General features: G+C 74.5%; 48 protein-coding genes and 1 tRNA gene (1 of these 49 cut by a window edge). 18 read left to right on the forward strand and 31 right to left on the reverse strand.

The window, feature by feature from the left end:
* Positions 1-67 precede the first annotated feature (67 nt).
* The 3 genes from RCG67_RS09235 to RCG67_RS09245 all read right to left on the reverse strand — a co-directional run bounded on the left by RCG67_RS09235 (position 68) and on the right by RCG67_RS09245 (position 2,977).
* A complete protein-coding gene (locus RCG67_RS09235) occupies positions 68-2,104 on the reverse strand; it encodes an oxidoreductase (RefSeq protein ID WP_368825838.1) in 2,037 nt (678 codons plus the stop codon).
* A 74-nt stretch (positions 2,105-2,178) separates the two neighbouring features.
* Positions 2,179-2,727, reverse strand: coding sequence for a hypothetical protein (locus RCG67_RS09240; RefSeq protein WP_368825839.1), 549 nt, complete (start codon positions 2,725-2,727; stop codon positions 2,179-2,181).
* Positions 2,728-2,752: 25 nt separating this feature from the next.
* Positions 2,753-2,977 carry a hypothetical protein gene (locus RCG67_RS09245; protein WP_368825840.1) on the reverse strand — a complete coding sequence of 75 codons (225 nt, stop codon included), beginning with the start codon at positions 2,975-2,977 and terminating at the stop codon, positions 2,753-2,755.
* Between the two features lie 245 nt (positions 2,978-3,222).
* Between RCG67_RS09245 and RCG67_RS09250 the strand changes: the two genes are divergently transcribed.
* Both RCG67_RS09250 and RCG67_RS09255 read left to right on the forward strand, forming a co-directional pair.
* Positions 3,223-3,786, forward strand: a complete 564-nt coding sequence (locus tag RCG67_RS09250; protein WP_368825841.1) for a Dps family protein — start codon at positions 3,223-3,225, stop codon at positions 3,784-3,786.
* A gap of 83 nt (positions 3,787-3,869) precedes the next feature.
* Positions 3,870-4,637, forward strand: a complete 768-nt coding sequence (locus tag RCG67_RS09255) for an endonuclease/exonuclease/phosphatase family protein (protein ID WP_368825842.1) — start codon at positions 3,870-3,872, stop codon at positions 4,635-4,637.
* Between the two features lie 27 nt (positions 4,638-4,664).
* Here RCG67_RS09255 and RCG67_RS09260 read toward each other — a convergent pair whose 3' ends face one another.
* Genes RCG67_RS09260 through RCG67_RS09285 form a run of 6 tightly spaced genes read right to left on the reverse strand, consistent with a single transcriptional unit; the run spans position 4,665 to position 11,934 of the window.
* Positions 4,665-6,293 carry an SLC13 family permease gene (locus tag RCG67_RS09260; protein WP_368825843.1) on the reverse strand — a complete coding sequence of 543 codons (1,629 nt, stop codon included), beginning with the start codon at positions 6,291-6,293 and terminating at the stop codon, positions 4,665-4,667.
* A 38-nt stretch (positions 6,294-6,331) separates the two neighbouring features.
* Positions 6,332-7,444, reverse strand: a complete 1,113-nt coding sequence (locus tag RCG67_RS09265) for an ABC transporter ATP-binding protein (protein WP_368825844.1) — start codon at positions 7,442-7,444, stop codon at positions 6,332-6,334.
* The gene (locus tag RCG67_RS09270; RefSeq protein WP_368825845.1) at positions 7,441-8,478 is read right to left on the reverse strand and encodes an ABC transporter ATP-binding protein; all 1,038 of its coding nucleotides are present in this window, start codon (positions 8,476-8,478) and stop codon (positions 7,441-7,443) included. Before RCG67_RS09270 ends, RCG67_RS09265 begins: the two co-directional genes overlap by 4 nt.
* On the reverse strand, positions 8,478-9,446 hold the full coding sequence (locus RCG67_RS09275; protein WP_082697221.1) for an ABC transporter permease: 969 nt from the start codon (positions 9,444-9,446) through the stop codon (positions 8,478-8,480). The genes RCG67_RS09270 and RCG67_RS09275 overlap by 1 nt, the downstream gene beginning before the upstream one ends.
* Positions 9,443-10,399, reverse strand: coding sequence for an ABC transporter permease (locus RCG67_RS09280; RefSeq protein WP_368825846.1), 957 nt, complete (start codon positions 10,397-10,399; stop codon positions 9,443-9,445). The genes RCG67_RS09275 and RCG67_RS09280 overlap by 4 nt, the downstream gene beginning before the upstream one ends.
* Positions 10,396-11,934, reverse strand: coding sequence for an ABC transporter substrate-binding protein (locus tag RCG67_RS09285; protein ID WP_368825847.1), 1,539 nt, complete (start codon positions 11,932-11,934; stop codon positions 10,396-10,398). Before RCG67_RS09285 ends, RCG67_RS09280 begins: the two co-directional genes overlap by 4 nt.
* A 241-nt stretch (positions 11,935-12,175) precedes the next feature.
* Here RCG67_RS09285 and RCG67_RS09290 point away from each other — a divergent pair, with 241 nt between their 5' ends.
* On the forward strand, positions 12,176-12,901 hold the full coding sequence (locus RCG67_RS09290; RefSeq protein WP_368825848.1) for a DUF1028 domain-containing protein: 726 nt from the start codon (positions 12,176-12,178) through the stop codon (positions 12,899-12,901).
* A 46-nt stretch (positions 12,902-12,947) separates the two neighbouring features.
* Entirely contained in the window at positions 12,948-14,234 is a 1,287-nt protein-coding gene (locus RCG67_RS09295) for a CapA family protein (RefSeq protein ID WP_368825849.1), read from the forward strand.
* Positions 14,235-14,317: 83 nt separating this feature from the next.
* On the opposite strand, the gene RCG67_RS09300 is transcribed toward RCG67_RS09295, so the two are convergent.
* The 3 genes from RCG67_RS09300 to serA all read right to left on the reverse strand — a co-directional run bounded on the left by RCG67_RS09300 (position 14,318) and on the right by serA (position 19,622).
* Positions 14,318-15,205 carry an endonuclease/exonuclease/phosphatase family protein gene (locus tag RCG67_RS09300; protein ID WP_368825850.1) on the reverse strand — a complete coding sequence of 296 codons (888 nt, stop codon included), beginning with the start codon at positions 15,203-15,205 and terminating at the stop codon, positions 14,318-14,320.
* A 157-nt stretch (positions 15,206-15,362) separates the two neighbouring features.
* On the reverse strand, positions 15,363-18,371 hold the full coding sequence (locus RCG67_RS09305) for a glycosyl hydrolase family 65 domain-containing protein (protein WP_368825851.1): 3,009 nt from the start codon (positions 18,369-18,371) through the stop codon (positions 15,363-15,365).
* Positions 18,372-18,425: 54 nt separating this feature from the next.
* Positions 18,426-19,622, reverse strand: coding sequence for a phosphoglycerate dehydrogenase (gene serA, locus RCG67_RS09310; RefSeq protein WP_368825852.1), 1,197 nt, complete (start codon positions 19,620-19,622; stop codon positions 18,426-18,428).
* 298 nt (positions 19,623-19,920) lie between these two features.
* On the opposite strand from serA, the gene RCG67_RS09315 reads away from it, so the two are divergent.
* On the forward strand, positions 19,921-21,108 hold the full coding sequence (locus RCG67_RS09315) for a M14 family zinc carboxypeptidase (RefSeq protein WP_368825853.1): 1,188 nt from the start codon (positions 19,921-19,923) through the stop codon (positions 21,106-21,108).
* 64 nt (positions 21,109-21,172) lie between these two features.
* Here RCG67_RS09315 and RCG67_RS09320 read toward each other — a convergent pair.
* Positions 21,173-21,259 (reverse strand) — tRNA-Leu (locus tag RCG67_RS09320).
* A 148-nt stretch (positions 21,260-21,407) separates the two neighbouring features.
* Between RCG67_RS09320 and RCG67_RS09325 the strand changes: the two genes are divergently transcribed.
* The gene (locus RCG67_RS09325; RefSeq protein WP_368825854.1) at positions 21,408-22,265 is read left to right on the forward strand and encodes a formate/nitrite transporter family protein; all 858 of its coding nucleotides are present in this window, start codon (positions 21,408-21,410) and stop codon (positions 22,263-22,265) included.
* A 4-nt stretch (positions 22,266-22,269) separates the two neighbouring features.
* Here RCG67_RS09325 and RCG67_RS09330 read toward each other — a convergent pair whose 3' ends face one another.
* Both RCG67_RS09330 and RCG67_RS09335 read right to left on the reverse strand, forming a co-directional pair.
* A complete protein-coding gene (locus RCG67_RS09330) occupies positions 22,270-23,052 on the reverse strand; it encodes a metal-dependent hydrolase (RefSeq protein ID WP_368825855.1) in 783 nt (260 codons plus the stop codon).
* Positions 23,053-23,215: 163 nt separating this feature from the next.
* Positions 23,216-23,503, reverse strand: coding sequence for a hypothetical protein (locus RCG67_RS09335; RefSeq protein ID WP_368825856.1), 288 nt, complete (start codon positions 23,501-23,503; stop codon positions 23,216-23,218).
* Positions 23,504-23,548: 45 nt separating this feature from the next.
* Between RCG67_RS09335 and RCG67_RS09340 the strand changes: the two genes are divergently transcribed.
* Positions 23,549-23,800 (forward strand): hypothetical protein, encoded by a 252-nt coding sequence (locus tag RCG67_RS09340; RefSeq protein WP_368825857.1) that lies wholly within the window; start codon positions 23,549-23,551, stop codon positions 23,798-23,800.
* Between the two features lie 15 nt (positions 23,801-23,815).
* Here the strand turns inward: RCG67_RS09340 and RCG67_RS09345 are convergent, their stop codons facing one another.
* Entirely contained in the window at positions 23,816-24,451 is a 636-nt protein-coding gene (locus RCG67_RS09345) for a YdcF family protein (RefSeq protein WP_368825858.1), read from the reverse strand.
* 181 nt (positions 24,452-24,632) lie between these two features.
* Between RCG67_RS09345 and RCG67_RS09350 the strand changes: the two genes are divergently transcribed.
* Positions 24,633-25,106 (forward strand): acyl-CoA thioesterase, encoded by a 474-nt coding sequence (locus RCG67_RS09350; RefSeq protein ID WP_368825859.1) that lies wholly within the window; start codon positions 24,633-24,635, stop codon positions 25,104-25,106.
* 27 nt (positions 25,107-25,133) lie between these two features.
* Here RCG67_RS09350 and RCG67_RS09355 read toward each other — a convergent pair whose 3' ends face one another.
* Together RCG67_RS09355 and RCG67_RS09360 are read right to left on the reverse strand one after the other, a co-directional pair.
* The gene (locus RCG67_RS09355; protein WP_368825860.1) at positions 25,134-26,999 is read right to left on the reverse strand and encodes a bifunctional sugar phosphate isomerase/epimerase/4-hydroxyphenylpyruvate dioxygenase family protein; all 1,866 of its coding nucleotides are present in this window, start codon (positions 26,997-26,999) and stop codon (positions 25,134-25,136) included.
* Positions 26,999-28,501 carry an MFS transporter gene (locus tag RCG67_RS09360; protein ID WP_368825861.1) on the reverse strand — a complete coding sequence of 501 codons (1,503 nt, stop codon included), beginning with the start codon at positions 28,499-28,501 and terminating at the stop codon, positions 26,999-27,001. Before RCG67_RS09360 ends, RCG67_RS09355 begins: the two co-directional genes overlap by 1 nt.
* A gap of 172 nt (positions 28,502-28,673) precedes the next feature.
* Here RCG67_RS09360 and RCG67_RS09365 point away from each other — a divergent pair, with 172 nt between their 5' ends.
* The gene (locus tag RCG67_RS09365) at positions 28,674-29,444 is read left to right on the forward strand and encodes an IclR family transcriptional regulator (RefSeq protein ID WP_368825862.1); all 771 of its coding nucleotides are present in this window, start codon (positions 28,674-28,676) and stop codon (positions 29,442-29,444) included.
* A gap of 15 nt (positions 29,445-29,459) precedes the next feature.
* Here the strand turns inward: RCG67_RS09365 and RCG67_RS09370 are convergent, their stop codons facing one another.
* The 3 genes from RCG67_RS09370 to RCG67_RS09380 are packed head-to-tail and all read right to left on the reverse strand — an operon-like array spanning position 29,460 to position 31,447.
* Positions 29,460-30,416, reverse strand: coding sequence for an aldo/keto reductase (locus tag RCG67_RS09370; protein WP_368825863.1), 957 nt, complete (start codon positions 30,414-30,416; stop codon positions 29,460-29,462).
* Positions 30,413-31,141 (reverse strand): tetratricopeptide repeat protein, encoded by a 729-nt coding sequence (locus tag RCG67_RS09375; RefSeq protein WP_368825864.1) that lies wholly within the window; start codon positions 31,139-31,141, stop codon positions 30,413-30,415. Before RCG67_RS09375 ends, RCG67_RS09370 begins: the two co-directional genes overlap by 4 nt.
* A gap of 42 nt (positions 31,142-31,183) precedes the next feature.
* Entirely contained in the window at positions 31,184-31,447 is a 264-nt protein-coding gene (locus RCG67_RS09380) for a PLDc N-terminal domain-containing protein (RefSeq protein ID WP_368825865.1), read from the reverse strand.
* Between the two features lie 146 nt (positions 31,448-31,593).
* On the opposite strand from RCG67_RS09380, the gene RCG67_RS09385 reads away from it, so the two are divergent.
* On the forward strand, positions 31,594-32,601 hold the full coding sequence (locus tag RCG67_RS09385) for a YsnF/AvaK domain-containing protein (protein WP_368825866.1): 1,008 nt from the start codon (positions 31,594-31,596) through the stop codon (positions 32,599-32,601).
* A gap of 232 nt (positions 32,602-32,833) precedes the next feature.
* Positions 32,834-35,059, forward strand: coding sequence for a catalase (locus RCG67_RS09390; protein WP_438612658.1), 2,226 nt, complete (start codon positions 32,834-32,836; stop codon positions 35,057-35,059).
* 121 nt (positions 35,060-35,180) lie between these two features.
* On the opposite strand, the gene RCG67_RS09395 is transcribed toward RCG67_RS09390, so the two are convergent.
* Positions 35,181-36,563, reverse strand: coding sequence for a TIGR01777 family oxidoreductase (locus RCG67_RS09395; RefSeq protein WP_368825867.1), 1,383 nt, complete (start codon positions 36,561-36,563; stop codon positions 35,181-35,183).
* A gap of 152 nt (positions 36,564-36,715) precedes the next feature.
* Between RCG67_RS09395 and RCG67_RS09400 the strand changes: the two genes are divergently transcribed.
* The 3 genes from RCG67_RS09400 to RCG67_RS09410 all read left to right on the forward strand — a co-directional run bounded on the left by RCG67_RS09400 (position 36,716) and on the right by RCG67_RS09410 (position 43,802).
* Positions 36,716-37,294 carry a histidine phosphatase family protein gene (locus RCG67_RS09400; RefSeq protein WP_368825868.1) on the forward strand — a complete coding sequence of 193 codons (579 nt, stop codon included), beginning with the start codon at positions 36,716-36,718 and terminating at the stop codon, positions 37,292-37,294.
* A gap of 134 nt (positions 37,295-37,428) precedes the next feature.
* Positions 37,429-42,351 carry an NAD-glutamate dehydrogenase gene (locus RCG67_RS09405; protein WP_368825869.1) on the forward strand — a complete coding sequence of 1,641 codons (4,923 nt, stop codon included), beginning with the start codon at positions 37,429-37,431 and terminating at the stop codon, positions 42,349-42,351.
* An 8-nt stretch (positions 42,352-42,359) separates the two neighbouring features.
* Positions 42,360-43,802 carry a phytoene desaturase family protein gene (locus tag RCG67_RS09410; protein ID WP_368825870.1) on the forward strand — a complete coding sequence of 481 codons (1,443 nt, stop codon included), beginning with the start codon at positions 42,360-42,362 and terminating at the stop codon, positions 43,800-43,802.
* Positions 43,803-43,809: 7 nt separating this feature from the next.
* Here the strand turns inward: RCG67_RS09410 and RCG67_RS09415 are convergent, their stop codons facing one another.
* Both RCG67_RS09415 and RCG67_RS09420 read right to left on the reverse strand, forming a co-directional pair.
* Entirely contained in the window at positions 43,810-44,463 is a 654-nt protein-coding gene (locus RCG67_RS09415) for a lytic transglycosylase domain-containing protein (RefSeq protein ID WP_368825871.1), read from the reverse strand.
* An 85-nt stretch (positions 44,464-44,548) separates the two neighbouring features.
* The gene (locus tag RCG67_RS09420; protein ID WP_368825872.1) at positions 44,549-47,254 is read right to left on the reverse strand and encodes a multicopper oxidase domain-containing protein; all 2,706 of its coding nucleotides are present in this window, start codon (positions 47,252-47,254) and stop codon (positions 44,549-44,551) included.
* An 84-nt stretch (positions 47,255-47,338) separates the two neighbouring features.
* Between RCG67_RS09420 and RCG67_RS09425 the strand changes: the two genes are divergently transcribed.
* A complete protein-coding gene (locus RCG67_RS09425; RefSeq protein ID WP_368825873.1) occupies positions 47,339-47,839 on the forward strand; it encodes a DUF456 domain-containing protein in 501 nt (166 codons plus the stop codon).
* A 103-nt stretch (positions 47,840-47,942) separates the two neighbouring features.
* Here the strand turns inward: RCG67_RS09425 and RCG67_RS09430 are convergent, their stop codons facing one another.
* The 6 genes from RCG67_RS09430 to RCG67_RS09455 form a co-directional block, all read right to left on the reverse strand.
* On the reverse strand, positions 47,943-49,310 hold the full coding sequence (locus RCG67_RS09430; RefSeq protein WP_368825874.1) for a molybdopterin molybdotransferase MoeA: 1,368 nt from the start codon (positions 49,308-49,310) through the stop codon (positions 47,943-47,945).
* On the reverse strand, positions 49,310-49,606 hold the full coding sequence (locus RCG67_RS09435) for a DUF6457 domain-containing protein (RefSeq protein ID WP_368825875.1): 297 nt from the start codon (positions 49,604-49,606) through the stop codon (positions 49,310-49,312). The genes RCG67_RS09430 and RCG67_RS09435 overlap by 1 nt, the downstream gene beginning before the upstream one ends.
* A gap of 38 nt (positions 49,607-49,644) precedes the next feature.
* A complete protein-coding gene (gene mobA, locus RCG67_RS09440) occupies positions 49,645-50,238 on the reverse strand; it encodes a molybdenum cofactor guanylyltransferase (protein ID WP_368825876.1) in 594 nt (197 codons plus the stop codon).
* 4 nt (positions 50,239-50,242) lie between these two features.
* Entirely contained in the window at positions 50,243-50,509 is a 267-nt protein-coding gene (locus RCG67_RS09445) for a MoaD/ThiS family protein (protein ID WP_368825877.1), read from the reverse strand.
* 6 nt (positions 50,510-50,515) lie between these two features.
* The gene (locus RCG67_RS09450) at positions 50,516-51,679 is read right to left on the reverse strand and encodes a GTP 3',8-cyclase MoaA (RefSeq protein ID WP_368825878.1); all 1,164 of its coding nucleotides are present in this window, start codon (positions 51,677-51,679) and stop codon (positions 50,516-50,518) included.
* A gap of 125 nt (positions 51,680-51,804) precedes the next feature.
* Entirely contained in the window at positions 51,805-52,140 is a 336-nt protein-coding gene (locus RCG67_RS09455) for a biopolymer transporter Tol (RefSeq protein WP_368825879.1), read from the reverse strand.
* A gap of 50 nt (positions 52,141-52,190) precedes the next feature.
* Between RCG67_RS09455 and RCG67_RS09460 the strand changes: the two genes are divergently transcribed.
* Positions 52,191-53,423 carry a molybdopterin molybdotransferase MoeA gene (locus RCG67_RS09460; RefSeq protein WP_368825880.1) on the forward strand — a complete coding sequence of 411 codons (1,233 nt, stop codon included), beginning with the start codon at positions 52,191-52,193 and terminating at the stop codon, positions 53,421-53,423.
* Between the two features lie 118 nt (positions 53,424-53,541).
* Positions 53,542-53,928 carry a hypothetical protein gene (locus RCG67_RS09465; protein WP_368825881.1) on the forward strand — a complete coding sequence of 129 codons (387 nt, stop codon included), beginning with the start codon at positions 53,542-53,544 and terminating at the stop codon, positions 53,926-53,928.
* 40 nt (positions 53,929-53,968) lie between these two features.
* On the opposite strand, the gene RCG67_RS09470 is transcribed toward RCG67_RS09465, so the two are convergent.
* Positions 53,969-54,802, reverse strand: a complete 834-nt coding sequence (locus RCG67_RS09470; protein ID WP_368825882.1) for an alpha/beta fold hydrolase — start codon at positions 54,800-54,802, stop codon at positions 53,969-53,971.
* A 204-nt stretch (positions 54,803-55,006) separates the two neighbouring features.
* On the opposite strand from RCG67_RS09470, the gene RCG67_RS09475 reads away from it, so the two are divergent.
* On the forward strand, positions 55,007-56,491 hold the 5' portion of the coding sequence (locus RCG67_RS09475) for a nitrate reductase subunit alpha (RefSeq protein ID WP_368825883.1). 2,241 nt of this gene lie beyond the right edge of the window; the window shows 1,485 of its 3,726 coding nt (coding positions 1-1,485); it begins with the start codon at positions 55,007-55,009; the stop codon falls past the right edge of the window.

The raw sequence follows: 56,491 nt of genomic DNA on the forward strand, positions 1-56,491 counted from the left end.
AAGGGTCACGCTCGTGATCACCTGCCCACAGCCCAGCACCATCGGGCTGCAAAAGGAATCCTCACAGTCAGCCCAGGGCCGCGACGAGCTCCGTGGCCTGCCGGATCGCCCGCTTGGCGTCCAGCTCGGCGGCCACGTCGGCCCCGCCGATGAGGTGCACCGGGACGGCGCGAGCGTCGTGCCCGGCGTCGAGCAGCGCGTCGTGCAGCACCCGCAGCGGCTCCTGACCCGTGCACAGCACCACCGTGTCGACCGGCAGGACCAGTTCGGCCGGCTCCGTGCCGTCGGCTCCCGGCACGGCGAGGTGCAGCCCGTCGTCGTCGATCCGCCGGTACGCCACCCCGCTCAGGGTGCGGACGCCCCCGGCCCGGAGCGAGGCCCGGTGGATCCAGCCGGTCGTGCGGCCCAGCCCGGCCCCGAGCTTGCCGGGGGAGCGCTGCAGCAGCGTCACCTCGCGCGCGGGCCGTTCGGGGCACGGCGCGGCCAGGCCGCCCCGGGCGGACAGCGTCGTGTCGACCCCCCACGCGCGGTAGAAGTCCGCGCCCGGGGAGTGCAGGAGGAACTCGGCGACGTCGAAGCCGATGCCCCCGGCCCCGAGGACGGCCACCCGGCGGCCCACGGGCGCCCCGTGGTGCAGGACGTCCCGGTAGCCCACGACCGACGGGTGGTCCACCCCCTCGATCGCGGGCACGCGGGGCTCCACGCCCGTGGCGAGCACGAGCCGGTCGAAGCCGCCCAGGTGCCCGGGCCCGGCCGGCGTCCCGAGCCGCACGTCCACGCCCAGCTCGGCGAGCCGCACGCCGTAGTAGCGCAGCGTCTCCGCGTACTCCTCCTTGCCGGGGATGCGCAGGGCCATCAGGAACTGCCCGCCGATACGGTCCTCCGCCTCGAAGAGGGTCACGGCGTGCCCGGCCTCCGCGGCGTTGACGGCGAAGGCCAGCCCGGCGGGGCCGGCGCCGACCACGCCGATCCGCTCGGCGCGGCGGGTGGGGCCCAGGCGCAGCAGGGTCTCGTGCCCGGCCCGGGGGTTGACCAGGCAGGACGCGGTCCGGCCCGCGAAGGTGTGGTCCAGGCACGCCTGGTTGCACGCGATGCACGTGTTGATCGTGTCCGGCCGGCCGCCCGCGGCCTTGGCCACGAAGTCCGGGTCCGCGAGCAGGGGCCGGGCCAGGGAGACCATGTCCGCGTCCCCGTCCGCCAGGATCCGCTCCGCGGTCTCCGGAGTGCTGATGCGGTTGACGGCGACCAGGGGGATCGAGACCTCGCCCTTGAGCCGGCGCGTCACCCACGAGAAGCCGCCGCGGGGGACCACCGTGGCGATGGTGGGGATGCGCGCCTCGTGCCAGCCGATGCCGGTGTTGAGCAGGGTGGCGCCGGCGGCCTCGACCGCCCGGGCCAGCGTCACGACCTCCTCCAGCGTGGAGCCGCCCGGGACCAGGTCCAGCATGGAGAGGCGGTACACCAGGATGAACTCCGGGCCGGTGCGCTCCCGCACGCGGCGGACGATCTCCACGGGCAGGCGCATCCGGTTCTCGAAGGACCCGCCCCACCGGTCGGTGCGGTGGTTGGTCTCCGCGGCGACGAACTCGTTGATGAGGTAGCCCTCGGAGCCCATCACCTCCACGCCGTCGTAGCCGGCCTCCCGGGCGAGCGCGGCGGTGCGGGCGAAGTCCTCGACGGTCCGCTCGATCTCCTCGGGGCTCAGCTCGTGCGGGACCACGGGGCTGATGGGGGCGCGCAGCGGGCTCGGCGCCACGGCGTCGGGCGTCCTCGCGTAGCGGCCGGCGTGCAGGATCTGCAGGGCGATCCTCCCGCCCTCGGCGTGCACCGCGTCCGTGACCGTGCGGTGCCGGGCCACCTCCTCGGGCGTGCTCAGCACGGCCCCGCCGGCGTGCGTGGCGCCCTCGGGGTTCGGTCCGATGCCGCCGGTGACGATGAGCCCCACTCCGCCGCGCACCCGCTCCGCGTAGAACTCCGCGAGGCGCTCGAACCCTCCGGGCAGCTCCTCGAGGCCGGTGTGCATCGACCCCATGAGCACCCGGTTGGGCAGGGTGGTGAAGCCCAGGTCCAGGGGCGCGAGCAGGCGCGGATAGGGCACGGTCATGTGATACTCCTCGTCTCAGGTACTTGGGTCACCGTAGGCGAGGAGTGAGCCGCCTCACAAGCGCGGCGCGGCCTTCAGAGGCGGGCCAGCAGGTCCTTCCAGGTCGTGCGCCACCGCGCGGCGTCGTCGGCGGAGGCCAGCCCCCGGTGCGTGAGGGCCACCGTGGCGCGGCCGTCCCCCCTGGCGCCGATGGTCGCGGCGACCCGGGTCCCGTCGGCGAGCCGCACGCGCCAGTAGCGCCAGCTCTCGGTCGCGGCGGTGGTGGGCGGCTGCCGGAACGGGACGCCGCGGACCTCCGTGCGCCCCGCCATGAGCTCGGCCCACCGGGCGAGCGCCTCGTCCGGGGTGCCGGCCACCGTGCGGCTCGCGCTCAGCCCGAAGCTGCCGTCCGCGGCCTGGCCGGGCCGGCGGGCTCCCGTGTGCTGCTCCCAGGCCACCGCGACGGACTGGCCCCACCACTCGTGGTTCTCGACGACGCCGTCCAGCTGCTCCGCCACGCGGCGGGCGACCTCGGCGTGGCTCATCGCCCGGGCGCCGAGCTCCTCGAGCCGCGCCGTCCAGGTCTCCCACGGGACGCCGGTGGCCCGGGCGATCCCCTCCGTGCTGATGCCGCGGGTGCGCACGGGTCCGTGGCGCCGCCGCGCCGGGTCAGTCCCCGGCCGTGGGGCCGGGGCCGCCCGCCCCGGCCCCGAAGTCCGGGTCGGCGGGGTCGGCGGCGTCGCCCGCGCTCGGGACGCGCTGGCCGGCGTTGGTCTGGCCCAGCGGGTCCTGCGCCGTCTCGAGGTCGCGGGCCGGGGTGTCCGGCACGCCGACGTCGTCGGCCAGGTGCGGGTCGTCGGGGAGCTGGTCGCCGGATCCGGGAGTCGTGTCCATGGCCCCAGCCAACCAGCGGCTCCCGGTCCTGGCAAGGGCCGCCGCGGCCGTGCCGGCACCGCCGCGTCCCGGCCCGCCGACGCCGGCGGGCCGGGACGCGGATATCGCGCTCAGCGAATCAACAGGGTGCTGACAGTCTGTGGGTGTCGTGCCATAGTGGGATGCAGAGGCCCGCTCCGGCGGGGCATTCATCGTCGTCGATCAAGGCCGCCGCCCGGCGGCGGCCGGAAGCAGGAGAGGATCCCATGGCCACCCCGAACCAGCGCACCGCCCCCTACACCGTGCCCGGTCTGTCCACCGAGAACGGTCACGAGGTCGCCCAGACGCTGCAGCAGCGCCTGCACGCCCTCAACGACCTCCAGCTCACGCTCAAGCACGCCCACTGGAACGTGGTGGGCCCCAACTTCATCTCCGTCCACGAGATGCTGGACCCGCAGATCGAGCTCGTGCGCGGCTTCGTGGACGAGCTCGCCGAGCGCATGGCGACCATGGGCGTGGGCCCCAGCGGCCTGCCCGGCGACCTCGTGCGGGCCCGCAGCTGGGACGACTACTCGGTCCACCGCGCCACCGGCGTGGAGCACCTCGCCGCCCTCGACCTCGTCTACAACGGCGTGATCGAGGACCACCGCGACGCGATCCAGAAGGTCGGCGAGCTCGACCCGGTCACCGAGGACATGCTCATCGGCCAGGTCCGGGAGCTCGAGCTCTTCCAGTGGTTCATGCGCGCGCACCTCGAGAACAGCGGTGGCGACCTCCAGCACGGCGGCGCCCGCACGGAGCGGGGCGCGGCGGAGTCCGCCGCGCAGTAGTCCGCCCCGTGATCGTGGCAGCCCCCGCCCGCCCCGGCCCCGCAGACCCCCGTGGTCCGCGGGGCCGGGGCGCGTTCACGGCCATGACCTTCAACGTCCGCCGTCCCCTGGAGAGGTACCGGCGGGTGGCGCCGGACGCGTGGTTCACCCGGGCCCCCGCGGTGCGCGCGGTGCTCCGGGGCCACCGGCCCGAGCTGGTCGCCTTCCAGGAGGTCCACCCGCAGCAGCTGCACCACCTGCAGCAGGCCCTGGGGGCGGACCACGTCCTGCTGGGGGGAGGGCGGGAGGCCGACGGCCGCGGCGAGCGGTGCCTGCTGGCCGTGGACACCGCACGCTTCGGGATCGAGCACTGGGAGCAGCGGTGGCTGTCCCCGCAGCCGGAGCTCCCCGGGTCCAAGTGGCCGGGCGACCTCTTCCCCCGCACCCTGGTGCAGGCCGAGCTCACGGACCGGCGCACGGGCGTGGCCTGGCGGGCGGTCGCGACCCACCTCGACCCGTGGCCGGAGCACAGCCGGCTGCGCCAGCTCGCCGCGCTGCAGCGCCGGCTCCTCGGCGGGGACGGGCCCCTGCTGGTCCTCGGGGACATGAACGCGGCCGCCGGCCGGTCCCGCACCTGGGACGCCGCGCTCGCCGGCGGGCTGCGGGACACCCTGCCGGCCGACGCCGCGGGGACCTTCCACCGCTACCGGCGGCCCCGCGCCCGGACCCCGCGCCTGGACTGGATCCTGTACGGCGGTCCGGTCCGCGTCCTCGACGCCCGTGTCCTGGCCGAGCGCCCGCGCGGCGTCTGGGCCTCGGACCACTTCCCGGTGCTGGCCGAGCTCGAGCACGACGACGGCCCCGCCGGCTGAGGACGGGGCCGCCGGTGCGCGGGCCGGTCAGTACACGATGCCGAACACCCACACGCCGAGGGTCATCGTCACGAGGGTGATCAGGACGACGCCCACGACGTTCAGCCACAGCCCGCCCCGGATCATCTGGCCGATCGTCACGTAGCCGGAGCCGAACGCGATGGCGTTGGGCGGGGTGGCCACCGGCAGCATGAACGCGCACGTCGCCGCCAGGGCCACCGGGATGGCCAGCAGCATCGGGTCCATGTTCAGGCCGAGGGCCACGCCCCCGGCCACCGGCAGGAACGTGGCCGCCGTGGCCGTGTTGCTGGTGAGCTCCGTCAGGAAGATCACGCCGGCGGCCACGACCAGGACCAGCACCAGGACGGGCACGGCGCCCAGCGCCTCGACCTGGGCGCCGATCCACTCGGTGAGCCCGGAGTCCGAGAACTGGGAGGACAGCGCCAGCCCGCCGCCGAACAGGAGCAGCACGCCCCAGGGCAGCTTGACCGCGGACTCCCAGTCCAGCAGCCGGACCCCGCGCTCGGCGCCGGCGGGCAGCAGGAACAGCAGCAGCCCCACGACCATGGCGATCCCGGCGTCGCTGATCGGCGGGGAGTCGAAGATCACGGGCACGAACACCCAGCTGAAGGCCGCCAGCGCGAAGATCGCCAGCACGAGCTTCTCGCCGGTCGACATGGGCCCGAGCTTGTGCAGCTCGTTGTCGATCAGCTTCCGGCCGCCGGGGATCTCGTCGATCTCCGGCTTGAACAGCACCTTGGTGAGCAGGAACCAGGCGATCACGAGCATCACCACGGACAGCGGCACGCCCACGAGCATCCACTGGCCGAAGCCCACGGTGATGTCGTGGGCCTCCTGGAGGTAGCCGACCATCAGGGTGTTCGGCGGGGTGCCGATGATCGTGCCGAGGGAGCCGATGGACGCGGCGTAGGCGATGCCGAGCATCAGGGCGGTGCCGAAGTTCGAGGCGATGACGGCCTCCTTCACCTCCGCGCTCTGCGGGTCGGCGCCCGCCAGGTCGGTGTCGGCGGCACCGGCCTCGGCGGCGGCATCGGCCATCAGGTTGGGCAGCAGCAGCAGGACGGACACGCCGATGGGGATCATCATGACGGCCGTGGCGGTGTTGGAGACCCACATGCTGAGGAAGCCGGTCGCGATCATGAAGCCGGCCACCATCTGGGCCGGCTTGGTTCCCATGACCCGCACGGTGCGCAGGGCGATCCGCCGGTGCAGGTTCCAGCGCTGCATCGCCAGGGCCAGGAGGAACCCGCCCATGAAGAGGAAGATGATGTTGCTCCCGTAGGAGGCGCCGACGTCGTCCACGGCCACGTCCGGCGCGAGCACCGGGAAGATGATCAGCGGCAGCAGGGCGGTGGCCGGGATCGGGATGGCCTCCGTCATCCACCACACGCCCATGAGCCCGGCGGTGGCGGCCGTGAGCCGGGCGTGCTGGGCCAGGTCCGCGGGCAGGAGCACGTAGATCAACAGCGCCAGGACCAGTCCTGCGACGAGCCCGCTCCACTTGATCCGGTGGGTCTTGTGGTGCTCCGCGGGGGCCCGTTCTCCCGGCGACCGGTGGTCGCTCTCCTGCGCGTGACCGGGTCCCGGGACGTCGTCCTCCAGGCGGGGTCCGCCGGCCGATGGGGTGCTGCCCATGTCTCCTCCAGGTGTGCTCGTGGTGGGTGCGCTGTGCGTCATGTTCCGGACGTCCCGCCGGCCCACGGCGCGGTGCGCCGGGAGCCCGTGCGGCTGCCGGCCGCGGGCGGGGTTCCTCCGCCGGTGGCCTGCACCACCGGCAGCCGGATGCAGGCGGCGAGGTGCTCCCGCGAGGTCTGCCGCCCCACCGGGGGGCTGCTGCCGGTGCCCGGCGGCGGGACGGGCGGCGGGACGGTCTCCGCGCACTCGTCGGCCGCCCACGGGCACCGCGTGCGGAACACGCACCCGGACGGCGGGTCGAGGGGGGAGGGCACCTCGCCCTCCAGCGGGGCGGTCCGGCGGCGGCGCTCCGCCACCGGGTCGGCGGACGGGGCGGAGGCCATCAGCGCCTTGGTGTAGGGGTGGGCGGGGGCGCCGAAGAGGTCCCGGACGTCCCCGTCCTCCATGAGCCGGCCGAGGTACATCACGAGGACGTGGTCGCTCATGTGCTCCACGACGGCGAGGTCGTGGGCGATGAACAGGTACGTGAGCCCCAGCTCGTCCTGCAGCCGGTTGAGCAGGTTCATGATCTGCGCCTGGACGGACACGTCCAGGGAGGCGGTCGCCTCGTCGAGGATGACGAGGTCCGGTTCCCCCGCGAGCGCCCGGGCGATGGACACGCGCTGGCGCTGCCCGCCCGAGAGCTCGTGCGGGTACCGGTCCAGGAAGCGCCCGGAGAGGCCCACGAGCTCGAACAGCTCCGCGACCCGGCGGCGGCGCCCCTCCTTGTCCCCGCCGAGGCCGTGCACCTCGAGGGGCTCCGCCACGGCCCGGGAGACGTGCTGGCGGGGGTCCAGGGACGCGAACGGGTCCTGGAACACCATGGCGATCCGCCGCCGCAGGGCCTTGAGCTCCCGGCCCCGCACGGAGGTGATGTCCTGGCCGTCGAGCAGCACGGTCCCCGCGCTGGGCTCCACCAGGTGCATCAGCGCGTTGGCCACGGTGGACTTGCCGGAGCCGGACTCGCCCACCAGGGACACCGTCTGCCCCCGGTGGACGTCGAAGTCGATCCCGGCCACCGCCTGGACCACGCCCTTGCCGCGGTCGGTGGTGACGGGAAAGCGGACCTGCAGGTCCCGCACGCTGAGCAGCGGCCCGTGGTCGTCGGTCATCGGGGACCTCCTCGCCGGCCGGTGCCGTCCGCGCTCCCGCCGTAGAAGGTGCGGACCACGTGCTCCGGGCCCACCGGGGTCTCCGGCGGGCGCTCCGTCTCGCAGCGGGGGTCCCCCCGCACGGGGCAGCGGTCCCAGAACAGGCAGCCCTGGGGCAGGTGCTTCGGGTCCGGCGGGCTGCCGGGGATCACGGCGAGCTCGCCCTTGCTGCCGGCCGTCTGCGGCCGGGCGGCCATGAGGCCCCGGGTGTAGGGGTGGCGGGGGTCGGTGAAGAGCTCCTCGAGGGGCGCGGACTCCACGATCTGCCCGCCGTAGAGCACGGCCACCCGGTCCGCGATGCCCGAGACCACGCCGAGGTCGTGGCTGATCCAGATCACGCTCATGCCGCGGGACTCCTGCAGCTCCTTGACCCGCTCCAGGATCTGGGCCTGCGTCGTGACGTCGAGCGCGGTCGTGGGCTCGTCCGCCACGAGCAGCTCGGGGCCGCAGGCCAGGGCCACGGCGATCATCACGCGCTGCTTCATCCCGCCCGAGAGCTGGTGGGGGTAGGAGGAGAGGCGGGACGGCGGGTCGGGGATGCCGACGGCCTCGAGCAGCTCGAGCGCCCGCCGCCGCGCGTCGCGGCGGGTGAGGCCCAGGTGGAAGCGCGGCGCCTCCGTGAGCTGCTGCTCCACGGTCAGCACCGGGTTCAGGGACGTCGAGGGGTCCTGGAAGATGAAGCCCACCCGCCGGCCGTGGACGCCGCGCAGCTGCCGGGGAGCCATCGTCACGATGTCCTGCCCGTCCAGCAGGGACCGTCCGCTCACCCGGGCGGGCGGGGAGTCGATCAGGCCGGTGGCCGCGAGCACCGTCATGGACTTGCCGGACCCGGACTCGCCCACGATGCCCAGGGTGCCGCCCCGGGGCACGGAGAAGGACACGCCGTTGACGATCTCCGCGGGGCCGATCCGGACGGTGAGGTCCCGGACGTCGAGCAGCACGTCCGGGTCGGCGGCGGCCGGGGCGGTGGGGCGGCGGTGCTCGGTCGTGCGCATCAGGCGCTCCTGCGGATCTCGTCGGCGGTCCGCTGGCGCGGGTCGAGGACGTCGCGCATGCCGTCGCCCACCAGGTTGAACGCCAGCACGGTGAGGAAGATGGCCAGGCCCGGGAACACGCTCATCCACCAGGCGTCGTAGATGAAGGCCTGGGCGTCGTAGAGCATCCGCCCCCACGAGGGCTCGGGCGGCTGGACGCCGAGCCCCAGGAAGGACAGCGCGGCCTCGGAGAGGATCGCGAAGGCCAGCGAGAGGGAGGTCTGGACGGTGATGGGCCCCATGATGTTCGGCAGCACGTGCCGGCGCAGGATGAGGCCGTCGGACGCCCCGACGGCCTGGGAGGCCTTGACGTAGAGCTCCTCGCGCACGGCGAGCGTGGAGGCCCGGGTGATGCGGGCGAAGATGGGCGTGTAGACCACGCCGATCGCGATCATCGCCGTGGTCAGCCCGGGGCCCAGGACGGCCACGATGGCCATGGCCAGCAGCAGGATGGGGAAGGCGAAGAGCACGTCCGCGCTGCGCATGATCACCGTGTCCGTCCAGCCGCCGAAGAAACCGGCCACGAGGCCCAGGGCCACCCCGACCACCAGGGCGATGCCCACGGCCACGAGCCCCACGGTCAGGGAGATCCGGGCGGAGAGCACCACGCGGGAGAACACGTCCCGGCCCAGCTCGTCGGTGCCGAACAGGTGCGCGCCCGAGGGCGGCTGCAGGGCGTTGACCACGTCGATGTCGTTGGCCCCGTACGGGGCGATCCAGCGCCCGAGCACGGCGAGCAGGACCACGAGCACCAGGATGGCCAGGCCGGCGGCCGTGACCTTGTTCGAGACCAGCATCCGCAGGGTGCCGGTCCGGCTGACCTCCTCCGGGGTCTCCGCCGGCTCGGCGGGCCGCGGGACGGGCCCGGTGCGGCCGTTGCCGGCGCCGGGGGCGCGGGGGTCGGGCGAGGGCGTCTCGGGGCTGCTCATGACACACGGATCCTCGGGTCGACGACGGCGTACAGGATGTCCACCAGCAGGTTGATCAGCAGGAAGATCAGGGCGATCAGCAGCACGGTGCCCTGGACCACCGGGTAGTCGCGGGCCGCGACGGCGTCGAACACCAGCCGGCCCAGACCCGGCCACGCGAAGACCACCTCGATGACGATGAGCCCGCCGAGCATCGTGGCGGCCTGGACCCCGGCCACCGTGAGGATCGGCACGAGCGCGTTGCGCAGCACGTGCCGGCCGACCACCGTGCGGCGGGGCAGGCCCTTGGACCGGGCGGTGCGCACGTAGTTGGAGCCGACGACGTCGAGCACCGCGGAGCGCACGTACCGGGTCATGATGGACCCGGAGACCACGCCCACGGCGAGCCCCGGCAGGATCACCCGCTGGAGCCAGCCCCACGGGTCCTCCGTGAAGGGCACGTACCCGGACGGCGGCAGCAGCCCCAGCATCGTGGAGAACACGATGATCAGGAGCAGGCCGAGCCAGAAGTCGGGGACCGAGACGCCGAACTGGCTCACGGCCCGGATCCCGCCGTCGGCCGTGGAGCCGCGGCGCAGGGCCGCCCAGGTGCCGAGCGGGAACGCGATGAGCAGCGCGATCGTGATGCCGGCGAGGCCGAGGGACACCGTGGCCGGCAGCCGGTCCAGCAGGATGAGGGTGACCGGCTCGCCGCTGCGGAAGCTCACCCCGAGGTTCCCGGTCAGGGCGTTGCCGATGTAGGCGAAGAACTGCACGAGCAGGGGCCGGTCGAGCCCGGAGGCCTCCCGCAGCGCGTCGTAGGACTCCTGGGTGAAGCGGGTGCCGAGGGCCACCCGCACGGGGTCCCCGGGGACGAGCTGGAGGAGGGCGAAGACCACGACCAGCACGCCGAGGAGCACCACCGCGGTGTGCAGCAGGCGCTTGACGAGGAATCTCAGGAACGGGCTGGTCATTCCGGGTCCTCCTCGAGCCGGACGTCGTTGAACCGGACGGCCCGGTCCGGCCGGGGCTCGTACCCCTCCAGCTCGGGGACCCACGCCTGGACCACGTCGGGGTTGTACAGGTAGACGTAGCTGGCATCGTCCACGATCTGCTCCGCCGCCCGGTCGTAGAGCTCCTTGCGGGCGTCCTCGTCGGTCTCGGTGCGCCCCGCGTCCAGGAGCCGGTCGACCTCGGGGCTGCTGTAGCCCTGGGCGTTGTTCGATCCCTCGGAGTGGTGCTGGTTGTAGTAGTAGTCGTTGACGTCCACGTTGCCGAGCCAGCCCAGGAGCAGCATGTCGAAGCTCCCGCGGGCCTGCTCGTCGAGCCAGGTCGCGAAGTCGAGGGTGCGGATGTCCGTGGCGACCCCGATCTCCGAGAGGTTGGCGGCGATCACCTGGGCCGCCGTGACCGTCTCCGGGAACTCGTTGGTCACCATGAGGTCGACGGTCTCCCCGGCCAGGCCCGAGCTCTCGGCGAGCTCGCGGGCCCGGTCCGGGTCCTGCTCGAACGGCGCGTACTCGTGGTGCCAGACGGACGTCTCGGGAACCGCGGTCTGGTTCACGGTGGCGTTGCCGTACCAGGTGACCTGGGCGATGGCCTCCCGGTCGATGGCGTGGGCGACGGCCAGGCGCGCGTCGAGCGAGTCGAAGGGCGGGCGCTGCTGGTTCATGGTCACGTACCAGTAGTCCGTCGAGGGGACGCTCGCGACCTCGACGTCGGGGTTCTGCCGCAGCGAGTTCACCCGCTGCGGCGGGATGGAGTCGGTCCAGTGCACCTCCCCGGCGGTGAGGTCCGCGAGCGCCGTGGTGCCCTCCGAGATGAACCGGTAGACGACCCCGGGGACGTGGGGGCCCTCGCCCCAGTAGTCCTCGTTGGCCCGCAGGGTCACGGCCGTGCTCGCGGAGTTGCCCACCACCTCGAACGGTCCCGTGCCCACCGGGTCGAGCTGGACGTCCCCGCTCTCCACGTTCCGCCGCTCGACGATGGCCATGCCCTTGTACCCGCCGATCGCGGCGAGCAGCGCGGGGGTCGGCTGGGACACGTCGATGCGCACCGTGTGCTCGTCCACCGCGACGACGTCCTCGACGGCGGAGAGGCGGTAGGCGTTGGCCAGCTGCTCGTCGATGATCCGGTCGTAGGAGTACACGACGTCCTCGGCCGTGAACGCGGAGCCGTCGTGGAACGTGACGCCCTCCCGGAGGCGGAACGTCCAGGAGAGCTCGTCCTCGCTGACCTCCCAGGACTCGGCGAGGGCGGGCTGCATCTCGAGGTTCTCGTCGGGCTGCACCAGGGTGTCGTAGACGTTCTCGAGGATCTGGAAGGAGAAGTAGGCGCTCGTGTTGTGCGGGTCGAGCTGGTCGGGCTCCCCGGCGATGGCCACCCTGAGGTAGTCGTCGGTGTCGACCTCGCCGGCTCCTGCCAGGTCCACGCCCTCGCCCGCGGAGCAGGCGCCCAGGGCGAGGCACACGGCACCTCCCAGCGCGACGATCCGTGCTCCGCGTGCCATCCGCCGCCTCCGGTGGTAGGAATGAGCCGTCCGCCCGGGAGGACCCGGCGGGTGCCCCGTTCGGCCGCCCTGCCGGTGCGCACCCGGTCGTGGGTGTCGTCCCACCCTATGCATCCGGGACTGCCCACCACCACACCCGCGGCACCGGCGTGCCGGGACGGGCGGCGTCCGCCCCGGTCAGCGCGGGGACAGCCATCGACAAGGAACCGGTCGTCACGGACGTGACGGCCAGGAGGTGATCGTGACCTACACCGTGATCGCCCGGAGCGCGGACTCCCGTCTGCTCGGGGCCGCCACGGCGAGCTGCTCGCTCGCCGTGGGCAACGCCGTGCCGGCCCTCGTGCCCACCGCCGGGGTGGTGGCCTCCCAGGCGTGGACCAACCGGCGGCTGCGCTTCGAGATGCTCCGCACCCTGCACCACGGGGGCACTGCCGAGGAGGCGATCGCAGCTCTGACCGACGCCGACCCCGACCTGGCGCTGCGCCAGGTGGCGGTCCTGCCCGTGGCGGGGCCCGGGGCGCACCTCACGGGCAGCCTGTGCACGCCGTGGGCCGGGGGCGTGGCCGGGGCGGACTTCGTGGTGATCGGCAACTACCTGGCCGGCCCGGAGGTCGTCGAGGCGATGCGCGCCGCGATGGACGAGGCGCTCGCGGTGCCGGGGCCCACCAGCACCGAGATGGGGCGGGCGCTGCTGGCCTGCCTGCGCGCGGGCCAGGACGCGGGCGGCGACAGCCGGGGGCAGCAGAGCGCCGCGGTGCTCGTGGCCGACACGCTCGCCGGCTTCCAGTACCCCGTGCTGCTCGACGTCGACCTGCGCGCCGACAACTCGCCCACTCCGCTGGACGACCTCGAGGAGATGCTCGCCCTGAAGGGCCGGGCCCACCCGGCACCGGCCGAGGTGGTGCCCAGCACCGAGGTCCCGCACCGGCCCGAGGACGAGGGGCTCTGGTCCACGGTCCTGTCCTGACCGGCCCGGGGTGGGCGGCCCCCGCCGGGTGGCCTACCCTCGGTGCATGACCACTCGAGCTCCGCTCCCGCCGGTGCGCCGCGGCCCCGCAGCGGGGCTGGCCGCGCTCCTCCTGACGGGAGCGACGGTCCTCGCCGGCTGCTCCCCGCAGCCGGCGGGGACCGCCCCGGACGGCGCCGGGGCGTCGTCCCCGTCCACCACGGCGACCCCGTCCACCACGCCGGCCGCGTCCACCACGGCGGCCCCGTCCTCGGCGCCGGGTCCGGCGGCGGCTCCGGACCGGGTGGAGGTCGTGGTCACGGGCGACGTCCTGCTCCACCCGGGGCTGTGGGCGCAGGCCGAGGCCGACGGGGGCGGGGAGCTGGACTTCGGCCCGCTGGTGGAGGGCCTGCGCCCGTTCACGGAGGGCGCCGACCTCGCGGTCTGCGACATGGAGACCCCGCTCGCCGCGCCCGAGGGGCCCTTCTCCGGGTACCCCTCGTTCGAGGTGCCGCCGCAGATCGTCCCGGCACTGGCGGGAATCGGCTACGATGCGTGCACCACGGCCACGAACCACGCCCTGGACGCCGGCCCGGAGGGCCTCGAGCGGACCCTCGACGTCCTGGCGGACGCCGGGATCGCCACGACCGGCACGTACCGCTCGGCGCAGGACGCGCAGGAGCCGCTGGTGCTGGACGCCGGCGGCGTGCGGGTCGGGCTCGTGACCGGGACCTACGGGCTCAACGGCAACGTGCCGGACGCCGCGTGGCGCGTGGACCTGCTGGACGTGCCCGAGATGGTCGGGAAGGCGCGCCGGGCCCGGGAGGCCGGGGCGGAGATCGTGCTGGCCGCGGTCCATGCCGGGCAGGAGTACTCCTCGGCGCCCGACCGGCAGCAGCTCGAGGTCACGCACGCGCTCGCCGACAGCGGGGAGTTCGACTTCGTCTACGGCCACCACACGCACTCGGTGCTGCCGATCGAGAAGCACGGCGACACCTGGATCGTGCACGGGCTGGGCAACAGCCTCTCGGAGCACGCCACCCGGGTGCCGGTGAACAACGAGGGCCTGACGGTCAGCATGTCCTTCACCCGCGAGGAGGGGCAGTGGGTCGCGGGCGACCCGGTGTGGACCCCGCACATCCTCACCCTCGACCCGATCCGGTGGTGTGCGCTGCCGGCCGAGGACGTCTGCCGCTCGCGGGAGGAGGACGCGGCGTCCCTGGCCCGCACCGCGCGCACCGTGGAGGCGATGGGCGCCGAGGCCGACGGCGCCCGCCCGTGGCGCCCGCTCACCCTCAGTCCCGCGGGACCGCAGGACCCGGCAGGGCCGCAGCAGCCTCCCGCGGGACCGTAGCGCCCCGCGGAAGCGCGGCGCCCCGCGGAACCATGGCGACCCGCAGGGCCGCGGGACCGCAGGACCCCGCAGGGCCGCTGCGCTCAGTCCTCGCCGAGGGCGACGAGCGCCTGCACTGGGGCGTGGTCGCTGGGGTGGCCCCCGGCGAAGCGGGCCGGGTTGATCGCGCTGCGGCTCACCCGGACGTCGGGGCTGGCCAGCACCCAGTCGATGCGCTCCTCGCCCAGCACCGCCTCGCGGTAGTCCGGGAAGGTGCCCCACTCGGGGGTGAGCCGCTCCTCGGCGGCCGCCCAGGTGTCCTCGAGCACCCCGGAGCCCACGAGCGTGGTGTAGGCCCCGGAGTCCTCCGCCACCGCGTTGAAGTCCCCGGTGACCACGGTGGGGGTGTGCGGGCGGAAGCTGTGCACGAGATCGACCAGGGCCTCCGCGCTGCGGTCCCGGGCGTTCTCGGAGTCGTGGTCGAAGTGGGTGTTGACGAGCACGAGCTCGGCGCCGGTGCCGCGGTCCAGGAAGCGGCCCCAGGTGACGATCCGGGGGATGTCGTTGCCCCACGTGGTCGAGCCGATGAGCTCCGGGGTGTCGGAGAGCCAGAACTGGTCCCACTCCAGCAGCTCCAGGCGCCGCGCGTCGTAGAAGATCGCGGAGTACTCGCCCTTGCTGCCCCCGGCGCGGCCGTAGCCGACCATCCGGTAGCCGGCGGGCAGCGCCTGCTCCACCGCCGGCAGCTGGTGGTGCAGGGCCTCCTGCACCCCGAGGAGCGTGGGCTGCTCGAGCTGCAGCAGCCGCGCCAGCCGGGGCGCGCGGTCGGGCCAGTGGTCCGGGTCCCCGGTGCGCGTGCCGCTGTGCTGGAAGCGGATGTTGTAGCTCATCACGTGCAGGGCGCGGCCGGTGGCGGGCCCGATGAGCGGCACCGCGGGATCGGCGACGCCGGGAGTCGTGCAACGGTCGAGAAGGACGGTGTCTGGTGACATCACTGCTCCAGGGTGGGGGAGTGCGGGGGCGTCGTGGTCCCATGGTGGACCGGGCGGTCCGACCGCGGCGCCACCGCGGGGGAACCCCCGGTGGCCGTCGGATGAATTCGTGGCGTCCGCCACGGGGGACGCGGCCCCGTGGCTGCCGGTGCACGGCTCAGGCATCGGAGGCCGCCACGGGGAACTGCCGGATCTGCCCGGCGGCGAGCTCGTGGACCCGGCCGTCCACGCACACGCGCACGGGCTCCGCGGGGCCCGGGCCGAGGTAGAGCCGCAGCGCGGAGCGGGTGACCTCGACCTGGATGGGCTGGTTACGGTAGCTGACCGAGAAGGACACCCTGGGCAGCTCGGGCGGGATCGCCGGGTGCAGCCACAGCATGTCGTCCCGCACCTCCAGGCCCGTGTAGCAGCGGGTGAGGATGTCCACGGAGCCGGCCATGGCTCCCAGGTGCACGCCCTCGCGGACGGTGTCCCCCTGGGCGTCGACGAGGTCGCTGTTGAGCGCCCGCGTCAGGAAGGACCAGGAGCTGCGCCGGTCCCGGCGGGCCTCGACCCAGGAGTGCACCACGTTGGAGAGCGTGGACCCGTGCGAGGACCGGTCGCAGTAGAAGGCCACGGTGGCCCGGACCGCCTCCGCCGGGAAGTCGTAGCCCATCTGCCCCAGCAGCTCCCGCAGCTCCTCCGCGGAGAACAGGTACAGCAGCATCAGGACGTCGGCCTGCTTGGCCAGCCGGTAGTCGTTCGTGGACAGCCCCTCGGCGTCCAGGATGAGGTCGAGGCGGCCGATGTACCCGTAGCGGGCCCGGTAGTCCTCCCACGCGAACTCCGGCAGCTCCTCGTAGCCCTCGAACTGGGCGAGGACGCCGCCGGCCAGGAACGGGACGCGCAGTCGCGTGCGGATCCGCTCCCAGCGGGCCAGCTCGTCCTCCCGCAGGCCGAGGCGCCGCCACAGGGGGCCGCCGTAGTCCTGGCCGAGGCGCTCCACCATCTCGGCCGCCCGCGCGAGCAGCCAGGCCGTCATGACGTTCGTGTAGGCGTTGTTGCGCAGCCCCGACCCCGGTGTCCCGGGGTAGCCGTCGTGGAACTCGTCCGGGCCCATCACCCCGGTGATCACCCACCGGTCGTCCTCGGGGTCGTGCACGGCCAGGCTCGCGAAGAACCGGGCGATCTCCACCACGAGCTCGGCGCCCTCCTCGATCAGGAAGCGGGTGTCGCCGGTGGCCTGGTAGTAGTGCCACACGCTGTGCGCCACCGCCAGCCCCACGTGGCGCTGCAGCCGCGAGTGGTCGGGGATCCACCGGCCGGTGCGAGGGTTGAACAGCGCCCGCGGGGTCTCCTCCCGCCCGTCGCTGCCGCTCTGCCACGGGAACATGGCGCCCTCGTGGCCGGCCGCGCGGGCGGCCGCCCGCGCCTCGGGCAGGCGCCGGTACCGGTAGGCGAGCAGCGCCCGGGTCCACTCGGGGCGCCGGAGGGTGAGCATGGGGTAGACGAACATCTCGTCCCAGAACACGTGGCCGCGGTAGCCCTCGCCGTGCAGCCCGCGGGGCGGGACGCCGGCGTCCAGGTCCGGGTGCGCGGCCGCCACCGACTGCAGCACGTGGAAGGTGTTGAGGTTGACGGCCAGGCCCTGCTGACCGCCGGCGTCGGTGGCCACGGCGAACGCCGACCACAGGGCCTGCCACGCCACCACGTGCGCGGAGAGCAGCTCGTCGAAGCCGCCCGCCCGCTCCAGCAGCGTGGCCGCGGCGAGCGCGGGCGTGGAGATCGCCCGGTCCTGCGAGGTCACCAGGGCCACGACCTTCTCGACCCGCACGGCCCGGCCGGGGTCCATCCGCAGCCGCAGCTCGTGGCCCACCACGCCGGGGGCCGGCCGGGCCGGGACCCGGGAGAGCATCCGGTCCTGGGAGCCGCTGCGGAGCACGCGGGTGCGGGCGGCCACGGCGATCCGGACGCCGGACTGGGACGTGGTGGCCTGGACCCGCGCGGTGCCGTGGCCCAGGTCCTCGAGGAGGGCGTCGTCGAGGTGGCGGCCGGACAGGGCGGCGTCGTCCGCGACGTTGCGGTTGTGGACGTCGGCGTCCACGAGGCTGCGCACGGTCAGGGTCCCGCTCCAGTCCTCGGCCTCGAAGACCGTCTCCTGGCCGGCCAGGTGCCGCTGGTCCTGGGAGACGAACCGGCGGGTGGTCACACGGGTGGTGCGCCCGGCCTCGTCCCGGAAGCGCAGGGCGCGGGTCAGCACCCCGGTGCGCAGGTCGAGGTCCTGGTGGTGCTCCAGCACGTTCTCCGGGGCGGGCTCGAACCAGTAGCCGTCCTGGACGCGGTACTGCACCAGCAGCCAGTTGGGGGCGTTGACGAGGTCCTCGTGCTCCAGGACGAGGCCGGTGACCTCGGAGCGCAGCCGGTTGTAGACGCCGGCGAGGTAGGTGCCGGGGTAGTGGGTCCCGCCGGCCCGGGACTCGCACGCGGCGCCGCGCACCGCCATGTACCCGTTGCCGAGGGTGCACAGCGACTCCCGCATCCCCTCGCGCGGCGGGTCGAGGCACGAGTAGGTCAGGTTCCACGGGCTGTCCCCGCCGGAGCCGCCGCCCCACTCCGAGTCCTCGGGGGACGTGGCCAGCGGGATGTCGAGGTCCGTCAGGCTGTCCACCACGAGGTGGGCGCCGGCGGCGAGCAGCCGGCCCCGCCGGCCCGCGCCGTCGAGCCCCACGACGAGCCCGAAGCCGTGGGCCACGGCGGCCCGGAGCAGGCGGTCGCTGTCGCTGACCACCACGATGTGCTCGGGCTCCACCGCGAGCCGGCGGGAGGCGAGCAGCAGGGACGCGGCCGGCGGGTGCCGGTCCGGCCCGCCCGGACCCGCCGCCTCCTCCCGTGCGGGCTCGGCCGCGACCACGATGTCCGCCGGCGGACCCTCGGGCAGCTCCGGGTGGGTGGTGATCAGCGCGGTGAGCACGCCCTCGGTGTGCAGGCGGGCGAAGAGCTCGGCGGCGTCGGCCCCGTGCCGCGGGTGCCGGCCGCCGCCCGCGGGTATCGGGACGGGAGCGGGGTCCTCGCCCGCGCGGGCGGCGTCGTCGGGGCCGGACGCCGTCCCCGACGGCGCGAGGGCGAGCACCACCGCTCCGTAGGTGCTCCTGCCGTGGACGGCCGGCTGCTCCAGGACGCCGCTCATGCGGTCATTGTGCCACCTGCCTCCGTCAGGTGCCGGAGGCGGGCCGCGCGGGGGTCAGTTGATCGTGCTCAGGCGGATGGTCTCGGGCAGCCCCAGGATCTGCTCGATGACCTCCCGAGTCACGCCGTTGCCGGCGTCCGTGACGAGGTAGCCGGTGTCCCCGCGGGTGGACAGCTGCTGGCGGTCGATGTTGATGCCGTGGCCGCCCAGGACGCTGTTGACGGTCGCCAGCACGCCGGGGACGTTGCGGTGCAGGTGCAGGATGCGGGTGCCGCCGACGGCGGTGTCCAGCTGGACCTGCGGCATGTTCACCGACAGGGTCGTGGAGCCCGAGGTGACGAAGGACGAGAGCTTCCCGGCCACGAACCGCCCGATGTCCACCTGGGCCTCCTGCGTGGAGCCGCCGATGTGCGGGGTGAGGATCACGTTGGGCAGGCCCTGCAGCACCGAGCTGAACGGGTCTCCGGCCACCTTGGGCTCGTTGGGGAAGACGTCCACGGAGGCGCCGGCGATGTGCCCGCTGACCAGGGCGTCCCGCAGCGCGTTGTAGTCGACCACCATGCCCCGGCACAGGTTGAGGAACAGGGCCCGGGGGCGCATCCGCTCGAACTGCTCCCGGCCGAAGAGGTTGTTGTTGCTCGAGCGGCCGTCCACGTGCAGGGAGACGGTCTCGACCCGCTCCAGCAGCTCCTCCAGTGTGTCGCAGCGCTGGGCGTTGCCCAGCGGCAGGCGGTCCACGACGTCGTAGTAGTAGACGCGCATGCCGAGGGTCTCGGCGAGCACGGACAGCTGGGAGCCGATGTTGCCGTAGCCCACGATGCCGAGGGTGCGGCCGCGGACCTCGTGGGCGCCCTGGGCGGACTTGTCCCACACGCCCTCGTGCATGGCCTGGTTCTTGTCGGTGAGGTGCCGGGCCATCGAGATGATCTCGGCGATCGCGAGCTCCACCACGGACCGGGTGTTGGAGTAGGGCGCGTTGAAGCACGTCACGGCGTGCTCGGTGGCGGCCGCGAGGTCGATCTGGTTCGTGCCGATGCAGAAGGCGCCCACGGACAGCAGCTGAGGGTGGGCCTCGAACACCTCCCGGGTCACGTGGGTCTTCGACCGGATCCCGAGCAGCTCGACGCCCTCGAGGGCCTCGACGAGCTCTCCGGTGTCGAGGGCGCCCTTGCGGGTCTCGACCTCGATGCCCTTCTCGGACAGGATGCGTTCGGCCTCGGGGTGGACGTTCTCCAGGAGCAGTGCTTTCACAGTGACCCAGTCTATGGCTCCGGCGCGGGGGCCGACGACGCCGGGGGTCACTCCGGGGGCGGGTGTGGTGCGCGTCACCCCGTCCCGGCGGGGCCCGAGGGTCGCGCGGACGCCGCCCGGCGGGTGCGGGGCCCGTGGACGATCCGCTCCGGGCCGGCGCGCTACCGAGCAGTACTTCCACTGTTGTCCGCCGGCCGGTGACGGGTGTGTGCGATCGTGATTAGCATCACCACCACCCCCGTTCCGGCGCGGCCCGCGCCGCGCCGGAACCAGCCTCATCCCCCAGGAGGACCAGCACGTGATCCCTCAGCACCAGGACCCCGCACGCGCCACGGACCGCCCGCGCCGCCGGCGCCGGACCGCGGCGGCGCTCGCGCTCGCCGCAGCCCTTCCCCTCGGCGCGGCGGCCCCCGCCGCCGCGGACGCGAACTTCCCCTCCACGGAGGGGCGGACCAGCACCTCCAGCATCCTGACCCCGGACGACGTGGTGCAGGAGCTGCAGAAGCTCGAGCGGACCAGCCGCTACGGCGTGGACGCCTTCACCCTGGCGGAGGCCGGGACGGCGGTGAGCACCTCCGAGCAGGGCCGGGACCTGTGGGTCGCGACCGTCGGCTCCGGGCCTGAGCACGTGTGGCTGCAGGGCCGCATCCACGGCAACGAGCCCTACGGCACCGACTCCCTGCTGACCCTGCTCAAGGACCTCGGCACCAACGGCTCGGCCGAGTACGAGCTGCTGCGCTCGACGTTCACCTTCCACGTCATCCCCATGTACAACCCGGACGGCGCCGAGGCCAACATCCGGCACACCGTCCTGTGGGACCAGGTCGCCGGCGCGCCGGAGGGCGGGACCCCGCAGCGCATCGACCTCAACCGCGACTGGACGGCCGAGGGCTTCGCGGCCGACGAGTCCCGCGCGTTCTACGAGTACTGGACGACCGTCGACCCGGCGTGGGGCGTGGACATCCACCACCAGGGGCTCAAAAAGGAGCACGGGACCGGCGACGACGTCACCCTGTCCCTGGGCATCTCCCTCGCCCCCGGCGGTCCGACCCTGCCCGGGCTCGAGGGCGGGGCCTATGACCGGCTCACCCGGCAGATGAACGTGCACGTCTACGACGAGCTCTCGAAGTACGGCTTCATCAACATCGACCGCTACCAGGTCGGCGGCAGCCACGAGATCGACATCAAGGGCGGCGTCGTCTCGGCGATGATGCTGGGCCTGGACCACGGCGGGCTCAACCCCGAGGGGCACTCCCACCCGGTGGTGTTCTTCGAGACCTCGGGCAACTCCTCGGACGGCAGCCTCGGCCAGAAGGCCCGCGGCAAGAGCGTGCGGCAGAACGTGCTGGCCCTCGAGGAGCTGCTGCTCGGCCTGGCCACCGGCGAGGTCCAGCAGGAGGACCCGGAGCGCTGGGAAGAGATCCCGCACGCGCCGGTCACGGGCTACCAGACCGACTACGCGGGCATCCTCCCGGTCGGCGGCTGACCCCGGGCCGGGGCACGGAAAAGGCGGGGCGGGACATCCTCTCGGATGTCCCGCCCCGCCTGCGTGGTGCGCGAGGGGGGAGTTGAACCCCCACGCCCTCTCGGGCACACGGACCTGAACCGTGCGCGTCTGCCTATTCCGCCACTCGCGCTCGTCGACCACCGCGGCGGACCGCTGTGGGCAACGACGACAAGCCTACCCGGACTCGTCCCCGATGGCCAATCGGTGACCGCCGGCCGTCCGTCAGTAAGCTTGCCGCATCCCGGGCAGGGACCGACGACGGCACACAGGGAGCGCGGATGGAACCGGACAGCAGAAATCTCGAGGAGAAGCGCAAGGAGCTGGGGCGGACCGACGAGCCGCTCGAGGACGAACTGGTCGAGGAGTTCGACAACACCGTCACCGAGGGCGCGGAGCGCCTGACCCGCACGTGGCGGGCGCTGATCATCACCGGGCTGTTCGGCGGCATCGACGTGGGCGTGGGCATCCTCTCCTACCTGGCGGTCAAGGAGGCCACGGGCTCCGACCTGCTGGCCGGGGCGGCGTTCGGCTTCGGCCTGCTCGCCCTGCAGCTCGCCCACTCGGAGCTGTTCACGGAGAACTTCCTGGTGCCCATCTACGCCGTCGTCTCCCGGCACAGCACCTGGCTGCAGCTGGGACGCTTCTGGACGGTGACCCTGCTGACCAACCTCCTGGGCGGATGGCTGTTCACCTGGTTCGTGGTGGCGGGGTTCCCGCAGTTCCACGACACCCTGGAGAAGTCGGCGAGGCAGTACCTGGAGGGCGGGCTGACGCTGGAGTCGGCCGCCCTGGCGCTGCTGGCCGGCAGCACCATCACGCTCGGCACGCGGATGGCCCAGGGGTCGAGCAACGAGGTGGTGCACACCTTCATCGCGCTCATCGACGGCCTGCTGGTCGTCGGCCTGGGCATGCTGCACGGAGCGCTGAACTCGGCCATCATCTTCGGGGCGATGCACGCGGGCGCGGACATCTCCTACACGGACTGGTTGCTGTGGATGCTGTGGGTCATCCCGCTGAACATGGTGGGCGGGCTCGTCGTCATCACCCTGCCGCGGCTCGTCCGCACGCTCGAGCTGATCAAGAAGGAGCGCGCGGAGCAGAACCGCCGGCACGCCGAGGACGGACGGGTGGTCTGAGGGCTCAGCCGACCGCGAGCCCGGTGGTCAGGGCGAACGCCCCCCACAGGCCCGTCAGGGCGAAGAGGGTGATCGGGGCGAGCAGCGCGATCTCCGCGGCCGAGCCGGCGTTGCCGATCAGCGGCACCGTGAGGAAGGAGCGGTTCTTGTACACGGACCGGGGCAGGGGCAGGGGCATGCGCAGCGGGTAGAGCAGGTGGATCCCGCGCGTGGTCACCAGGTCCCCGGCGAGGTGGGCGAGCACCCCGGTGGCCACGGCCGCCGGGAACCACCACTCGTGCGCGGGCGGGTGCAGCCCCACGACGACGCCCAGCCCGATCCCCACGACCCAGTTGAGCTTCGCGACCCGGTCCGGCACGAAGGCGAGCACCTGCACTGCGAACGCGATGAGCAGCACGGACATCACCGCGGCGAGCGGCCACACCCAGCCCAGGCCCTCCACCGGGATCCCGATCTTCTGCGCCGCGGCCGCCAGCGCGGTGAACACCGCCACCCCCAGCAGGGAGTGGGTGCCCCGCCGGTGGCCCCCGGCGAGCCGGCAGATCCCGCGGGCCAGCCACGTGGACAGCGGGCGCAGGGACCGGGCCACGGTCCCGTCCGGGTGGTCGAGGTCCGGGAGCAGCGCCGCCCCGGCGGTGACGAGCGCGCCGGTGAGCACACCGGTGTCGCCGACGTCCAGGACCCCCCAGCCGATCGGGACGGTGAGCTCCTGCAGGCGCAGCTGGTAGTCGGCGGTCAGCGCCACCCACGCGGCCGCCCCGCAGGCCGCATGGCTCGGTCCCATCATGAGATCGACGTCCTCCTCGGACTCCCGGTTCCGGCGGGCCGGTCGGCGCCACCAGCGGAAACCCTAGGGCCCGGCCCGGACAGCACAGCGGGACCGCCCGGGCGGGCCGTCCGGCTGACGTCGTCGTCCCCCGCCGCGGTCGCCGCGGCCCGGGCGCTCCGCGTCAGGGGGCGGGCACGGCCCGCCACCCCGCGGAGTCCACCTCGACGACGACGGGCGCCCGCCCGCCCACGCCCCGCCGCCGCAGCGCCTCCGCGATGTCATCGGCGGGGGCCGCGACCACGAAGGTCTCCCCGCGGAACAGGTCGGCCGAGTCCTCGACGAGCGACGTCAGCTCCCCGGCGCCGCGGGCCGTGAACCGCTCGGCCACGCGCAGCCGGGCCGTCCACGGCGGGGCAGGGGCGGCGTCGTCGAGGAGCACGGCGGTGGCCGGGCACTGCAGGTCGGTCATGGCCCCAGTCTTCCCCCGGGGGCGCGGCGGGGGAAGACTGGGGCCATGACCGATCCCGTGGACCCGATCACCGTCGCGGCCGCCCGGGCCCGCCTGGCCGCGGACGCCCACCGCGGCGTGGAGTCCGACGCGTGGGTCGCAGGCCTGGCCGCCTCCGGCGGCCCCCACCGGCCGGGCACGCCGCGGACCTCCCCGGGGGACGTCCTCTCGGGGCGCGACGACGCCCACAAGGCCTCCTCCGAGGGCGACCGCCGGTCTGCCGAGTGGGTCCGCGACCTCGCCGACCGGGGCGGCTGACGCGGTCCCGGCCGGTCAGTCCGCGGACTTCGGCTGCCCCGGCAGCTGCTGCGCGCAGCCGGGGGTGAGCCAGGCCTTCACGTAGCCGCCGGACTGGTAGGCGAACTCCCGCAGCGGGCCCCGCGGCACGTCCGGGTAGTCGAAGGAGAGCACGTCCAGCCGCCCCGCGAAGCAGCGCTCCAGCAGCAGGCGGGAGCGGGCGACGTGCTGGCGGTAGGTGAGCACGCTGACGTGGTCCCACCCCCGCTGCTCGCTGAGGGCGCGCAGCTCCATGGCCTCGCCCTGGGTGGTCGAGGGATCGGGCCGGAAGCAGATCACCTCGTAGTCCCGCTCGCCGTCCTCCGCGCAGGTCTGCGCGGCCCGGGCGTAGTACACCCGCCCCGAGGCGTCGCCGAGGTCGCGGGTGCCGGGATTCGCCACGACCAGCACGGGCGCCACCCCGGCGTCCATGAGCCGCAGCGCCTCCGCCATGCGCGTCCGGTCCGGGGGACCCAGGACGAGGAGGGCGTCGGAGCGCGACGGGGCGTCGGTCCGGGGGTGCTGGAACACGACCCAGCCGGCGATCAGCCAGGCCAGCCCCAGGGCGAGCACCGTGACGAGGGCGCGGGTGGCCCACGCGGAGCGCGGGGTGGTGCGGGCACTGCGGGGCATCGCGCCGCTCCTCGCCGGTCGTCGGGGCAGGGTCCGGATCAGCCGACATTGTCGCACCCGCCGCTGGGCGCGGGCGCCGTGTGACGGGACGGGGCCGCCCGGGCGGAGCGGCCCGGGCCTACGATGTAGGACGCCGGTGCCGCGTGCACCGGGGCCCGACGACCGAGGAGGGACGGACCGCATGACGGTGGAGGACGAGTCCGGCGTGCTGTGCCGGGTGCCCATGCGCTGGGGCGACATGGACCCGTACGGGCACGTGAACAACGTGGAGGTCGTGCGGCTGCTCGAGGAGGCGCGGATCGCGGCCCTGGGCGTGCCCGTGGGCACCGGCGACCAGGTGGAGCCCCCGCTGATCCCCTTCTTCTCCGCGCTGCCGGAGGGCACCCAGGCGCTGATCACCGAGAACCGGATCAAGTACCTCCGTCCCCTCGAGTACCGCAACACCCCGGTGGAGGTCCGGGTGTGGGTCGTCTCGGCCCGCGGCGGGGCCCTGACGCTGGGCTTCGAGATCACCGACGTGGTCTCCCGCCGGGCGTGCGTGCGGGCCGAGACGCGGCTCGCGTTCTTCGTGCCCGCCACCGGGACGGTGCTGCGCATCTCGGCGGAGCAGCAGGAGCTCCTGGCCCCCCACGGGGGCCCGCGCGTCTTCCGCTGACCCGCGCGGGGGCCCGCCGGAAGCCGGTCAGGCCTCCGTGCGGGCCCGGTGGGCCGCCTGCGAGCGCCGGTACTGCGCCGCGAGGCGGACCGGGGCGTTGGCCGCGCCGAAGCCGGAGTAGCCGCGGCGGCGCTCGACCACCTCGAAGAACACCGTGCCCAGGGTCTCCGTGTAGAAGTGCAGGAACTCGCCCTCCGCGTCCCGGTCGTAGAGCAGGTGCAGCTCCTGCAGGGAGGCCACGAACCCGGGGTCGAGGTCGAAGCGGGCGTCGAGGTCCTCGTAGTAGTTCTGCGGCACGGGCAGGAACCGCAGCCCGCGCCGGCGGGCCCGCCGGGCCACGGCGAAGACGTCCGTGCAGGACAGCGCCACGTGCTCGGGATAGGCGGCGCCCACGAAGGAGCCCTGCTCGGCGGCGGTCGGGGCCACGTTGAGCGGCATCCGCACCGCGCCGTTGGCCGAGCGCATCACCTGGCTGCGGACCAGCCCCGAGGGGCCGGGGACGTCCTGGGAGGACTGCGCCTCGAGGGCGAGCACCGAGGTGTAGAACAGCACGGCCTCGTCGTAGTGCTGCCACGGCTGGGCCATGTTGAGGTGGTCCACCCCGGTGACCAGGGCCCCGGGCTCGAGCTCGTCGTCCGCGCCGAACTCGCCCAGCCACGCCGGGACCCCGTCCGCCGTGCGCTCGCAGAAGAAGATCTCCGTGCCGTCCGGGGCGAACACCCCGCGCAGCACCTGCTCGCCGGGACCCTGGGCGCGCGGCACGGGCAGCGCCTTGAGCCGGGCGGCCCGCTCCACGGCGGCGTCCGGGTCCGCGACGTCGAAGCCGAGCGCGGCGACCTCGGTGGGGGACCCGTCCGGGACCGCGTCGTTGACGACGACCCGCACCGGTCCCTGCACCCACACCTGCACGTTCTCCTTGGACTGGTGGTGACCGCCCAGGGCGAAGCCGAGCTGGTGCAGGAGCCGGGTGGTCTCGCCGAGCCGCCCGGTGCGGATCTCCACGAAGTCGTAGCCGGCCGGCTCCTCGACCGCGGGCAGCGGCTGGAGCCCGAGCGCGTCCCGGGTCCGCTCGCCGGCCAGGGCCCGCCGGGTCTGGTCCTCGAGCCAGCGCAGGGAGCGCAGCCCGTCCACCGCCGTGCGGTTGACGTCGGCCTGGCGGAAGGCGTCGTTGAAGATCTCCAGGGACACCGGCCCGTCGTAGCCCGCGCGGACCAGGTGGGACATGAACCCGACCATGTCGAAGTCGCCCTCCCCGGGGAACACCCGGTGGTGGCGGGACCAGGACAGCACGTCCAGGCTCAGCAGCGGGGCGTCGGCCAGCTGCACGAAGAAGATCTTCTCCGCCGCGATGCGCTCGACGGGCGCCGGGTCCCAGGCGCGGGAGAGGATGTGGAAGCTGTCGAGGCAGGTCCCCACGGCCGGGTGGTCGGCCAGGTCCACGATCCGCTGGGCGTGCTCGAAGTCGTCGACGAACCTCCCCCAGGCCAGTGCCTCGTAGGCCAGCCGCACCCCGTACCGGGCCGCGAGCTCGCCGAGCCGGCGCAGCTGCCCGGCCACGACCTCGTCGTCGTCGATCACCGCGGTGGCCACGTTGGAGCACACGAGCACGGTCCGCACGCCGAGCCGGTCCATCAGCCGGAACTTGGCCTCGGCGCGCCGCAGGTTCGCGGCGAGCTGCTCGGGGCCCACGGCCTCGAAGTCCCGGAAGGGCTGGTAGAGGTCCAGGCTCAGCCCCAGCTGTGCCGCGAGCTCCCGGATCTGCTCGGGGGAGGAGGGGGAGACGACCAGGTCCTGCTCGAACACCTCGATCCCGTCGAAGCCCGCCGCCGCGGCCGCGTGCATCTTCTCCTCCAGGGTGCCCGAGAGGCAGACCGTGGCGATCGAGGTGCGCATCAGCGTCCCGCCCCCGAGGCGGCCGGCTCCGCGGCGGTCTGCTCCGCGGCGGTCTGCTCCTCGGCGGTCTGCTCCTCGGCGGTCCGCTCCTCGGCGGTCCGCCCCGGGGCGCTCCGGCCCCCGGCGCCGAGGGCGCGCAGCTCGGCGGCCTCGGCGCGCGAGGTGTGCAGCGCGTCGATCTCGTCGAGGGACTTCTTCGCCGTCTCCGGGGCCGTCAGCGCGGCGCCGCCGGAGATCAGGCACGCCACCGTGACGAACACGGCCACGCCCAGCCAGTTGTCCCCGGCGGGACCGGCCACGGCGGAGGCGAGGACGGGCGCGAAGCCGCCCGAGATCGCGAAGCCGATCTGCGTGCCCAGGGCCAGCCCGGTGACTCGCACCCGCAGCGGCAGCATCTCGGCGTAGAACGAGGGCCAGATGCTGTTGGCCATCGAGTAGGCGCACCCGGACATGAGCGCGCCGAGCCCGAAGATGAGCGGCCAGTTCCCGGCGTGGACCGCCGAGAGATAGGGGTACATCAGCACGGCGGGGCCGAGCACCCCGGCGAGGAAGACGGGCTTGCGGCCGATGCGGTCGGCGAGCACGGCCACGACCGGGATCACGAGCAGGGCGACGGCGTTGGCCAGCACGGAGACCCACAGCATGGTGGAGCGCTCGAGGCCGACCACGGAGGTGGCGAACGAGAGCGACCACACCGTGAACACCACGTTGACGGTGTTGATCATGGCGGCCGCGGCGATCCGGACCACAGCGTCCCGGTGGTGCCTCAGGAGCAGCCGCAGCGGGGACTCCGGCTCCTCGGCGGGCACCTCGGCGCGGGCCTCCCGGAAGGCCGGCGGCTCCTCCAGGTGGCGGCGGATCAGGTAGGCGACGACCACGACCACGGCGGAGAGCCAGAACGGCACGCGCCAGCCCCAGCTGAACAGCGCCTCCTCCGGCAGGAGGGTGAAGGGGATGAACACCGCGGTGGCCAGGAGGGTCCCGAACTGGGTGCCCTGCAGGGTCCAGCTGGTGGTGTACGCCCGGCGGTCCTCGTCGGCGTGCTCGAGCGACATGGAGATGGCGCTCGCCTGCTCGCCCGCGGCGGACAGGCCCTGGACCACGCGGCACAGCACGAGCAGCGCGGGCGCCAGCATCCCCACCTGGTCGTAGGTGGGGAGGCACCCGACGGCGAAGGTCGCCCCGCCGATCATGAACAGGGTCAGCATGAGCACGAACTTGCGGCCGAAGCGGTCCGCCAGGGGACCCATGACCAGCGCGCCCAGCGGCCGGACGACGTACGCCACGCCCACGGTGCCCATGGCGAACAGGATGGCCACGCCGGGGGACGTCTCGGCGGGGAAGAAGAGGTGGTTGAGCACCAGGGCGGCGGCGGTGCCGTAGACCGCGAAGTCGTAGTACTCGAGGGCGCTGCCGATCCAGCTCGCGAGGGCGGCCTTGCGGGGCGTCCTCGCGGACGGCGGCGGGGCCGTGGTCTCGGCGGTCGTCGCTGCTGAGCTCATGGGGATCCTTCGTTCGGAGTCCACAACACATCCAACTCTCATATTGTGGAAACAACTTCTGCTGTGTGACTATGGTCCCTGTGAGCTGGTCCACATGTCAACCGCACAGCGAACGGAGCACCGCAGTGAGCACACCCGACCGGAACGTCGTCCTTCCTCCCCGGTGCCTCCGGTGACGGCCCCGGAGGCGGCGGGGACCGCCCGCCCGGACATGGTGGGCAAGGCCCTGCGGCTGCTGGAGCTGCTGGGGGAGCACCCCGGCGGGCTGACCGCGGCCGAGGCGACCAGGATCTGCGGCTATCCCTTCAGCACCACGTACCGGCTCCTCAACGCGCTCGTCCGGGACGGCTTCGCCGAGCTGCAGGAGGACCGGCGCTACGTCCTGGGGCTGAAGATCTTCCGTGCGGCCCACGGCGTGGCCCAGCGCCTCGGGATCACCGGGACGGTCGTGCCCGTGCTGCGGCGGATGGTGGAGCGCACGGGCGAGTCCTGCCTGTTCGCCGTCCTGGACGGCGACCGGTTCCACACCCTCGCCAAGGAGGACGGCCCGGACTTCCGGGTCACCTCCGACCCCGGCTACCGCGGCGCGCTGCACTCCTCGGCCCTGGGGCTGTGCCTGCTCGCGTTCGCCCCGGACGACGTGCGCGAGCACCTCCTCGACACGGTCGAGCTCGAGCCGCGTACCCCGAGCACGCTCACGGACCGGGACGAGCTGCGCCGGCGGGTCGAACGGATCCGGCGTGCGGGCTGGGCCACCCAGGACCAGGAGCACGACGTGGGCATGGTCGCCGTCGCGGTGCCCGTCCTGCGGCCGGGCGGGGGGTGCGCCGGCTCGCTCGCGCTGTCCGCACCGGTGTTCCGCCACCGGCTCGAGGACCTCGTGGACATGGTGCCGGCCCTCCAGGAGGCGGCCGGGGAGCTGGGCGCCCGGCTCACCGGCTGACCGGCCGCCGCGCGCTCAGGGGACGGGGTCGCCGCGCGCGGCCGTGAGCAGGGCGTACCAGTCCTCGTGCTCCAGCCGGGACGCGAGCTCCTCCGCCCCGGCGCACGCGGCGATCCGCTCCGGGTCGGTCGTGCCCAGCACGGGACGGATGCCGCCGGGGTGCCGCATGAGCCACGCGAGGACCACCGCCTCGCCGGAGGCGCCGTGCGCGGCGGCGACCCGGTGGACCGCCGCCGCGGTGGCCGCGGCGTGCTGGTCCTCCGGCGGGATCGGCGCGCCGGTGTACAGGCCGCGGGCCAGGGCGCCCCACGCCTGCACCTCGATGCCGTCGGCCGCGCAGTACTCCAGGAGCCCCTCCGGGAACGAGTGCTCGGCGCCCCCGGGGTGGTTGACCAGGATCTGCTGCTCCACGAAGCTGCGGTGCCGCAGGCTCAGCTCGAGCTGCACCGCGGTGACGGGCGTGCTCAGCAGCTGCTGGTAGCGGGACACCTGGCGGGTCGACATGTTGGACAGGCCCACGGAGCGGATCAGCCCCTCCTTCCGCAGATCGTCCAGTGTGCCCGCGACCTCCTGGGGGTCGGCCAGCGGGTCGGGCCGGTGCAGCATGAGCCGCTCCACCGAGTCCACGCGGAGCCGGCGCAGGGAGCCCTCGAGGCTGCTCCGGACCGTGTCCCGGTCCAGCCGGTAGTGGGTCGGCGCGCCGGGCGCGGCCGTGTTGCCGGGCAGGCGCACCCCGCACTTGGTCTGCAGGGTCGTCCTGCGCCCTAGCTCCGGGTCCTCGGCGAGCAGCTCGCCGAAGACCGCCTCGGACTTGCCGTTCGCGTAGATGTCGGCGTGGTCGAACTCGGTGATGCCCGCGTCCAGCGCGGCGTGCACCGCGGCGCGGGCGCGGTCCACGGTCGCGGCGCTCGCCGGGGTGTCGTCCCAGGACCCGCCGATGGTCATGCAGCCGTAGATCAGGCGGGAGCTCACGGGCGGTCCTCCCCCTCGGGCACCCCGGCGTCCCGGGTGGGGCTCTGCTCCTCGGTGCCGTGCTCCTCGGTGCCGTGCTGCTCGGTGCCCCGCTCCTCCAGGCGCTGCTGCTCCGCGGACCAGCGCAGGCGGGCGGCCGCCCCGTAGGCGGCCCCGGACTCCTGCATCCGGCCCGCGCGCTCGTAGAGCCGGCCCAGCGCGGTGAAGCACTCCGCCTGGTCCGTGGCGGTGGCCTCGGTCTCCTGGTAGAAGTCCAGTGCCCGGTTGTACGCGGTGATGGCCTGGGTGTGCCGCTCGCCCAGTTCGTACACCCGCCCAAGGTTGACGTGGCACTGCGCCTGGTCCTGCGCCTCGTGCGGGGCGTCGAGGTACTGACCCAGGGCGTCGAGGAGGTGCTCCTCGGCGTCGTGGGCACGGTCCAGCTCGAGCAGCAGGCTGCCCAGGATCAGGTGCGTGCGGGCCTTGTGCTTGCCGCTGCCCGGGATGCGGCCGAAGAGCCCGAGGGCGTGCTCGTAGGCGGTGAGGGCCCGGCCGGGACGGTTCATCCCGAGGTAGAGGTGGCCCAGGTTGTAGTGGCAGGCGGCCTGCTCCTGGAGGGAGTCGCCCTCCTCCTCGAAGAGCACGATGGCCTGCTGGTAGGCGGTCTCGGCCTCGTCGAGCCGGCCGCGGTCCTCGGCGTCGAGGGCCCGGGTGAAGAACCCGTGCCCGTCCTGGGGGTAGCTCATGCGGATTCCTTTCTCGGCCGGGTCTCCCACGGGGTGGAGGGACTACGCAGGGTGCGGGTCCCGCGGACGGGGAGCCCGCCGGCCCAGCGCGAACCACAGTCCCGCGCCGGCGACGGGGAACGCGAGGATCACGAGCAGCCACAGCAGGCGCAGCACGGGGTCCGGGGCCGGGCTGCGCAGCAGGGAGAGCGAGGCGGCGACCATCAGCACGACGACGACCGCGCCGGCCGCCGTCGCACCGCTCTCCCACGCTCCCGTCCGCACGGCCTCGGCGCCGCCGGCCGCGAGGACGGTCAAGGTGCTCATGCATCGATACTGGCACCGCGGGGGCGGGTGGACAAGGGCGGGTGCCGGGCCGTGCCCGCGTCCGGTCCCCCGTAGAGTGGGCTCCGTCACCGCTCAGCACGCTGATAAAATATGCAGGACGATCGCAACCCCGAGGAGAGTCCACGATGTCCACCTCCGACGACCGCCCGTACGACCAGGAGTCCGCCCCCGAGGAGCCCGCGGCCGGGCGCTCCGGCGGACCGGACACCGACGACACCGGGGTGGAGCGCCACGCGCCCAGCTCGGCGACCGAGCTGTGGGACCACAACGCCTACGGGCGGGAGGACGGCGACATCGGCGGATCCGCGACCTCGAGCCCGGCCGACACCCGGGACCCGCGCGGCGGGGCCCCCGCCTACAACATCGACGCCGGGGACGACGACGCCGTCCGGCACGGCGACGACTCCGGCCGCGACGACGGCACGAACGTGCGCCGGACCGGCGAGTCGCTGACCGGGGCGGACGCCACCGCCGGCGACGGCCGTGCGAGCGTCGACGGCGAGGGGCCCGGCGGCCGGCGTGCCGGCCGGTCCGACGCGCCGTCCGGCACCGGCGACCAGGCCTTCGACCAGGAGGCGGCCGTCCGGGAGGAGCCCGTGCAGGGGGCCGGCGCCCGGGACGCCACCGCCGAGGACACCGGCGCTCGGGACGCGACCACCCCGGCCACCGGCGGCCGGGTCGCGACGGAGCGCGGTGCCGGCCGCCACGCCGCCGGGGACGAGGACCGCGGCCCCGGGGGCACGGGGTCCCTGCGCGGTGCGGAGCCGGCGCAGAACCCCTCCGTGGTCCGGCACGAGGAGCGCCTGCAGGTCGGGACGGAGCGGGTCGAGACCGGGCGGACCCGGCTGCGCAAGTACGTGGTGGAGGAGCCGGTGCGCGCCGAGCAGACCCTGGCGTCCGAGGACGTCGAGGAGATCCGCACCCCCGTCACCGAGGAGGAGCGCGAGGCGTTCCTCGGCGGCGCGGAGCTGCCGGTGGGGGAGGACGAGGTCATCCTCTACCGGGAGGTGCCCGTGGTGCGGACGGTGCGCGTGCCCTACGAGCGGGTGCGCCTGGCGGTGCGCCGCACGGAGCGCACCGAGGTGGTCGAGGAGACCGTGCGCAAGGAGCGGATCGACGTCGAGGAGGACTGATCCCGCCTGCCCGCCCCGCACGCGCCCCGGCCACCGGCCGGGGCGCGTGCGCGCCGGTGGAGGCCGGATGTTCACCCAGCGCGGAGCCGCTCCCGGGGGCTTGTGCCCCACCTCACGGGAGTGCAGTAATGATCAGTGAGCTGGTCGTTCCGGTCCGTGCGGTCCGGGGCCGGCCGGTGCCGACGACGTGACGACGACCGGGAGGTCCACCATGCGCAAGAGGCTGAACAGGATGCGGAAGAGGACCGGGGAGCAGGCGCCCATGGCCCCCGGCGTCCCCGGCAGCGAGACCGCCCCGGTCGCGGAGCCCACGACCCCCCGCCCGCCGCTGCCGCCCAAGCCGGACCAGGGCACGCCCGAGCCCGTGAGCCCCACGGGCCAGGACACCGGGATCGACCCGGCCCTCAACGCCCAGGGCGGGGAGTACCTGACCACCGCCCACGGCGCCCGGCGCAGCGACACCGACCACTCCCTGAAGGCGGGCCGGCGGGGGCCCGTGCTCCTGCAGGACCACCACTTCCGGGAGAAGGTCAGCCACTTCGACCACGAGCGCATCCCGGAGCGCGTGGTGCACGCCCGCGGCGCCGGCGCCCACGGCGTGTTCCGCTCCTACGGCACCGCGAGCAGGATCTCCTCCGCGGCGGTGTTCCAGAAGGACGTCGAGACCCCGGTCTTCGTGCGCTTCTCGACCGTGCTCGGCTCGCGCGGCTCCGCCGACCTCGCCCGCGACACCCGCGGCTTCGCCACGAAGTTCTACACCTCCGAGGGCACCTGGGACCTCGTGGGCAACAACATCCCCGTGTTCTTCATCCAGGACGCCATCAAGTTCCCGGACGTCATCCACGCCGGCAAGCCCCACCCGGACCGGGAGATCCCGCAGGCGCAGTCCGCCCACGACACCTTCTGGGACTTCGTCTCCCTGCACACCGAGGCCCAGCACCACACGATCTGGAACATGTCGGACCGCGGCATCCCCCGCTCCTACCGCACGATGGAGGGCTTCGGCATCCACACCTTCCGGCTCGTGGACGACGCGGGCCGCAGCGTGCTCGTGAAGTTCCACTGGAAGCCGAAGCTGGGCGTGCACTCGGTGCTGTGGGAGGAGGCCCAGATCGCGATGGGCATGGACCCCGACGTGCACCGCCGCGACCTCGCCGACGCCATCGAGGCCGGCGCCCACCCCGAGTGGGAGCTCGGGGTCCAGGTCTTCGAGGACAACGAGGAGCAGACGTTCGAGGGCATCGACCTGCTCGACCCCACGAAGATCGTGCCGGAGGAGCTCGCCCCCGTCGAGCCGGTCGGGCTGATGACGCTCAACCGCAACCCCTCGAACTACTTCGCCGAGACCGAGCAGGTCGCCTTCAACCCCAACAACCTGGTGCGCGGCATCGACGTCACCAACGACCCGCTGCTGCAGGGCCGGCTGTTCTCCTACCTGGACACCCAGCTCAGCCGGCTGGGCGGGCCCAACTGGACCCAGCTGCCGATCAACCGCCCGCACGCCCCGGTCAACGACATGCTCCGGGACGCGATGCACCAGACGGCGGTGCACTCCGGGGTCGCGCCCTATCACCCGAACTCGCTGGACGGGAACAACCCCTTCCCCGCCGACGAGCCGGCCCGTCCCTTCATCGACCACCCGGCCCCGGTCGCGGAGTCGGTCAAGGAGCGCGGGAACCCCGTGTCCTTCGAGGACCACTACACCCAGACGCGCCTGTTCTGGCTGTCGATGAGCGACGTCGAGAAGGAGCACATCGCGCAGGCGTACACGTTCGAGCTCGGCAAGTGCTGGGAGCAGTCCGTCAAGGAGCGCCAGCTGCAGTCGCTCGCCAACATCGACGAGAAGCTGTGCGCCGTGGTCGCCCGGGGACTGGGGCTGCCGGCGCCGAAGCCCACCGTCAAGCACGGGCGGATCACGCCCAGCCCGGCCCTGTCCCAGGTCGGCGGGCAGTGGCCCCTCGACGGCCGCCAGGTGGGCATCGTGGTGGGCCCGGACCCGGACGAGAACGACCTCGCGGCCGTGGTCTCCGCGATCGACGACGCCGGGATGGTGCCGCTGGTCGTCGCCCCGCACGGCGGGCCGGTGGGGCGCGGCGGGAAGCTCGTGGCCCACCGGACCTATCTCACGGCGCGCTCGGTCGAGTTCGACTCGGTGCTCGTGGCCGGTGCCGTCCCGCCGGCCCCGGACGCCCAGCAGGGCCTCGACGCGAAGGCCGGGGCCGTCTCCGCCGGCGGCGTGGACCCGCGCGTGCACCTGCTGCTCGGCGAGGTGTTCCGCCAGGCCAAGGCCATCGGCTCCTGGGGCGCCAAGGGGCAGGTGCTCGCCGCGGCGGGCCTGCCCGAGGGCGCCCCCGGCGTGGTCTCCGGGAAGGACTCCGCCGCCGTGGTCGAGCAGGTGGTCACGCTCATGAGGAGCCACCGCGCCTGGGAGCGGTTCCCGGTCTCCGGCCGCCTCTGACCCGCCCTCCTCCCGCGAGGTCACCGCTCCTGCCCGAGACCGCCGTCGACCGGCGGTGTGCTCGGGCAGGAGCGGTGACCTCGGCGGTCGGGGAGGAGCTCAGGAAGGGTCCGGGAGGAGCTCAGAAGCGGCCCAGCTCCTCCCGCAGCGCCGAGCCGAGGTCGGGGTGGCGGAACCGGTAGCCGCGGTCGATGGCCCGGTCCGCCGACACCCGCTGGTCCGCGAGGGCCATGAGCTCGGCGCCCTCGGACCCGAGCACGAGCTTCGGCCCGAACCCCGGCGTGGGCAGCAGGGCCGGCCGGCCGAGGACCTTCCCGAGCGTCCGGGCGTAGTCGCGGCCCGTCACGGGCATCGGGGCCACGGCGTTGACGGGACCGTGCAGGCCGGGGGAGAGCACCGCGTGGGCGAACAGGCCCACCACGTCGTCCAGCGAGATCCAGCTCAGCCACTGGTCCCCGGAGCCGAGCCGCCCGCCCAGCCCCGCGAGGAACAGGGGCAGCTGCGCCTTCAGGGCGCCGCCGGCGGGGCTCTGCACCACCCCGGTGCGCAGCGTGACCACGCGGGTGCCGACGGCCTCGGCCTCCTGGGCGGCCCGTTCCCACGCGGTGCAGACCTCGGCGAGGAAGTCGTCGCCCGGCGGGGACTTCTCCGTGACGGTCTCCCCGTGCGTGTCCGCCCCGTAGTACCCGATCGCGGAGCCGTTGACCAGCGCGGAGGGGGCCTCGTCGCCGAGCGCGGTGAGGGCCCGGACCAGCAGCCGGGTGCCGAGCACCCGCGAGTCGTGGATCTGCTCCTTCGCCGCGTCCGTGAGCCGGCCGCCGATGTTCCGCCCGGCCAGGTTCACCACGACGTCCACGCCCCGCAGCGCGGCGGGGTCCAGCTTCCCGGCCGCCGGGTCCCACGAGATCTCGTCGGGGGTGCGCGCCTCGCGGCGCACGAGGCGCAGGACCGTGTGGCCCCCGGTGCCGAGCAGCGCCGCCAGCTGGACGCCGATGGTGCCCGAGGCCCCCGTGACGGCGACGGTCAGGGGCCGGCCGGGATAGCGGCCGTGGAAGTCGAGGTCGGCGGCCAGCCGCCGGGAGCGGGCCTCGAACTGGCGTCCCAGCGCCGGGCTCATCAGCCGGTCCCCGAACGCCCTGCTGCCGGGCAGCGCCGCGTACTCCACCGTGTCGGTGACCAGGGTGCCGCCGTGCCCGTCGTCGTCGAACCGGTGGTGGTGCTCCCACGAGGCGAGCGGGCCCTTCACCATCCGGTCCCGGAACTCCCGGCCCGGGACGAAGCCGTGGTGCTCGGCGGTCCAGGGGACCGAGGCCAGCCCGTAGGAGCCCGGCACGGCGACCCGGAGCCGGGACCGCGTGCCGTCCCGCAGCGGGGGCGAGGACTCCTCCACCACGGACCCCGTCCAGGCGGGGGTCAGCCGTGTGAGCGCCCCCGGGCGGGCGTGCCAGGCGAAGACGTCCTCGACGGGGTGGGGCACGCGGGAGCTGAACGTGAAGGTGGTCATGCGTGCCACTCAACCCGCAATGCCCCGGTTCGTCCAGGACCCGGCGCCGCGGGCCGTCCGTGTCCCGGTCCGGGCCGCGGGGCGGGCGCCCCCGCGCCCGGGCCCGTGCCGCCCGCTTGCCCCGGGGCGGGCCGTCGCCCAGAGTGGGGGACGTGCAGACCCCCGGACGCATCGTGCTCATCCGCCACGGCCAGACCGACTGGAACCTCGAGGAGAGGCTCCAGGGCGCCACGGACGTCCCTCTCAACGACACCGGGCGGGAGCAGGCGCGGGCCGCCGCCCGGCACCTGCGGGCCGAGGCCCTCGGCTGGGACGTGCTGGTGTCCTCGCCGCTGGGCCGGGCCGTGGAGACCGCGCGGATCATCGGCGGGGCCCTGGGCCTCGAGCTCGCGGCGACCTACGACGAGCTCGTGGAGCGCGGCTTCGGCCCGCACGAGGGCTCGCGCCTGGCCGGTCTCGAGGGGACCGCGCGGGAACGGATCCTCTCCGCGGGGGAGCCGGCGGAGGCGGTCGCGCGCCGCGGCCTGGCGGCCCTGCGCCGGATCCGCGACGACCACCCCGGGCGCAGCGTGCTGGTCGTGGCGCACGGCTCGCTCATCCGGCTGACGGTCTCCGAGCTCAACGGGGAGGCCCATCCCCGGGTCCGCAACTGCGAGGTGGTCCCCGTGCGGGCGGAGGCCCTCGGCGCCGCGCGCCTGCGAGATGACGTGTCGGAGTCCACCGCACCCTGACAGCCCCGGCTCCGTTCAATAAGCTGAGGACATCAGGGACGGTCCCACGAGGTGCCGTCCACCCCCTGCGGCGGCGACGGTGGCGCACAGAACGCGCTCCCGGCCGCCCACGGCGACGAAGGCGTGATGCGGCTGTGGCCTCTGACCAGTACACGATCCCCGACGAGGACCGGACCGAGGCGATCCGCGTGATCCCGAGGGCCCCCGAATGGACCGGGGACCGGGAGTGGATCAACGAGTACTACCGCCACGTCCCGCAGGACGACCTGCTGGCCCGCACCGAGGAGCAGCTGTGCGAGCGTGCCGAGCACCACCACGAGGTGGGCCGGGCCCGGGCGCCGCGGGAGATCGCCGTGGGCGTGCGCCAGGAGGACTCGACCTCCGTGGTCTTCGTGGTCACCGAGGACGTCCCCTACCTCGTGAGCACCGTGTCCGCGGAGATCGCCGCCAAGTGGGGCGGCGCCCGTCTGCTCATCCACCCCGTGCTCGTCGCCGCCCGGGACGCGGAGACCCACGAGCTGCGCCGGCTCCAGCAGGTGCCGGACTTCTCGGCGACCTCCAGCGGCGACACCACCGCGCTGCCCAGCCTCGCCGGCTTCCGCTCGGACGGCTCCACCACGCACGTCGTGGAGTCCTGGATCTCCGTGGAGCTGTCCCGGCAGATCTCGGACGACACCGCCCAGGAGCTCGTGGACCGGCTCTCGAGCCTGCTCGAGGACGTCCGGCGGGTCGACGACGACCAGGTGGAGCTCAAGGAGCGCGTCGGGCGGCTCGCGGAGGAGCTCGACCGGCTGCGGCAGCTGGACCTGCCGGAGGGCGGGCACCCGCCGCTGGTGGGACCGTCCCAGGAGTTCCTGCGCTGGCTGGTCCGGGGCAACTTCATCCTCATGGGGTTCAAGGAGTACGACCTCGAGGACACCGGTGACGGGCTCTCCCTGGTCAGCCGCCCCGGGACCGGCCGGGGCCTGCTCGTGGAGCACGACGCCAAGCCGCACCGGCAGGTCCTGACCGGGCTGGGCCGGGAGCACGCCCGCGAGGCCGGCACGCTGTTCATCACGAAGGCCAACCGCCGCTCGTCGATCCACCGCCGGGAGTACCTCGACTACATCGGCGTCGCCAAGTACGACGACGAGGGCCGGATCGTGGGCGAGTACCTGGTGCTGGGGCTGTTCACCCGCCGCGCCTACAACACGCCGGCCCGCGAGACGCCGCTGATCAAGGAGAAGATGGCGGAGGTCGCCGAGCGGTTCGGCTTCCTCGAGGACTCGCACTCCGCCCGGGACCTCATGGGCAACATCGAGGACTACCCGCGCGACGAGCTGTTCCACATGACCGCGGACGAGCTCTACGACATCATGCGCGGCGTCATGGGCCTGGACGAGCGGCGGCAGACCCGCCTGTTCCTGCGCCAGGACCACTTCGGGCGGTTCATGTCCGCGGTCGTCTTCCTCCCCCGCGACCGGTACAACACGTCGGTGCGCCGGCGGATCGAGGAGGAGCTCGAGCGCACCTTCGACGCCGAGTCCATCGACTTCGACGCCCGGCTGTCCTCCTCGACGCTCGCCCGCCTGTTCTTCCGCATCCGGCTGCCGTACACCGGTGAGGTGCAGTCCTTCGACCGGGAGGGCCTGGAGGCGCGGCTGCGGGCCGCGGTGCGCTCCTGGCCGGAGGCGCTGGCCCGTGCGATCCACCGGAACTTCCCGGAGGAGCTCGCGCGGACCCACGCCGAGAACTGGGCGGAGGCGTTCCCGGACGCCTACCGGGCGGACTACGAGATCGAGGAGGCGCTCCTCGACCTCCAGCGCTGCGAGGAGCTGTGGGGGCGGGACCCGGACCTGCCCGCGGAGGTGCGCGTCGTCGACGACCCCGCGGGCGTGCGGCTGAACATCTACCTGACCCGTTCGCTGTCCCTCACCGCGCTGCTGCCGATGCTGCAGAACCTCGGCCTGACGGTCCTCGACCAGAAGCCGTACGAGGTCACCCCCGCCGACGGCCGGCACTTCCAGCTCTACGACTTCGGGGTGCGGCTGCCGGAGGGCGTGGACGCGACCGGTCCGGAGGACGCCAAGACCGAGGACCTCATCGAGGACACCCTGTGCGCGGTGCTGGCCAACCGCTCGGAGTCGGACTCCCTGAACCGGCTGGTGCTGACGGAGCGCATGACGTGGCGGACCGTGGCCGTGCTGCGCTCCTACGTCCGGTACCTCCTGCAGCTGGGGCACCCCAACTCCTTCGACTACATCGCGGACACGCTCCTGGCGTTCCCCGAGGTGACCCGCGCGCTCGTCGAGTTCTTCGACGCGAGCTTCAACCCGGCGCTCGACGACGCCGTGCGCGCCTCCCAGCGCGACGGCGCGCAGGGCCGGCTCACCGAGGCCCTGGACGAGGTGCCGACCCTGGACGCGGACAAGCTGCTGCGCGCCCTGGCCGAGATCATGGCCGCGACCCTGCGCACCAACGTGTACCGGCACCGCCCCACCATGGCGTTCAAGCTGGACCCCCGGCGGATCAGCGCGGCCCCGCTGCCGCACCCGATGTTCGAGGTCTGGGTGTGGTCCCCGCGGGTCGAGGGCACGCACCTGCGCTTCGGGCCCGTGGCCCGCGGCGGCCTGCGCTGGTCGGACCGCCGCGAGGACTTCCGCACCGAGGTCCTGGGCCTGGTCAAGGCGCAGATGGTGAAGAACTCCGTGATCGTGCCCAACGGGGCGAAGGGCGGGTTCTACCCCAAGCAGCTGCCGGAGCCGGCCGTGGACCGGGACGCCTGGGTGGCCGAGGGCCGGGAGGCCTACAAGCTGTTCATCGCCTCCCTGCTGGACATCACCGACAACCTCGTCCGGGACGAGTCCGGCCGGGACGTCGCCGTGCACCCGGAGCAGGTGGTGCGCCGCGACGGGCAGGACTCCTACCTGGTGGTGGCCGCGGACAAGGGCACGGCGTCCTTCTCGGACACCGCCAACGCGATCTCCGCGGAGTACGGGTTCTGGCTCGGGGACGCCTTCGCCTCGGGCGGTTCGGTGGGCTACGACCACAAGGCCATGGGCATCACCGCCCGGGGGGCCTGGGAGTCGGTGAAGCGGCACTTCTTCGCCCTCGGCGTCGACACCCAGACCGAGGACTTCACCGTGGTGGGCGTGGGCGACATGTCCGGCGACGTGTTCGGCAACGGCATGCTGCTCTCCGAGCACATCCGGCTGGTCGCCGCGTTCGACCACCGCGACATCTTCCTCGACCCCGACCCGGACCCGGCGGTCTCCTACGCCGAGCGCGAGCGGCTGTTCGGCCGCCCCCGGTCCTCGTGGCAGGACTACGACCCGGAGAAGATCTCGGCCGGCGGCGGCGTGTACTCGCGCACCGTGAAGTCCGTGCCGATCTCCCCCCAGGTCCGCGAGGCCCTCGGCCTCGACGACGGCGTCGAGGAGCTCTCCCCGATCGAGCTGATGCGGGCGGTCCTGACGGCGCCCGCCGACCTGCTGTACAACGGCGGGATCGGCACGTACGTGAAGTCGGCGCAGGAGACCCACACGGACGTGGGGGACAAGGCCAACGACGCGATCCGCGTCGACGGCCGGGACCTGCGGGCCAAGGTCGTCGGCGAGGGCGGGAACCTGGGCTGCACCCAGCTCGGCCGGGTGGAGGCCGCCCTGAACGGGGCGCTGATCAACACGGACGCGATCGACAACTCCGGCGGCGTGGAGTCCTCCGACCGCGAGGTCAACATCAAGATCCTCGTGGACCGCATGGTCGTGGCCGGGGAGCTCTCCGCGGACGAGCGCGCGGACTTCATCGAGGCCATGACCGACGAGGTCGCCGGGCTCGTGCTCGAGACCAACGTGGCGCAGAACGTGCTGCTCACCACGGAGCGGGCCCGCGTGCGGGACCTCAACGAGGCCTACATCCGGTTCATGCACTGGCTCGAGGAGGCGGCCGACCTCGACCGGGAGATCGAGTTCCTGCCCACCGACGAGCAGCTGCGCGAGCGGGTCCGCGGCGGCCACGGGCTCACCTCCCCCGAGCTGTCCGTGCTGGCCGCCTACGCGAAGATCCAGCTCTCGGAGGCCCTGGTGGAGGGCGGCCTCGCCGAGGACCCGTGGTTCGTGGAGGTCCTCGAGGCCTACTTCCCGGAGCAGATCACGCGGCGCTTCGGCGAGCTCGTCGGCACCCACCCCCTGCGCGCCGAGATCATCGGCACGGTCGTGGCCAACCAGATGGTCAACTACGGCGGGATCCCCTTCGTCTACCGCGTGATGGAGGAGACCGGGTGCGGGCCCGTGGAGGTGGCCCGCGCCTTCGTGGCGGCGGTGCAGATCTACGAGATCGACCGCTACGCCCACCAGCACCGGGAGCTGCCCGCGGACGTGCCCACCGAGATGTGGGACCGGATGTTCCTGGACATGCGCCGCCTGCTGGACCGCGTGGTGCGCTGGCTCATCAACCGGGAGGAGACCGCCAACCCGGTCGCCGAGGTCATCGACCGCTACAAGCCCACGGTGGACATCCGGTTCCTCGAGGACCGGCTGCTCGGGGAGGACTCCCGGCAGCGGGTCGACTCCCGGGCGGAGGCCGCCGAGCGGCAGGGCGTCCCCGGCCCGCTGGCCACGGAGTGGTCGCAGCTGCTGGACGCGTTCGCGCTGCTGGACGTGGCCCGCCTCGCCCACGCCTCCGGGGAGGCGATCGCCGAGGACGGCAGCCTCGACGAGGAGCAGATCAAGACCATCGCCAAGGTCTACTTCCGGCTCTACGACCGCTACCGGATCGAGAGCCTGCTCAACCGGATCACCGGCCTGCCGCAGACCACGCGCTGGGAGAACCTGGCGCGGATGTCCATGCGGGAGGACGTCTACGCGACCCTGGTGGCCCTCGCCGACCAGGCGCTCGAGGCACCCGGCCGGGACGCGCGGCAGAAGGTCGAGGCCTGGGAGGCCAGCAACGAGTCCCGGCTGAGCCGGCTGCGGGAGGTGCTGGGGGAGATCGAGGCCGAGGACACGGGCGAGGCCTCCGCCGAGCTCGCGTCCCTGTCCGTGGCGCTGCGGACCATGCGCAGCGCACTGGCCGGGTAGGACGGCCCGTGCGGGGAACGGCCGCGGTCGTCGGCTCGGGGCCCAACGGGCTGGCCGCGGCCGTGGTGCTGGCCCGTGCGGGGCTCGACGTCACGGTCCACGAGGCGGCGGGCGCGGCCGGGGGCGCGGCCCGCTCCGCCGCCGCGCTCGGCCCCGGCACGGTGGTCGACCTCGGCTCCGCCGTGCACCCCTTCGGCGTGGCCAGCCCGCTGTTCGCCCGGCTGGGCCTGCACCGGCACGGCCTGGAGTGGCTGCACCCGCCGGTCGTCGCGGCGCACCCGCTCGACGACGGCCCGCCGGGCCTGCTGCACCGCTCGCTCGAGCGCACGGCGGCGGGGCTGGGCGCGGACGGCCGGGCGTGGTCCCTGCTGCACCGCGGCGTGGTGGAGCGCTGGGAGGAGACGGTCGAGTCCGTGCTGGGCCCGCTCGTGCGCGTGCCCGAGCACCCGCGGGCCCTGGCGTCCTTCGGCCTGCGCGCGCCGTGGCCCGCCGCGGCCACGGCGCGGGCGCTGTTCCGCACCGAGCAGGCCCGGGGGCTCTTCGCCGGGTCCGCCGCCCACGCGGTGCTGCCCCCGCGGCACGTCCTGACCTCCGCCTTCGGGACGCTGTTCGGCGCCGCCGCCCACGCCACGGGGTGGCCGGTCGCGCGCGGCGGGTCCCAGGCCGTCGTCGACGCCCTCGTGGCCGACCTCGAGGAGCACGGCGGCCGCGTGCTCCTCGGCTCCCCGGTGACGGACCTGGCCCGGGTGCGGCCGGCCGACGTCGTCCTGCTGGACCTCACGCCCCGGCAGGTGCTGGGCCTGCGCGGGCTCGAGCTGCCGGACCGGTACCGGCGGGCGCTGGCCCGGTGGCGCTACGGCACGGCCTCCTACAAGGTGGACCTGCTGCTGGACGGCCCCGTGCCCTGGCGGGACCCGAGCGTGGCGCAGGCGGGGACCGTGCACGTGGGCGGGACCCTCGCCGAGATCGGCGCCGCGGAGCAGCAGGCCCGGGCCGGCCGGCTGCCGGAGCGCCCGTTCGTGCTCGTGGCGCAGCAGGGGGCGGCCGACCCGTCCCGGGCGCCCGCGGGCCGGGAGGTGCTGTGGGCCTACGCCCACGTCCCGCACGGGTGCGACGACCCCCGCGCGGGGGAGCGGGTGCTCGGCCAGCTCGAGCGCTTCGCCCCCGGGATCCGCGACCGGGTCCTCGAGCGCGTGGACACCTCACCGGCCCGGCTGGAGGCGTGGAACGCGAACCTCGTGGGCGGGGACATCGGCGGCGGCTCCCTGGACGGGCTGCAGCAGGTGTTCCGCCCGGCCGTGCAGGCCGATCCCTACGCGACCGGGGTGCCGGGGGTCTGGCTGTGCTCGTCGTCGACCCCGCCGGGCGGCGGGGTGCACGGCATGGCCGGCTACCACGCCGCCCGCAGGGCGCTGCGGGGCCTGGCGCGGAGCCGGCGGGCCGCCGGCTGACGGGATCTCAGGCGCCGATGCCGGCGTACGTCGTGGCCGCGAGCTCGCGGATCTGCGCCACGTAGCCGCGGGTCTCGGCGAACGGCGGGATCCCGCCGTGCCGCAGGACCGCGGTGGGCCCGGCGTTGTAGGCGGCGAGCACCAGGTCGATCTCCTCCTGGGCCGAGGCGGGCGCCAGTCCCCGCACCATGCGCCGCAGGTCCTTGAGGTAGACGCCCTGGGCGCGGATGGCGGCCCGCGGGTCGAAGGGGTCACCGCGCCCGTAGCGCTCCCACGTGTCCGGCATGAACTGGGCAAGGCCCTGCGCGCCGGCGTGGCTGACGGCCCGCGGGTCCCACCGGCTCTCGACGTCCAGCTGGGCGGCCACGATCTCGGGCGGGAGTCCTGAGAGCTCGGCGGCGGCCAGGACGTTGTCGCCCCACGGCTCCGGAACGGGGGCGGTGCGGCTCGGCCCCTCGCCCGCGGGCGTCCCGCAGCACCCGGGGGCGTTGGCGTGGAAGAGCCCGCCGGTGCCGATCAGGAGCAGCACCACGGAGGCCAGCAGGAACCACGGGGAACCGCGCGGCGCGGGTTCCGCCGTGCGGGCTTTCTCGGCGTGGGCTGTCTCGGCGCCGGTTCCTTCGGCGCCGGGGCGCGCGGGGTCCAGGACGGTGGTGGCCATCCGTTCCAGGCTAGGAGGACCCGGCCGTCCCGGTCTGCGGCCACTTGGGGGGACAGCACCCGGCCCGCCCGGCGGGCGGAACGGGTCAGCCGGTGACCTCGATCAGGCCGCGGGCCCCGCGCTCGGCCTCCACGAGGGAGTGGTTGACGAAGGGGTAGGTGCCCGGCTCGGAGAACTCCAGCTCCACGAAGCCGCCCTGGGCGGGGGCGAGGTCGAGGGCCTGGGCCCCGCCGGGCCCCGCGCCGCCGGGCTCCAGGAGGTAGGCGCCCTCCTTGTGCACGGTGTCGAACTGACCGCCCACCACGTGGAAGCTCAGGCCCGTGGACGGACCGGCCGCGAGGACCCGGATCCGCACCCGCTCGCCGGTGCGGGCGGTCAGCGGCTCGTGCAGGTACTGGGTGGCGTGGCCGTTGAAGACCGTCAGGCTGGGCACCCCGCCCGGGATCCTGGCGGGGTCCACGACCGCGTCCACCCCCACGCCGGTCCCGTCGCCGGCGGTCTCCCCGGGCGGGCCCAGGTACGTCTCGTTCTGCACGAGGAGCCAGTCGTGGTCCACCTCGGGGAGCCCCGGCGGGTCGATCACCACGGCGCCGAACATGCCCGCCGCCACGTGCGTGCTCATCGGGGCGGTGGAGCAGTGGTAGAGCCAGAGGCCCGAGCGCACCGCCTCGAAGCGGTAGACGAGGGACTCCCCCGGGGCGACCGTGCGCATGTTCTCGTCGGGCGCCACCGTGCCGGCGTGGAAGTCCACCGAGTGCCCCATCGTGCCGCCGTTGCGCAGCGTGATCTCGAAGACGTCGCCGACCTCCCCGCGCAGCGTGGGGCCCATGTAGCGGCCGTTGTACGTCCACGCCCGCATGCGGACGCCGGGGGCGATCTCGTGCTCGCCCTCGGAGACGTCGAGGTCCACGCGGTGCACCCGCCGGCCGTCCTCCAGCACGCCCTCCCCGACGGGCTCGAGCACGGGGGAGCGGACCTCGGCGTCCGCTCCGGGGGCGGCCGCGAGGTCCGCCCCGGCGGCCGGATCGGTGCCGGCCGGGACCGGTCCGGGCACCCCCTGCCCCGGTCCGGCCGCGGCGCCGGGAGCGCCGTCCGCGCCGACCGCGACCACGTCGAGGGTCATGCCCAGGCTGCGGTGCCCGACGATCGAGCACCACCCCTCCAGGGAGCCGTCGACCACGCCGGCCTCCACGGTCACCGTCCGCCCGGGGGCGACGCGCCCGGAGCTCGTGCCGGAGGCCAGGACGAGGTCGTGGACGTTGGTCGGGTCCTCGTTCGTGAGCTCGATCACGAGCTCGTCGCCGAGCGGGACCTCCACGGTGGCGGGCTCGAAGCGCATTCCCTCCCGGGCGCTGACCTGCACGGTGGTCGTCCCGCCCGTGGCCGGGACCCCGGAGCCGCCGCCGCGCAGGTCGAAGCCTGCCGCGGCGGGGTTCGCGGCGACGCCCGCCGCGACGCCCAGGGCCACCACCAGCACCCCGGCCAGCGCCTCGCGGGCCGGCCGCGGAGGCGCGGCGGGGGCGACGGCCTCCGGTGCGGGCGCCGGCTCCCCGGTCCGGCGGGCCGCGGCGGCCCGGCGCCCCGCCACCGAGATCCGGGCGGCGGAGACCATGAGCGGGACGAACGCGAAGAGCGCCGCGGCGCCCAGGAGGGAGACCACGGCCCGGACCCAGGAGGGCACTGTGCCCGGGGGGAGGGCGAAGAGCAGCACGCACAGGTTGACGACCACCACGCGGAACGTCCCGGCGCGGTTGATGGCCCGGTGGGCCGCCCGCACGGTCGCCGGGCCGCCTCCCATGGTCACCGGGAGGAGGTAGGTCATGGCCCCCAGCAGCACCTGGACCAGGAAGCCGGCCACGAACGGGACCGTCAGCTGTCCCAGCGCCGCCGCGTCGAACCCGCGCAGGCCCACGACGAGGACGGCGGCGACCGTGCCGGCCGCCCACCACAGGACGCCGGCCGCCACGGACCAGCCCGCGTAGTCGGCGGGGCGGGCCCGCCCCGCGGCCTGCGCCAGCACCGCGACCACGGCGCCCAGCCCCGCCGCGTACACCGCCAGTCCCGCCGCGGCGAGCGCGGAGGACCCCGCCAGCGCCGCGGTCCCGGTGAGCACCAGCCCGCCGGCCAGCACGGGCAGCGCGGCGGCGCCGACCCGGGTGGAGCGCTCCGGCAGGCGCGTGCGCAGGATCGTGGGCCACAGGGTGAGCACAGTCCCGGCGACGGTCAGGCCCACGAAGCCCAGGACGTTGACGGCCTCGTGGGCCAGGAGCAGTCGCGCGTGCCAGCCGGCGGCGGGGCCGGCGGCCAGGAGCGCGCCGAGGACGGCGCCGACCGGCAGCAGGAAGGCCGCGGTCACGTAGTAGCGCACGGTCACGGCGAACCGGGACGGCAGCGCCGTGCGCAGCTGCCGGAGCAGGGACGCGCCGTGCCAGGCCACCGCGGCGCCCACGGCGGTCGAGGCGACGAGCACCAGGCCGTACCAGCCGGTGAGGAGGCCCACGACCAGCAGCGCGGTGCCGGCGTTGAGCAGCCCGATCCGGGCCAGCTGCCGGCCCCGGGCGTCGTCGGGCACCCGGTTCTTCAGCAGGGAGTCGGTGAAGTGCTGGGACCACACGAGGATCGAGTTGGTGACGAGCCCCAGAGTGACCACGTGCACCAGCAGCCACCGCGTCTCCGGGATCCAGCGGTGGAAGAGGACCACGAGCAGCAGGACCGCCATCCACAGGCGGACCGGCCGGCCGGCCCGGCGGTGCCAGGAGGACCGCCTCCCGGGGCGTGCGGATGCGTGCACGGAGCTCACCTGCTCTGCTAATTTGCGGATCAAATACCAGTATAAGGGGCGGTCGTCGCCGGTCGTGCCGCCTACGATGGGGGCGTGACTGCCGAGATCATCGCGACCCTCGTCGCCGCCGCCCTGCTCGTCGTCGGGTGCCTCGGCGTCGTGGTGCCGGTGCTGCCGGGCTCGATCCTGATCGTGGTCGGGCTGCTGGTCTGGGCGCTCACGGTCCAGGCCGTCGAGGGCTGGACCGTCCTGGTTGTGGGCTCCGCGCTGGCGATCGCCGGGATGGCCGCGAGCGCCGTGCTCACGGGGACCCGGCTCAAGCGCCGGCAGATCCCCAACCGCTCCCTCCTGCACGCCGCGGTCGGCGCCGTGGTGGGGCTGTTCGTCATCCCGGTGGTGGGGATCTTCGTGGGGTTCTTCGTGGGCCTGCTCCTGAGCGAGACCGCCCGCCGGCGCGACCTCCGGGCGGCGCTGGACGCCAGCTGGGCGGGCCTCAAGGCGGCCGGCCTGGGGATCGTCGTGGAGTTCGCGTGCGCGCTCGCCGCCTCCACGGTGTTCGTGCTGGGCGCGCTGGTCCTCTTCACGACCGCCTGAGCCCGGGCCGGGTCCGCGGTGCGGGCGGGACGGGCCGAGGGCCCGGACACCATGGGTGTCCGGGCCCTCGGCGTGCCGTGGCGGCTGGGTGCTCTGCGGCGGCTCAGCGCCAGGGCAGGGGGACCACCTCGACGTCCTGGCCGGCGGCCACCCCGCCCGGCGGGACCACGGCGATGACGTCCGCGTGCGCGAGCCCGCGCAGCATGTTCGCGCCGACCCGGTCCCGGGGGGAGACCGTCCCGTCCCGGAGGTAGCCGGGCACCAGGGCGGTGACCTTCTGGCCCGGCAGCTCCTCGGCCGCGGGCAGCGTGCGCGTGGCCGGGGGCTGGTCGCCGTGCAGCTTGGCCAGCAGGGGCTCGGCCACCGTGAAGATGCTGGTCATCGCCGCCAGCGGATTGCCGGGCAGGCCCACGACGAAGGGGCCGTCCTCGGGCAGCCGGGCCAGGAACGTGGGGTGGCCGGGGCGCTGGGCGAGGCCGTCGAGCAGGAAGACGGCACCCAGCTCCAGGAGCGCGGAGCGGACGTGGTCGGCGTCGGAGTGCCCGGTCCCCCCGGTGGTGATGACCACCTCGGTGCGGGCGTCGAGCACCGAGGCCATCCCGGAGGGCGCCTCGGTCAGGGCGGAGAGCATCGCCTTGGCGGTGTCCTCGACGCGCCGGAGCTGGTCCACCGACCCGCCGAGCATCTCCACGAACGTGGGCAGCTGGGGGCCGAAGGCGTCCCGGACCTGGCCCGGCTCGGGGATCCCGTCCTCGACGACCTCGCTGCCGGTGAGCAGGATGGTCACGCGCGGCCGGCGCCGGACCGGGAGCATGTCGTGGCCGCTGACGGCGGCGAAGGCGATGTGCGCCGGGTTGAGCAGGCACTCGGCGTGCAGGATGACGTCCCCGGCCGCGACCTCCTCGCCCGTGCGGCGGATGTTCTGCCCGTAGGGGATGTCCTCGGCCGAGGGGGCGTGGGCGGCGATCGTGAGCACGGTCCCCTCCTCGGACAGGTGCGCGTACTCGTCCCGCAGCACGGCCCGGGCCCCGGCCGGGACGAGGCCGCCGGTGACGATGCGGGTGGCCTCTCCCGGCTCCAGGTTGAGCACCGGCCGGTAGAGCTCCTTCGGCGGGATGGTCAGCATCTTGCGGGGATCCGTCTCCACGGGCTCGGGGAAGACCACCGTCCACGGCTGGGGGCCCGCCACGGCGTAGCCGTCCATGGCGGAGGAGGCGTAGTGCGGGACCGGGATCGGCGCGGTGACGTCCTCGGCCAGGACCTCGCCGAGCGCCTCGTGCAGGGGCAGCCAGTGGCTGGGCAGCGCGGTGGCGATCTCGTAGGAGAACTGCCGTGCCCGGTGCCACTCGGCGTCGTGGAGGGTCTCCACCTCCTCCGGGGCGCTCTCGGGCGTGCCGCTGTCGTCCTCGATGACGGGCAGCGCGTGCGTGTAGGGGCTGTTGGTGTCGTGGGGCAGGGGCAGTCCGGACATCAGTTCTCCTCGGGGGTTCGGCGGGCGGCGGCGACGAGGCCGTCGACGGTCTGCAGGGCGCGCGCCAGGACGTGCTGCTCGTCCTCGCCCGCGGCCGCGGCACGGCCCACGTGGTAGCCGAGCAGGTAGGCGGTGGCCGGGACGGCGGGGCGCACGGTGCCGTGGGCGACCCGGCCGCTGAGGCCGAGCACGGCGTCCAGGGGGAGCTCGGTGCCGGGCACGTCCAGGGCCCCGCGCACCGTCGTGATCCAACGCTCCAGGATCTCGTTCTCGGCCGGGCTCAGGTCCTCGGGCATGCGCTGCTCCTCCCGGGCGGTGGTCCGCCCGCTCGTGGTCAGGTCAGGTGGTGCCTCTGCACATCGTCCCACGTATCGACGTCCGCGGTGGCGTCCGCGGGCACGGTGACGTCCCGCAGGGGGAGCTCGCGCACGAAGGAGAACACGGACCGATCCGCGGCGTCCCGCCCCGCGTACGCCCCGCGCAGCACGTCGCTGCGGTAGAGGGCGGCGAGGGGCTGGCGGTGGCCGCCGGGCGGGACGCAGACGTAGCCGGCGGCGCCGGGGTCGCTCCGGGCCGCCGCCAGCAGGAGGGGCACCGCCCGCGACACCCCGGGCATGTCGCACGCCAGCGTCATGGTCCAGTCCGCGCCGGGCAGGTCGCCGAGGGCCCGCAGCCCGGCGGCGATGCCGGCCGCCGGCCCGGAGAACGGGGGGTCCTCGCGGGTCAGCAGCACGCCCTCGGGAAGAGCCAGGTCGGGGGGCCCGACGACGACGACGCCCGCCGCCTCCCGGACCGCTTCCAGGGTGAGCTCCAGCAGGGTGCGTCCCGCCCGCCGCAGCCTGGCCTTGGGCCGTCCGCCCAGGCGCGCGGAGCGGCCGCCCGCCAGGACCACGGCGTGGAAGACCGGGGCCGGGCCCGGGGCGCTCACCCGCTCACCCGCCGGAGAAGGGCGGCAGGACGTCGAGCACCGCCCCGTCCGGGACGGGGGCCTGCGGGTCGGGGCAGGCCACGCCGTCGAGCAGGAAGCTGGACCGGGCCAGCACCTCGGCCAGCGGCGGCTGCCCCGGCGGGGGCTGCGGGTGCCGCCGCGCCAGCAGCTCCTCCACCTCCCGGCGGGGGCGGGCGGGCGCGTCGAGGGGCACGGTCTCGGCCTCGGTCCCGGCCGCGGCCCGGGCGGCCGCGAAGTAGCGCACCTGCATGTCGCCTCAGCCCCCGATCGCGCTCATGGAGCGCTCCGGCTGGACGTAGTCGGCGGAGTCCAGGCCCACGTGGTCCATCCCGTGGGCGGCCGGCTTGGCCCACATCGCGGCCCGCCAGCGCTCGGCCAGCTCCACGTCGCTCGCCCCGGCGCGCAGCAGCGGGAGCAGGTCGACCTCCTCGTGCGAGAACAGGCAGGACCGCACCTTCCCCTCGGCGGTGATCCGGGTCCGCTTGCAGTCGGCGCAGAAGGGCTCCGTCACGGACGCGATCACCCCCACGGTGCCCAGCGGCTCGTCCCCGGCACCGGGGCCCCCGCCACCGGGGTCTCCGGCACCGGGGCCCGCGGCGGGGCCCGCGGCGGGGCCCTGCGCGGGAGCCGCGGGGCGCACTTCCCACAGCTCGGCCGGGGCGCCGTCGCGCCGGCCCGGGTGCGGGGACAGCCGGAACCGCTCGCCGAGCCGGTCGCGGATCTCGGCGGCGGTGACCATGTCCGCCCGGGTCCAGCCGTGGTCGGCGTCCAGGGGCATCTGCTCGATGAAGCGCAGCGCGAAGCCGCGCTCGAGCGCCCACGCGAGCAGGTCGGCGGCCTCGTGGTCGTTGACCCCGCGCATCAGCACCGCGTTGATCTTCACCGGGGACAGCCCCGCGGCGGCCGCGGCCTCGGCCCCGGCCAGGACGTCGGCGAGGCGGTCGCGGCGGGCCAGGGCCCGGAACGTCGCGGCGCTGAGGCTGTCCAGGGAGATGTTGACCCGGGTCAGCCCCGCCTCCGCGAGGCCCCGGGCGCGTCCGGCCAGGCCGATACCGTTGGTGGTCAGCGAGACCGGCAGCGACGGGTGCGCGGTGCGCACCCCGGCCACGATCTCCTCGAGGTCGCGGCGGACCAGGGGCTCCCCGCCGGTCAGGCGCAGTTCCGCGATCCCGAGCCGCGCCACGCCCACGCCGACGAGCCGGACGATCTCGTCCGCGCTCATCAGCTGCGCGGCGGGCAGCCAGGGCAGGCCGTCGGCGGGCATGCAGTAGGTGCAGCGCAGATTGCACTTGTCGATCACCGACAGCCGCATGTCGGTGGCGCGGCGGCCGTGGCGGTCCACGAGCCCCGCCTCGGCCGGGGCGCCGCTCGGCGCCGGACCGGCACTGCGGACCTGCGGAAGTCCCAGGGAAACGCTCATGTCACCGCCTCGGTGGTTCCGTCCGGCACGCAGGGCTCCGGCGCCGGGATGTCCGCCCAGTGTATGCAGGCCCCGGCGCGCCGGGAACGACCCGTGCCGTCCCGGGCGTCATCTCCGGCGCACGGTCAGCCGTCGTCCCGCTCCGGCGGGGCCAGCGCGTCCAGCTGCCGGAGGGCCGCGGACCACCGGCCCTCCCGCTCGTCCGGCGTCTGCTCCCACCACGGCGTGCCGCGCTCGCCGAGGCCCAGCTTCGCGAGCCCCACCCGCTCCCGGACGGCCCGCAGCTCCTCCTCCGTGCCGTCCCTGCGCACCGTGCGGACGGCCGCGCGGGCCCGGCCCAGGTGGGACCGCAGCCGGGCCGCCGCGTCCGGGGGCAGGGCGGGGTCCTGGCGTCGCCACCGGCGCCCGTCCACCACGACCCACCGGCCGTCCGGCGTGTGCTCCACGTCCCGTCGCGTCATGGCCCCGATCCTGCCAGGCCGGGCCCGGCCCCGGCACCTACCCTGGGGGAATGAGCAGGCACGCGCAGCACCCGGTCCGCAGCGTCGACGAGCACCGCCGTGCGGTCGTGGACGCCCTGCGCGGCCTGCGGCCCCGGACGGAGACCGTCCCGCTGGCGGCCGCGCCGGGCCGGGTCCTGGCCGCGGACCTCGTGGCGCCCCTGAGCCTGCAGCCCTTCGACAACTCCCAGATGGACGGCTTCGCGATCCGTGCCGCCGACAGCCGGGCGGTGCCGGGGGAGGACGGGCGCACGCCGTTCGCCGTCGTCGCCCCCGTGCCCGCCGGCCACGTCCCCGGGCCGCTGGCCCCCGGGGAGGCGGCCCCCGTCATGACCGGCGCGCCGCTGCCGCCCGGTGCGGACGCGGTGGTTCCCGTCGAGGAGTCGCTGCCCGGAGGATTCCCCGCACCGGGGACGCTCGTGCGGCTCCCGGCGGGCCAGCCCGCCGGGCGGTTCGTCCGCCGGGCGGGCGAGGACGTCGCCGAGGGGGCCACGGCGCTGGTCGCGGGGCAGCGGCTCACGCCCGCCCGGATCGGGCTCGCGGCCGCCCTGGGGCTCGCGGAGCTGACCGTGCGCGCCCGCCCCCGGGCCGTGCTCTACACGACGGGCGACGAGGTCGTCGCCCCCGGCGCCGCGCGCGGACCCGCCCAGATCTTCGACGCGAACGCGGCGATCCTGCGCGCCCAGCTCGCCGAGGCGGGCGTCGAGGTGATCGGCGCCCACCTGCTCTCCGACGACGCGGGCGCCTTCGCGGCGCGCCTGGCCGAGGACACGGCGGCGCGGCCCGACCTCTTCGTCTCCTCGGGCGGGGTCAGCGAGGGCGCCTACGAGGTGGTCCGGCAGGTGCTCGCGCCCCACGGCGAGTTCGTGCACGTCGCGATGCAGCCCGGCGGGCCGCAGGGCCTGGCGGCGCCCGGCGGCGTGCCCTTCGTCTGCCTGCCCGGCAACCCCGTCAGCACCCTCGTGTCCTTCGAGATGTTCCTCCGCCCGGCCCTGGCCGAGACCGTCGGCGCCCCGGCCCCCCGGGCCCGGGCCACGGGCCCCCTGGCGGAGGCCGTGCGGCCGCTGCCCGGCCGCACCCAGGTGCGCCGGGCCGTCTGGGACGGCGTCCGGGTGCGGATGGCGGGCGGGCCGGGCTCCCACCTGCTGGCCGCGGCCGCCCGGGCCAACGCCCTCGTGCTCGTGCCGGCCGGCGGGACCGAGCTGCCGGCGGGCACCCCGGTGGAGCTGCTGCTGCTGGACTGATCCGCCGCGCGGCCGGCCCGCTGCCGGCCCGCCCGGGGCCGAGGGCGCCGCGGCGTGCCGCCGCCGCTCGTTAGACTGGTCCGCGCCCCGACCGGACGATCGCACAGAACAGGTCCCCATGACGTCCCTGCTCGCCCCGCTGCTCCTCGCCGCCACCGCCGTGATCCAGGCGCTCGGCCGCTACGAGTACCACCAGAACGGCATCACCGTGGTGGGTCAGATGCTCTTCCCGATCTTCTTCGCCGTCCTGGCGATGTTCCTCGCCCGCCGCGGCGAGCGGGGCTCGTTCGGCACCGCGCACCTCGGTCTGCTCGTGGCCGGCGCCGTCCTGTTCGTGCTCACCCTGGTCGGGCAGAACGGCACCGTCCCCCAGCTCTACCCCTCCGTGTGGATCTACTACGCGGCGTTCGCGCTGCTGGCGGTCCAGGCCGCGCTGCGCATCGCGGGGACCCCCGGGCGCCGGCGCGGGGGCGCCCCGGCCGAGGACCCCGCCCCGCGCGGCTGAGCACGGCCGGTCCCGCCGCTGCGGGGCCGGCGGCCGGGCGCTATCCGGGGGCCGCGGTTCCGCCGACGCGCTCGAGCACCAGTTCCGCCAGCTCCCCGGCCCGGGTCTCCGGGAGCCAGTGGCCGGCGTCCAGCTCCACGAACCGGTAGGGGCCCCGGACCTGCTCGGCCGTGAGCTCCGCGGCCCGCCGGCCCAGGGTGGGGTCCCGGTTGCCCCACGCGTACGTGGTCGGGACGTCGACGGGCCCGGTGCGCAACCGGGACAGCGGCAGGGCGCGGTACCAGTTCAGGGCCCCGGTGAGCGCGCCGGGCTCCTGCATCCGGGCCGCGTAGCGGGCGGCGTCCGCGGCCGGCAGGCCGGACCGTCGCAGGAGGTCCTCGAGGCACGGGCCGAGCAGCGCCTCGGGCAGGACCGGCAGCTGGAAGGCAGCGACGTAGGCCGAGCGCAGCGCCTGCGGCGAGCGCGTCAGGGATCGTGCCAGGGCCCGGGGGTGCGGAACGGAGGCCACCGTGAGGGAGGCCACCCGGTCCGGCCGGTGGGCCGCGAGCGCCCACGCCACGATCCCGCCCCAGTCGTGGCCCACGACGTGCGCGCGCTGCACCCCCGCGGCGTCGAGCAGCGCCACGGCGTCCTGGAGGAGCAGCTCGAGCCGGTAGGCACGGCGGCCCCGCGGTCGTGCGCGCCCGGCACAGCCCCGCTGGTCGGGCACGAGCGTGCGCAGCCCCGCGCCCCGCAGCACGGGCGCCACCCGGGACCAGCACGTGCCGTCCTGCGGGAAGCCGTGCAGCAGCAGCACGGGCGCGCCGTCCCGGGGCCCGTCGTCGCGCACGTCGAGGTGGAGGCCGCCGCAGGGGCGGCGGGTCGGCCGGTCCATCCCGTCAGGCTAGCCCGGCGCCGTCCGCGGGGGGCGCCGTGGCGATGTGCTCCCCGTGCCGGCAGGAAAAACAAGGGAAAAGAAATTCATGACGGACCATGAATTCTGCGATTGATGCGTCATGAATTCTTTTTCACCGAATAGGCATTCATTGGTCCAGGAAAAAATCCCAATTCCCGATGCCTAATTGGATAGGTTGGCACCATGGTTGCCAGCCAGACACCGCCGGGCACCGACGGCCCCGCATCCAACGCCCTGCTCAAGCTCGGGAAGTTCTTCACCCGCTGGGAGGAGTCCCCGGACGGCCGGGCCGTCTACCGCGAGGGCGGACGGGCGGGGGACGCCTTCTACCGGAACCGGTGGAGCCACGACAAGGTGGTCCGCTCCACGCACGGGGTGAACTGCACGGGCTCGTGCTCGTGGAAGGTCTACGTCAAGGACGGGATCATCACCTGGGAGGCCCAGGAGACCGACTACCCGTCGGTGGGCCCGGACCGCCCCGAGTACGAGCCCCGCGGCTGCCCCCGCGGGGCGGCGTTCTCCTGGTACACGTACTCGCCCACCCGGGTCCGCTATCCGTACGTCCGCGGGGTGCTCCTGGAGATGTACCGCGCGGCCAAGGAGCAGGTCGGCGGGGACCCCGTGCTCGCCTGGCAGGAGGTCGTGAACGACCCCGCGAAGCGCCGGGCCTTCCAGCAGGCCCGCGGCAAGGGCGGCCTGGTGCGCTCGAGCTGGCAGGAGGCCCTCGAGATGACCGCCGCCGCCCACGTGCACACGGTCAAGACCTACGGCCCCGACCGGTGCACCGGGTTCTCCCCGATCCCGGCGATGTCCATGGTCTCCCACGCCGCGGGGGCCCGGTTCATCAACCTCATCGGCGGCGTGATGAACAGCTTCTACGACTGGTACGCGGACCTGCCCGTGGCCAGTCCCCAGGTCTTCGGCGACCAGACGGACGTCCCCGAGTCCGGCGACTGGTGGGACGCGACCTACCTCATGATGTGGGGCTCCAACGTCCCGGTCACGCGCACCCCGGACGCGCACTGGATGGTCGAGGCCCGCTACCGCGGCACGAAGGTCGTCTCCGTCAGCCCCGACTACGCGGACAACACGAAGTTCGCCGACGAGTGGCTGCCGGCCCAGGCCGGCACGGACGCCGCCCTGGCGATGGCGATGGGCCACGTGATCCTGCGGGAGAACTTCGTGGAGCGGCGGGTGCCGTTCTTCGAGGACTACGTCCTGCAGTACACCGACCTGCCCATGCTGGTCACCCTCGACGAGCGGGAGGACGGCGCCGTGGTGCCCGGCAAGTTCCTCACCGCCGCCGACCTGGGCGGGGACGAGGCGGGAGCCTCCGACGCCGCGTTCAAGACCGTGCTGATCGACCGCGACGCGGGCACCCCGGTGGTCCCCAACGGGTCCATGGGCTTCCGCTACAACGAGCAGGACGAGGGGAAGTGGAACCTCGACCTGCAGGGCGTGCGCCCGGCGCTGTCCGTCACGGACGCCACCGCGGGGGCGGGGGCCACGAGCGTCGTGGACCTGCCCGCGTTCACCGACGCCACGGGGGAGGGCTCGGTGCTGCACCGGGGCGTGCCCGTCACGGAGGTCGCCGGGCGGAAGGTCACCACGGTCTTCGACCTCATGCTCGCCCAGTACGGCGTGGGACGGGAGGGCCTTCCGGGGGAC

This window comes from Kocuria cellulosilytica (genome assembly GCF_040981245.1).
GTDB classification, from domain to species: domain Bacteria; phylum Actinomycetota; class Actinomycetes; order Actinomycetales; family Micrococcaceae; genus Kocuria; species Kocuria cellulosilytica.

Bases quoted from the DNA above. Each gene is read 5' to 3' on its own strand.
- RCG67_RS09380 (WP_368825865.1), bottom strand. From the start codon at position 31,447: ATGAGCACCTTGACCGTCCTCGCGGCCGGCGGCGCCGAGGCCGTGCGG.
- RCG67_RS09305 (WP_368825851.1), bottom strand. From the start codon at position 18,371: ATGAGCGGCGTCCTGGAGCAGCCGGCCGTCCACGGCAGGAGCACCTAC.
- RCG67_RS09255 (WP_368825842.1), top strand. From the start codon at position 3,870: ATGACCTTCAACGTCCGCCGTCCCCTGGAGAGGTACCGGCGGGTGGCG.
- RCG67_RS09245 (WP_368825840.1), bottom strand. From the start codon at position 2,977: ATGGACACGACTCCCGGATCCGGCGACCAGCTCCCCGACGACCCGCAC.
- RCG67_RS09355 (WP_368825860.1), bottom strand. From the start codon at position 26,999: ATGCGCACCTCGATCGCCACGGTCTGCCTCTCGGGCACCCTGGAGGAG.
- RCG67_RS09260 (WP_368825843.1), bottom strand. From the start codon at position 6,293: ATGGGCAGCACCCCATCGGCCGGCGGACCCCGCCTGGAGGACGACGTC.
- RCG67_RS09375 (WP_368825864.1), bottom strand. From the start codon at position 31,141: ATGAGCTACCCCCAGGACGGGCACGGGTTCTTCACCCGGGCCCTCGAC.
- RCG67_RS09465 (WP_368825881.1), top strand. From the start codon at position 53,542: ATGACGTCCCTGCTCGCCCCGCTGCTCCTCGCCGCCACCGCCGTGATC.
- RCG67_RS09390 (WP_438612658.1), top strand. From the start codon at position 32,834: ATGCGGAAGAGGACCGGGGAGCAGGCGCCCATGGCCCCCGGCGTCCCC.
- RCG67_RS09430 (WP_368825874.1), bottom strand. From the start codon at position 49,310: ATGTCCGGACTGCCCCTGCCCCACGACACCAACAGCCCCTACACGCAC.
- RCG67_RS09235 (WP_368825838.1), bottom strand. From the start codon at position 2,104: ATGACCGTGCCCTATCCGCGCCTGCTCGCGCCCCTGGACCTGGGCTTC.
- RCG67_RS09335 (WP_368825856.1), bottom strand. From the start codon at position 23,503: ATGACCGACCTGCAGTGCCCGGCCACCGCCGTGCTCCTCGACGACGCC.
- RCG67_RS09250 (WP_368825841.1), top strand. From the start codon at position 3,223: ATGGCCACCCCGAACCAGCGCACCGCCCCCTACACCGTGCCCGGTCTG.
- RCG67_RS09450 (WP_368825878.1), bottom strand. From the start codon at position 51,679: ATGAGCGTTTCCCTGGGACTTCCGCAGGTCCGCAGTGCCGGTCCGGCG.
- RCG67_RS09270 (WP_368825845.1), bottom strand. From the start codon at position 8,478: ATGCGCACGACCGAGCACCGCCGCCCCACCGCCCCGGCCGCCGCCGAC.
- RCG67_RS09435 (WP_368825875.1), bottom strand. From the start codon at position 49,606: ATGCCCGAGGACCTGAGCCCGGCCGAGAACGAGATCCTGGAGCGTTGG.
- RCG67_RS09265 (WP_368825844.1), bottom strand. From the start codon at position 7,444: ATGACCGACGACCACGGGCCGCTGCTCAGCGTGCGGGACCTGCAGGTC.
- RCG67_RS09275 (WP_082697221.1), bottom strand. From the start codon at position 9,446: ATGAGCAGCCCCGAGACGCCCTCGCCCGACCCCCGCGCCCCCGGCGCC.
- RCG67_RS09285 (WP_368825847.1), bottom strand. From the start codon at position 11,934: ATGGCACGCGGAGCACGGATCGTCGCGCTGGGAGGTGCCGTGTGCCTC.
- RCG67_RS09350 (WP_368825859.1), top strand. From the start codon at position 24,633: ATGACGGTGGAGGACGAGTCCGGCGTGCTGTGCCGGGTGCCCATGCGC.
- RCG67_RS09360 (WP_368825861.1), bottom strand. From the start codon at position 28,501: ATGAGCTCAGCAGCGACGACCGCCGAGACCACGGCCCCGCCGCCGTCC.
- RCG67_RS09455 (WP_368825879.1), bottom strand. From the start codon at position 52,140: ATGACGCGACGGGACGTGGAGCACACGCCGGACGGCCGGTGGGTCGTG.
- RCG67_RS09385 (WP_368825866.1), top strand. From the start codon at position 31,594: ATGTCCACCTCCGACGACCGCCCGTACGACCAGGAGTCCGCCCCCGAG.
- RCG67_RS09300 (WP_368825850.1), bottom strand. From the start codon at position 15,205: ATGTCACCAGACACCGTCCTTCTCGACCGTTGCACGACTCCCGGCGTC.
- RCG67_RS09470 (WP_368825882.1), bottom strand. From the start codon at position 54,802: ATGGACCGGCCGACCCGCCGCCCCTGCGGCGGCCTCCACCTCGACGTG.
- RCG67_RS09280 (WP_368825846.1), bottom strand. From the start codon at position 10,399: ATGACCAGCCCGTTCCTGAGATTCCTCGTCAAGCGCCTGCTGCACACC.
- RCG67_RS09295 (WP_368825849.1), top strand. From the start codon at position 12,948: ATGACCACTCGAGCTCCGCTCCCGCCGGTGCGCCGCGGCCCCGCAGCG.
- RCG67_RS09445 (WP_368825877.1), bottom strand. From the start codon at position 50,509: ATGCAGGTGCGCTACTTCGCGGCCGCCCGGGCCGCGGCCGGGACCGAG.
- RCG67_RS09460 (WP_368825880.1), top strand. From the start codon at position 52,191: ATGAGCAGGCACGCGCAGCACCCGGTCCGCAGCGTCGACGAGCACCGC.
- RCG67_RS09340 (WP_368825857.1), top strand. From the start codon at position 23,549: ATGACCGATCCCGTGGACCCGATCACCGTCGCGGCCGCCCGGGCCCGC.
- RCG67_RS09325 (WP_368825854.1), top strand. From the start codon at position 21,408: ATGGAACCGGACAGCAGAAATCTCGAGGAGAAGCGCAAGGAGCTGGGG.
- RCG67_RS09330 (WP_368825855.1), bottom strand. From the start codon at position 23,052: ATGATGGGACCGAGCCATGCGGCCTGCGGGGCGGCCGCGTGGGTGGCG.
- RCG67_RS09395 (WP_368825867.1), bottom strand. From the start codon at position 36,563: ATGACCACCTTCACGTTCAGCTCCCGCGTGCCCCACCCCGTCGAGGAC.
- RCG67_RS09415 (WP_368825871.1), bottom strand. From the start codon at position 44,463: ATGGCCACCACCGTCCTGGACCCCGCGCGCCCCGGCGCCGAAGGAACC.
- RCG67_RS09345 (WP_368825858.1), bottom strand. From the start codon at position 24,451: ATGCCCCGCAGTGCCCGCACCACCCCGCGCTCCGCGTGGGCCACCCGC.